Source organism: Bacillus sp. HMSC036E02, assembly GCF_001836235.1.
Lineage (GTDB): Bacteria > Bacillota > Bacilli > Bacillales > Bacillaceae_G > Bacillus_A > Bacillus_A cereus.
Genome location: NZ_KV827816.1, coordinates 57,672 through 106,141 on the forward strand (window position 1 = coordinate 57,672; position 48,470 = coordinate 106,141).

Genomic DNA, 48,470 nt, shown 5'->3' on the forward strand with positions numbered 1-48,470 from the left:
ACTCTATTCGAATTAACTCATTCACAGCAAGCTCTACTGCACTATCAAAATCTTGCTGTTCCTCATAAAAGGAACGGGCAATTTTTGTGACATTCGGATAATCAGGATTTAAAGAAACTGCTTCTTTAATAACACCGAAAGCTGAGTCAAAATTATTTTGCTCAATGTAAAGAGAAAGTAATTGTAGTCTAATTTCGGTCATCAATATTTTATTATCAGTAGTAATGGAAGTATAAATATTTTCAGCATATGGTAATTGATTAAGTTCGAAATAAGCATCCGCAATATTTTTTTGTGCCCATGGTGCTAATTCATTACTAACCTTCTCCCATTTAAAAATAGCTGCTTCAAAATCTTGATGACGATAATAAAATTCACCTTGTGCAAAACGAATATAAGACCCATCAGAAATCTCATTTTTTTCTTCGTTTACATAAGCTTGTCCAAGTACGTCAAGAGTTGGTTTTGTTTCATTCTCCATTAGAAATGTTTCATAATACATCTTTTTTATTAATTGTTTTTCTAATCTCATCTTTTCCCCCACTATATCTTGAAAATAAATTTTTAAGATATGTCAATGCTTTTTGTATGTATGCTTTTTATCTTAACAAAGAATATCTTTTGGAAAATTTCATTTTCCTTTCATTTTTCAAGTTAGATTGAATTTTTATGAGAAAAGTTTCAGTTTTTTTTCAATTCCCTTTCAGTTATGAAACAGCATTAAATGTTCCTAATAACCTAATAACACTATAATATTCCACATTATATTATCAGGAAAACCCCATATAAACCATATTATAAAAACAATCTATAATGAATTTATATGCACAATTCACTGTGCTGTTAAACAAAAAAATAACAATAGGAGCCAACATCTATTCATACCATTTCTTTCTCAAATTGTTTTCCTTTAAAATGTTTCATTAGTTATGTAATTAAATTCCATTAACCTATATAAATAACTAGTCCAAAAAATATCTATATGCATATCATGTTATAGTAAAGAATTTAGGAGATCCTAAAAGGAGGCATTTTCATGTTTGAAGATAAATCTAAAATAAATTACCCATATGAATTTACTGAAACTACAACAGTTCCTCTAAAGAACCCCATTGACAAAAAATTCAAAAACGGCACAGGTACACATAACTTCCCAATTAAGAAGCACTATAAAGAGCAAGTTCTATACACTGAAAAAATTAATAATAATAAAAATAAGTAATTGTATAGATCCTTATGACAATTAGCTAAATAAGAAGCAACATTTGGCCATGCATAGTTATTTAGTTAGTAATGATACAATTCATGCACCTTTTAAAAAGTGCTGTATACAGCGCTTTTTTATACATAGATAAATTTAAGTTAACGCAACCAAGAAATACAATACAAAATTACTCCACCATATTCTCGTTTAACAATTAAATCTACATATTAAAAGGGAGCAACAGTAAATGTTACTCCCTTTTGAAATGTAATCTATTCACTCTACATAACCCTCTTAAACATCTTCTCCAACTCATAAGTAGAATGATGCACAAGAATTGGTCTTCCGTGCGGGCATGTGTACGGGTTTGTTGTTGTACGTAGTTCTTCCAGTAAAGCAAATATTTGATCGTTCGTTAAGTATTGATTCGCTTTAATGGATGCTTTACAGCTCATCATGATGGCTGCTTCTTCACGTAACTTTTTAATATCGACTTTTTTTAGTTTAACAACTTGCTCCATCATTTCATCGATGATTTCTGTTTCTTGTCCTTTCGGGAACCATGTTGGATGCGAGCGGACGATAAAGGATTGATGGCCGAATTGTTCTAAAAATAGCCCAACTTTTTTTAGTTCTTCTAACTGTTCTTCGACACGTAAAAATTCAGTAAGAGATAGATCAATACGGTACGGTACAAGTAACTCTTGTACTTCTTGCGCTACCCTTCCTACTTTATCACGGAAGTATTCATAATTAATACGTTCCTGCGCGGCATGCTGGTCAATCATATATAAGCCTTTATCATTTTGAGCGAAAATATATGTTCCATGCATTTGTCCAATTGGATAAAGCGGTGGTAAGTCATTCCCGTTCATTTCAATCTCTTTTATTTCCCGAACTTCTTCTTCTAATTCCTCTAGTTCAAAATCCTCTTCATTACTGTCCCACGATTTCTCTTCTTGAATTGGTTCTTCGATTATCGGTTTAGTGGATGGTTGCCAACTTTGTTCTTCTCTTATGAGCGACTGTGGTGGTTGCCATTCTTGTTTCGGCGGTTGCCACAGTTGTGGTGGTTGTTTCACAGCCTGCGGTTCTTCTTGTTTTGCATCCATGCCAGTTGGTAAAACAATGTCTGGCATAGATGGTTCTTTCGGCTTCGCATGCTCAAACTGGAACTGTTCTTGCACACTTTCGTCTTTTTCTTTTTTCTTCGTTGTTACACCTGCATCTGGAATAAGCTGTATTTTTTTAAATGCAGCTTGCAATGTTTCTTCGATCAGCTTTAGCAATTCTTGTTCTTTACTAAAACGAACTTCTAACTTCGCTGGATGTACGTTAACGTCAACTAGCATTGGATCCATTTCAATCGATAAGAAACCAATTGGATACCGGCCAACTGGCAGTAATGTATGGTATCCTTGCTGAATTGCTTTCATTAATACAAAGTTTCGAACGTAACGACCATTTACAATCGTTGACATATAATTACGAGATGCTCTCGTTACTTCTGGTAATGTTACATAGCCTTTAATTGTAAAGTCTAAAGATTCGGCTTCAATTGGAACAAGCTTCTTCGCAACTTGAATACTGTAAATCGATGCAAGTACTTGTCTTACATCACCGTTACCTGACGTATGAAGCAATTTCTTTTCATTATGAAATAGTTTTAACGATACTTCTGGATGTGACATTGCAATACGATACACGATATCTGTAATATTTCCGAGCTCTGTATGAATGGTTTTCATATATTTAAGACGTGCTGGTGTATTAAAGAATAAGTTTTGTACTGTAATATCTGTTCCTTTTCGGCTCGCAGTCTTCTCTTGCTTTATAATGTCTCCACCTTTAATAATAAGGTGTGTACCAGGCGCATCACCTGTGCTAGTAATTAATTCTAATTCACTAACTGAGGCAATACTTGGCAATGCCTCACCGCGGAAACCGAGTGTTCTTATGCGGAACAGATCGTTTTCATCTTTAATTTTACTCGTTGCATGGCGTTCAAAAGCGACGATACAGTCTTCTTCTGCAATACCATCACCATTATCAATGATACGAATTTTCGATAACCCAGCTTCTTCTAAGTGGATTTCAATAGATGTACTATTCGCATCGATAGAATTTTCCACAAGTTCTTTTACGACTGAAGCAGGGCGCTCTACTACTTCCCCTGCCGCAATTAAGTTAGAGAGTTGGTCATCGAGTTTGCGAATTTTCCCCATCTACTTACTCATCCTTTCTTTAACTTTTTCTGTAAGCGATACAATTCGTTCATCGCTTCTAAAGGTGTCATATCAAGTAAATCGATTTTTTTAATTTGCGCCAGTACTGCTGTTTCTTTTTGATCTAGCAGAGGCTTTTCTTGTTTCTTCGAAGACTGTTCTCCTCCAAAGAAAGATAGTTGCGATTCTTCTTCAGTCTCTACTTTCGTTTCCTGTATTTCTGCTATTTCCTCTTTTACAACTACAGGTTCTGGAGTAGCTTCTTGTACTTTCACTTCTACTCGCTTTGGAATAATAATTTCTTCCTGTCCTTCTAGCTGTGCTAACACTTCTTTCGCACGAGCGATTAGGCTATCTGGAAGCTCCGCAAGTTGCGCAACGTGAATTCCGTAACTTTTATCAGCTGCTCCATCTTGAATTTTATGAAGGAATACTACTTTTCCATTCTCTTCAATTGCTGAAACGTGTACATTTTTCAGTTGATTTAAACTCTCTTCTAACACCGTCAATTCGTGATAATGCGTAGAGAATAACGTTTTTGCACCAATTTGGTCATGAATATGTTCAATAATCGCTTGTGCAAGTGCCATACCATCATACGTAGATGTACCGCGTCCAATTTCATCGAATAAAATTAAACTTCTTTCTGATGCGTTTGCAATTGCATTTTTCGCTTCTAACATTTCGACCATAAATGTACTTTGACCTGAAATTAAATCATCCGCTGCACCAATTCTCGTAAAGATTTGGTCAAATACAGGTAATACTGCTTCTGTTGCTGGTACGAAACAACCGATTTGCGACATAACCGTTACAAGTGCTAATTGTCTCATATACGTACTTTTACCAGACATGTTCGGCCCTGTAATTAAAAAGACATCCATATTCTCTGGCATAATACAATCATTCGGTACATACAATTTCCCGTTCAATACTTTTTCAACAACAGGATGACGACCATCTTTAATAAAGATTTCGCGCTTCGTTGTCAGTACAGGTTTTACAAACTGTTCTTCTTCACTAACTGTTGCAAAACTTTGCAGTACGTCTAATTCACTAATTACTTTCGCTAAATGTTGTAATTTCGGAATAAATACTTTTACTTCTTCACGAAGTGCTGTAAATAAATCGTATTCTAGCTGTACAATTTTTTCTTCAGCTTCTAAGATTAACGTTTCTTTTTCTTTCAGTTCATCTGTAATGAAACGTTCAGCATTAGCAAGCGTCTGTTTACGCTCATAGCGACCTTCTGGAAGTGCTGCAAGATTCGCTTTCGTTACTTCAATGTAGTAACCGAAAATACGGTTGTATCCGATTTTTAATGATTTAATTCCGGTAATATCACGTTCTCTTTTTTCAAGCTCAGCAATCCACGTTTTCCCGTTTTTACTAACGTAACGATATTGATCAAGCTTGTCATTATAACCATCTTTAATAATATCTCCATCTTTAATCGAAAGCGGTGGGTTTTCTTGAATACTTCTTCCTAGTAATTCTGTTAAGCTTTCACATGGATCTGCACCTTGAATTAATCTCGATGCATAAGCGTTATCTAACAAACTAATTGCTTCTAAAATAGCTGGTACTTGAAGCAATGAACGTCTTAATTGTAATAAGTCTCTTGCATTTACGTTACCAAATGCAACTTTTCCTGCTAAGCGTTCTAAATCATATACTTCTTTTAACTTTTCTTTTAAATCTTCACGTAAGAAGTAATCATTTACAAACGTTTCAACCATTTCTAAACGCTCTTCAATTCTTTCTTTCTGTATAAGTGGACGTTCCATCCACTGTTTTAACATACGACCACCCATAGCTGTTTTCGTCTTGTCCAATAACCATAATAGTGATCCTGTTTTTTCTTTCGTTCGAAGTGTTTCTGTCAGTTCTAAATTTCGCTTTGAATGTACATCAATTTTCATAAATTGATTCGTATAATAAATTTCTACTGGTTGCAAATGATCTAAAGAACGTTTTTGCGTTCTTATTACATAGTTAAATAAACGTCCAACTGCTTTAATTAATTTTGCTTGTGAAACATTTTTCACAAGATGTTCTAATCCTTCCGGAATTGCCGTTGCATCTTCATACGAAATCGTCATTTTCAATGTTTCAGTTAACTTGTTTAGTTCATCTTTAGAAAATGAAGAATCAACAACAATTTCTTTCGAACCAGTTGCATACACTTCTAATAAAATATCTTCTACTGAACCAGTCAATAACGTTACTGTATTTTGTCCAGTCGTTAAGTCGTTACAAGCTAAAGCATATGATCCATCTTCAAAATGTGTTAATGCGGCTAAGAAGTTATTTTCTTTCTCATCAATTGTACGCCCTTCCATCATCGTTCCTGGCGTAATTAATTGTACTACTTCACGACGTACTACACCTTTAGCTGTTTTCGGATCTTCTACTTGCTCACAAACAGCTACTTTATATCCTTTTTCAACAAGTTGTTCAATATAGTTTTTAGCCGCATGATACGGTACACCGCACATTGGTATACGTTCACTACTACCGCCATCTCGGCTCGTTAATGTAATTTCAAGTTCATGAGCTGCTTTTACAGCATCCTCAAAGAACATTTCATAAAAATCGCCTAAGCGAAAAAATAAAAAGGCATCTTGATAATCTGCCTTAACCTTTAAATATTGCTGTATCATAGGCGTATATTGAGTCATACTTTTCCTCCATAATTCTTACATGATAATCTATTTTCATATATGTCGCATTTCACGGACACTCTTATCTCCTATTTCAGGAGTCTTTCTTCATTATAACATATTTCATAAAGAATCATGTTCATTCAGCCCCACTTATGTAAAGTAAAAAGCTAGGAAGAACTTCTCCCTAGCTTTCTATTACTCTTCTTCTGCATCAACTATAAAGTTCGGATCTAATTCTTCAAATTCATCATCAGCAATTTGGAAATCATCATCTGATTCTACGCAGCCTTCAGGATTTACACTTACACAAATTTTCGTTTCTCCAACTACTTCTGTTACAAATTCACGTTCTACAGTTACAACAATTTTATTACCATTTGGTGATACAAGTGCTTCTAAACAATTTGGCGGCTGAATAACACGAGCAATAATTTCTAAATCGTCACCAGAAAAGTTTTTATCACGATAACCAATACTTACTTCGTCCGTGTAGTTCACACGTTCTGTTACAACTTCAGTCTTTGTATTTCCATCAAATGAATACCAAGTGTTCACATCATAGAAACCTTCAATTTCCACATGTTTTCCATTCTTTCTTGCTTCGTACGAGTGGTTAATTACCCAGCACCCTAAAATACTTGTTGGCTCATTATTCGATTCACATGTATGCGTTGACTTTGTATACTTACGTCCTTTTCCAACCACTGCTTTTGTAATAATCTCTCTAAATTCGGACATTCGTAACCCTCCTCAATCACTATTCACTTAATCATATGCGTGACAATAGCGGAATGTGTCATTCTTTTTTTGAGAAGAACTTACGTTTAATCCCAAAAAAAAAGAGATGTCAATATGACATCTCTTTAACAACCACAATTTCCTTTTTTACTTTCTACCGCTGCGCCAGTTTCACCCTTTAGTACATCGCCACCAGTTGAAATTAATATTTCATCTGTTACGTTGTTAGAAATTGTACTAGCAACTAACTGTAATAAGTCATTTACGTATGTTTGTGAAGATTTAAATTGTTGTACGACTGGAATACTGTCTAACTTATCTTGCAATGCATCAATTTCAGCTTCTACCTTTTTTAAAGCTTCCCATTTCCCGTAATGTTGCAAGTTTACTGCTTGTTTTTGCAGTGCTTTAATTTCATCGATTGCGCGCTTTACATTTTCATTTTTATGAATTTGCGCCTCTGCTTTCTTAAAAAAATCAACTTCTTCTGTTTCAGAAATCATTTTTGCTAATTCTTTCGCTTGTTCAACAATGTCATCTTTCGAATATACTTTCATCTATTATTTCACCTCAATCGGCTCTTCAACTAATTCCCCGTTAAGAGACCAAGTTTTTGCTTCCGTTATTTTCACTTTCACAAGCTGACCAATTAAAGATTTTGAAGCGACGAAGTTTACAAGTTTATTCGTACGAGTATAACCTGCAAGTACTTCCGGATTATTTTTACTTTCCCCATCAACTAACACTTCTACAATTTGACCTTTGTAACGACTATTCTTTTCAATTGCCAACGTATTTACTAGTGTATTTAAACGCTGAAGACGTTCTTTCTTTACTTCCATCGGTACATTATCTTTCATTTTTGCAGCTGGTGTACCTTCGCGAGGAGAATAAATGAATGTAAAGGCAGTATCAAACCCTACTTCACGATATAACGACATCGTTTCTTCAAATTGCTCATCTGTTTCATTTGGAAAACCAACGATAATATCTGTTGTTAATACTACATCTGGAATTGCTTCTTTAATTTTTCTTACAAGTTCTAAATAATGCTCACGCGAATATTTACGTGCCATAATTTTCAGCATATCTGTACTTCCAGATTGAACTGGTAAATGGATATGTTCTACTAGGTTGCCACCTTTTCCAAGCACTTCAATTAAGTGATCATCGAAATCACGTGGATGGCTCGTTGTAAAACGAATACGGGCAATATCAACTTTACGAAGTTCGTCCATTAAATCGCCAAGACCGTATTCTATATCTTCAAAGTCTTTACCATATGCATTTACGTTTTGTCCAAGTAACGTAATTTCTTTATAACCATTTGCAGCTAAATGACGAATCTCTTGGATAATATCTTCTGGACGTCTACTTCGCTCTTTTCCGCGTGTATACGGTACAATACAATACGTACAGAATTTATCACAGCCATACATAATATTTACCCAAGCTTTAATATCACCACGACGTACTTTCGGAAGGTTTTCAATTACGTCACCTTCTTTTGACCATACTTCAACTACCGTCTCTTTCGAGAACATCGCATCTTTTAGAATGTACGGTAGTCTATGAATATTATGCGTTCCAAATACCATATCTACATGCTGATTTTTTTGCATAATTTTATTTACAACAGATTCCTCTTGAGACATACAACCACATACACCAATTAAAAGGTCTGGATTTCTTCGTTTGAGTGACTTTAAATGGCCTAGCTCACCAAACACCTTATTTTCAGCATTTTCACGAATTGCACAAGTGTTTAATAAAACTACATCTGCATCCTCAGTTGAAAAAGTTGGTTCATATCCAAGTGCTGTGAAAATACCTGCCATTACTTCCGTATCATGCTCATTCATTTGACAACCATATGTACGAATATAGAACTTTCTTCCTGTACCAAAATTGCGAAACTCTTCAGGTAAGCCAAAATCCCGTTCAATTTTAACTTCTTCTTTCCCACGCTTTTTCGCATCCTTTAAGGAAGGTGGTTGATATACACTTTCAAAGTATTTACTATAATCTTTCTCTTCTTTTTTCATAGAGGAATTTGCTTGTTGACTTGCTAATCGTTGTTGCTCGTTCATCGGTAATCTCCTTTCACCCTTAACTATACACACTCTATAGTCCATTTTAATGCGCTTAGACTCACCTCAAAAATGGTTAGATAGCTGGAGAGATAACTTGTCCTTTGAAACTTGAGTAATCAATCTAATCATTCATAAGAATGAAGTCTTCCCCACGCAAATAGACATTCCCTTTTTATCATTTCTTGTTGTCCTACCCAAAAGCATATTGCTTTATCCCTATAAACATTACCATAGTATGACGTGTTTCGCCAATCTTAACAATACAAAGGCCTTTTATTACCTTACATTTCATAAGCAATGAACTTGCCATTTTCATACAACGATTTATATATTATTTTATCATTCTGAATTTTCTAAGTAAATAAGGCTACCCTATATTTTGTACATAAAAAAAGGTTGCCAAATCGGCAACCTTTTTTTCTTACATTACATAAATTCAGCAACAAGCTCATCAAACATTTTCTGATCCATATTTAAATCAGATTTCACTAAAGGCTCTTCACTATAGCCTTTAACAAGTTCTTGATATGATGGTTGCTTAGTATTTTGATAAATTAACCCTGTTACTAAACCGTTATTTTCCATTAAAGTTTGCATAGCCATCATGCGATTAGATGGATCATATCCCTCTACTGTGCTTAGTTTCGTTAAGTTCTCTTTAAACCAATCGTAAGTATTTACTTTATTGTAAGTAACACATGGGCTAAATACGTTAATTAATGAAAATCCTTTATGGTTAATACCAGCTTCAATAATTTGTGTTAATTCTTTTAAATCACTCGAAAAGCTTTGCGCCACAAATGTCGCACCAGCTGTTAAGGCCATTTCCATTACATTTAGTGATGGTTCAATTGAACCTTGTGGTGTGCTTTTCGTTTTAAATCCAGCTTCACTACGTGGTGAAGTTTGCCCTTTTGTTAATCCATAAATTTGGTTATCCATTACGATGTACGTAATGTCGATATTACGACGAATAGAATGGATTGTATGTCCCATACCAATCGCAAATCCATCACCGTCACCACCTGAAGCGATAACTGTTAAATCACGATTTGCCATTTTCACACCTTGTGCAATCGGAAGGGCACGACCATGAATACTATGCACACCATATGAATTAATATAACCTGAAATACGGCCTGAACAGCCGATACCAGAAATAACAGCAAGTTCATCTGGATTTAGGCCAACGTTAGCTGCCGCACGTTGAATTGCAGCTTGCACTGAGAAGTCTCCGCAACCTGGGCACCAGTTTGGCTTTACACTGTTACGAAAGTCCTTAAATGTTGCCATTTAATACAACCCCTTTTTTGCATTCGTTGTAAATCTCTTTCGGCAAGAATGGGTTTCCATCATATTTTAAAAGACTAGAAATTTTCTCACCATTACCAAGATTCATTTTCATAATGTTAGCAAGCTGACCTGTTGCATTGTTTTCTACTACTACAACACGCTTCGCCTTTTTCACAAGTGGATCGATTTCAGCTGTTGGGAACGGGTGAATTAAACGCACATGAGCATGGTTTACTTTCATACCCTCTTGTTCTAAACGCGTCATTGCCTCTTCGATCGCACCACGAGTTGAGTTAAATCCAACAAGCAATACGTCTGCTTCTTCATGCTTAACATTTTTATAAACAGGGGTATTAAACTTCAAGTTCTCCATTTTACGGAAACGTTTGTCCATTTGATCTTTACGGTTTATTGCTGATTCCGACGGTTTTCCAGTTTCATCATGTTCTACACCTGTAACATGGTGAACACCATTTTTCATACCAGGTAAAACACGTGGTGAAACGCCGTCTTCTGTTACTTCATAACGCTTGAAGTATGCTTTATTTTCACGTTCTGGTAATTCTGCTTCTAAATCAAGCTTACCACGACGAATTTCCACTTTATCTAATTTAAGTGGTTCTACTGTTTGTTTTCCTAACGAAAGCTGTAAATCTGTTAAGAAAATAACAGGAACTTGATATTCTTCAGATAAGTTAAATGCTTCTACAATGTCATAGAAAGCTTCTTCAACTGTACTTGGCGCCATTACGATTTTTGGAATTTCACCATGCGTACCGTAAATCATCGCCATTAAGTCAGACTGTTCTTGTTTCGTTGGTAATCCTGTACTTGGGCCGCCACGTTGTGTATCAACAATTACTAATGGGGTTTCTGTAATACCCGCTAAACCGATTGCTTCCATCATTAATGAAAGACCAGGACCAGCAGATGCCGTTAATGTACGAACACCAGCATAGTTTGCACCGATTGCCATTGTACAAGCTGCGATTTCATCCTCAGTTTGGATTACTGTTCCGCCGACTTTCGGTAATTTTTTAATTAAGTATTCCATAATTTCTGATGCAGGTGTGATTGGGTATGCTGACATAAAACGAGCACCACCAGCTACCGCACCAAATGCGATTGCATCGTTTCCAATCATAAACATGCGTTTTTTACCATCAGCTTTTTCAAGCTGCATCATGTTTACTTTCTCACCTAGTAATTCTTTCATATATTGAGAGCCGCGTTTAATTGCGTCCATATTCTTTTGAACGACTTGCTCTCCTTTACGACCAAAGATTTCTTCAACAACATCTAAATAAGCTGTTTCATCTAATCCTAATACTGCACTTGATGCTCCAACAGCAACCATGTTTTTCATTAATGATGTGCCTAATTCTGAAGCAATATCTGTAAACGGTATCACATATAGATTTACATCTGTATTGTCAGGTATTGTTGGATTAAATTTCGCATCCGCAACTACAATTCCACCTGGACGTAGTTCGTGGAAATTAAAATCAATTGTTTCTTGGTCAAAAGCAATTAAAATATCTAAATCATCTGAGATCGCTCGTACTTCTGTTGTACTTACACGAATTTTATTATTTGTATGGCCGCCTTTTATACGTGATGAGAAGTGGCGGTAACCGTATAGGTAATATCCTAATCGGTTTAATGCAATACAGAAGATTTCTCCTGTACTTTCAATTCCTTCACCTTGTTGGCCTCCAACTTTCCATGAAAGTTGACTAATCATCTCCTACACCCCTTTTGGCTGCATTCATTGTAGTGTATTTTTTTACAGTAATAGTTTAGCATTTTTTATGCAAATAAACTACAACGGACGCAAATTATGCCTCTTCTGATTTCCCTGAATCTTTAGTATAAAGCTATTTTGTTTTTCATTCTAGTATTAGGTCTTAAAAAAAGCAATAAAATCAAATGAATTAATTTTAATTTTTCTGAATTTTAAATCGGGATTTAAAAACTCATATGTTCTACAAAATTATCATATAAAAATCGTTCTACAGTAGATGCAGCATAGTGTTTACAAAGCTCATTCATTACATTTTCATAATCTCGATACGCTGATACATTTACAACTGTTTCTAAAATCCCATCAAAATCGGAACCAAATCCTATATTGCGCTCTCCACCTAATGAACAAATATATTCGATATGTCTTACTATATCTGCTACATTCGCTTGTTTTTCATTTGTTAGAAACTGCGGTACAAAAGTGACACCAATCATGCCATTTCGCTTTATAAGAGCTTTAAGTTGTTCATCTTTTAAATTACGTGGGTGCTCGCAAAGTTTCATACAATTTGAGTGGGAAGCAATAGGATTTTTTGCAATCTCTATAACATCCCAAAAACTTCTTTCATTCAAATGAGACACATCAGTCCATACATGTAACGTATTCAGTTCTTGTACAACATGTTTACCAAAAGTCGTTAAACCCGCCCCACGTGTCTCTAGCGCACCATCAGCTAAGAGATTGGCATAATTCCATGTTAGTCCAAAAGAACGTATTCCTAGGCGATACAACAACCGTAATTTCATTGCATCTTTTCCAATTGCTTCGCATCCTTCTATTGTTAATATCGCTCCAATCTCGTCCTGTTTTAATATGTTAATATCATCTTTTGTCTGAATAAACTTCACACCTGGTAGGGATAAAATCTCATTATAAAAAATATCTACCATTTGTAATGCTACTTCAAATCGGTTTTCATATGCCACTGTTTCTGGTACATATATAGCAAAACATTGTATACTTCCTTTTCTTCTCTTTAACTGTTCAAATGTAATATGTAATTGTGAATCATCTTTAAAATCCCTTTTCCCTTGTGCACTCCATAACTGAAGAAGCACGTCACAATGAGCATCAAAAATTTTCATTTTCATTCCTCCATTATAAAAACAACCTGTTTGCATACTGCAAACAGGTTGTTTAAACTTAACGAGGTTCTACAATTAATTTTATTGCTGTACGCTCTTCGCCATCAATCATAATATCTGTAAACGCTGGGATACAAATCAGGTCCAAACCACTAGGCGCTACAAATCCTCTTGCGATTGCTACTGCCTTTACAGCTTGGTTCAATGCACCTGCACCAATAGCTTGAATTTCTGCTGTTCCGCGTTCGCGAATAACACCTGCAAGTGCACCAGCTACAGAATTAGGGACCGACGTTGCTTTAACTTTTAATATTTCCATTCCGCGTTTCCTCCTCGTTTCTTTAAAAAGTATTAGCAATTATTTCACTTTAACTTATATTCACGAGGAATGGCGCGTATTCCTGCTAAATTTTCGTAATTTTTCTAAAAAATTAAAATATAATAACTTATCTAAAATTTAACGAAAATTTACTCAAAAAATGGTTGATCATCATTAATTAAAATACGTTCAATTTTCTTTGCTTTTCCTGTATTTGGATCCACATCAATTAACACTGCACTTAATTGCGTTCTACCATTTGTTACTTCAAATCGTACTGGTAAGTTTGTTAAAAACTTCTTCAATACTGCTTCTCTGTCCATACCTAATATTCCGTCATACGGCCCTGTCATCCCAACATCTGTAATGTATGCCGTTCCGCTTGGTAAAATACGGTTATCTGCTGTAGGGACGTGCGTATGCGTACCTACTACTGCTGTAGCACGTCCATCTACATACCAACCTAGCGCTTGTTTTTCACTTGTAGTCTCCGCATGGAAATCAACAAATATAATATTCGTACGTTTTTTCGCAATATTAATTAATTCATCCACTTTACGGAATGGACAATCAATTGGAGGAAGGAAAGTACGTCCTTGTAAATTAATAACTGCAACTTCTGTTCCATTACAGTTCACAAAGATAAGTCCTTTTCCTGGAGTTCCTTCTGGGAAGTTAGCTGGTCTTGCAAGATATTTTGCATCATCGATGAATTCAAATACTTCACGATTATCCCAAGCGTGGTTTCCAAGTGTAACTGCCTGCGCCCCACACTCTAAAAAGTTTCGATATATTTTTTCTGTAATCCCACGGCCACCTGCTGCATTTTCTCCATTAATGATTGTTACTGTAGGTGTATATTTTTTCTTTAATGCCGGTACGTATTGTTGAATCATACCTCTACCAGGAGATCCTACTACATCCCCAACAAATAATATTCTCATATGTCTTACCCTTTCTATGTACTGCATTTTTTATTGCTATAGCATCAAGTAAATTCCTTATAATATCTTTATTATAAGTTTGTTTCACTTTTATGCTATATAACTAACTGTCTTTATTTTATCCAATTCCAACACAAAAAAATAAAGTGGTGTTTCACCACTTTATTTTGCGTATTCCACTGCACGTGTTTCACGAATAACAGTTACTTTAATATGTCCTGGGTAATCCAGTTCATTTTCAATACGTTTTCGGATATCACGAGCTAAACGATGAGCTTCTAAGTCATCGATTGTATCTGGTTTTACCAAAATACGAACTTCACGTCCTGCTTGAATTGCAAATGATTTTTCAACGCCTTCATAAGACTCTGAAATCTCTTCTAACTTTTCAAGACGACGAATATAGTTTTCAAGTGTTTCACTACGAGCTCCCGGTCTTGCAGCTGATAAAGCATCTGCTGCTGCAACTAAAACTGCAATGATAGAAGTTGGTTCTGTGTCACCATGGTGAGATGCGATACTGTTTATAACTACAGGATGCTCTTTATATTTCGTTGCAAGTTCAACACCAATTTCAACGTGGCTTCCTTCTACTTCATGGTCAATCGCTTTTCCGATATCATGTAATAGACCTGCACGTCTTGCTAGTTTTTCATCCTCGCCAAGCTCTGCCGCCATAAGTCCAGTTAAATATGCAACTTCCATAGAGTGTTTTAAGACGTTTTGACCATAACTTGTACGGTATTTTAAACGACCTAAAATTTTAATTAAATCTGGATGTAATCCATGAACACCCACTTCAAACGTTGTTTGCTCTCCGACTTCGCGAATATACTCGTCCACTTCACGTCTTGATTTTTCGACCATCTCTTCAATACGCGCTGGGTGAATACGTCCGTCCTGTACTAGTTTATCAAGAGCGATACGAGCTGTTTCACGACGAATTGGGTCGAATCCAGAAAGGATTACCGCCTCTGGTGTATCATCGATAATTAAGTCAATACCCGTTAACGTTTCTAACGTACGAATATTACGACCTTCACGCCCGATAATACGTCCCTTCATTTCGTCATTTGGAAGATTTACAACCGAAACGGTTGTTTCAGCAACATGATCAGCTGCACATCTTTGCATTGCAAGAGATAAAATCTCTTTTGCTTTCTTATCCGCTTCTTCTTTCGCGCGAACTTCACTTTCTTTTACCATAACAGCGATTTCATGAGAAACTTCATTTTCTACTTTACCAAGAATAATTGCTTTCGCTTGTTCGCGTGTCAGATTGGAAATGCGCTCTAATTCTGTTTGTTGCTTTTGAACTAACTCTCCCACTTTGCTTTCCAACTCTTCAATCTGTTGTTGTCTCGCTACAAGAGATTCCTCTTTCTTCTCTAACTGTTGCTCGCGTTTATCGAGCGTTTCGTCTTTACGATCAAGGTTCTCTTCTTTTTGCATTAAACGATTTTCTTGTTTTTGTAATTCGCTTCTACGGTCACGAATTTCTAATTCAGCTTCTGTACGAAGTGTATGAATTTCATCCTTTGCTTCTAAAAGCGCTTCTTTCTTAAGTGCTTCAGCCTCACGATTCGCTTCGTCTAGAATACGTTTTGCTTCATTAGCCGCACCATTAATCTTCGCTTCAGCAATAGACTTTCGAACAAAAAAGCCAACAACTGCACCGACTGTTGTTGCAAGCAAAATGGAGATGAGTATCCAAACTGTACTACTCATGATTTCACCTCCCCTTGCTATGAATGAAAAAAGACTGTCGGCATGTACATTGAATTACAACATACAGCAAAGACCGTCGTCCCGCTTTTTTAAGGGACTTTCTTCATTTCACAATTAAAATGTCATATTATTATTTCGGTAAGATTTAAACCTTACTCCGAATATTACTTCTCTTCTTGAGAAGAGTATATCGTATATAAGAAAAAATATACATTCTCATTGTATCTATCGTAATTTTCATTGTCAAGCGTTGTCTACTTTTACTTTCTTTACCTTCAGCCTTGAATGTGACCTAAATTTGAAAAGTAAGGAGCCTATTATACTGGAAAACCTTAGTAATTCCCATTTCTTTACTTAAAATATTTACATATCCTTCTTTACACAACCCATTTGAAGTCAAAAAATATTTTTATCTATAGTATTATGCTCCTTAATAGTAGATAAAAAAATAAAAGACACGAGACCGTGTCTTTTATTTTTTTAATCAAGAAGAGTTGAATCTTCTGCGCCCTCAGCACCAGAATCTTCACTAATTCCGTGATGCTCACGAATAAAGAAGGCAATTTCTTCTCTTAAATCTGTATTTTCTTTTAAGAACTGCTTCGAATTTTCACGACCTTGTCCTAGGCGTTCTTCATTATAAGAATACCAAGCACCGCTCTTTTGAACGATATCAAGCTCAGAAGCCATATCCAAGATTTCACCTTCTCTTGAAATACCTTCTCCGTACATAATATCAACTTCCGCAACACGGAATGGTGGTGCTACTTTATTTTTCACTACTTTTACTTTTGTTTTATTACCAACGATGTCGTTACCTTGCTTTAATTGCTCCGCACGACGCACTTCAAGACGGACAGTTGAATAGAATTTCAACGCACGACCACCTGGAGTTGTTTCTGGCACTATCTATAGATTTTCCATCTCTATAGTCCGGACTATCTCTTCATCTCTTTACAGAGAGCCTTGCACTTCCAGCAGTAGCCTATCATCTGCCGTACCCTACTCAGTTAACTAAAAGTCCTTTTCGGTAGTCTCTACACCTTCCCCATATCACTATGGAGCTTGGCACGGTATTACCCTAAATAATGGTGGGCTTCACCGTTAGCAACTATATGGATAGTTACACCCTTAGGCAATAAGGTTCACAAGGTTTTTAACATGCTATCACTAGCAAGGGAAACCCATGGTAAACTCCTTAATCTTTTCGATTAAGCAACTTGTAGTTGATTTCCGAACATAACCCCAACTTTTTCACGAATTTGGTTAATAAAGATTGCAATTGTTTTTGATTTGTTGATTGCTCCTGAAAGCTTACGAAGTGCTTGTGACATTAAACGTGCTTGTAAACCTACGTGCGAGTCACCCATGTCGCCTTCAATCTCTGCTTTCGGTACAAGAGCTGCTACAGAGTCAATTACGATAATGTCAACCGCACCACTTCGTACAAGTGCTTCCGCGATTTCTAATCCTTGCTCCCCTGTATCAGGCTGTGATAATAGTAATTCATCTATGTTAACGCCTAATTTTTGTGCATATACAGGATCCATTGCGTGCTCCGCATCGATGAATGCTGCTTGTCCACCTTGACGTTGTACTTCTGCAATTGCATGTAATGAAACTGTCGTTTTACCTGAACTTTCAGGTCCGTAAATTTCGATAATACGGCCACGTGGATATCCGCCTACTCCTAGTGCCACATCAAGTGCTAAAGAACCACTAGAAACCGTAGAAACTCTACGCTCTGCTTGTTCTCCTAATTTCATAATTGAACCTTTACCGAATTGCTTCTCTATTTGTTTTAACGCCATATCTAACGCCGCTTGACGATCACTCATTCAAAATTCCTCCTTAACTGAATTGCTAATCTTATTATACCTATTTTCAATTCAATTTGCCAACAAAAATCGAACATTTATTCGTTTTTTTTATTTTCTATCAAATAATATTTAAATTTAAACGTAAAAAAACTAGAAGAAACTTATATCTCTTCTAGCTTTTTATATAAATGATAAAAACCATATTTTGCTGTTCGTTCTCTAATTTGTTGACGACTTCCGCTTAAATTAAGAGGAAAGACTACAGTTGGCTCATCCTTAATCGAAAGCCCAACAAATACTGTTCCTGGTTCTTTCTGTTCTGAAGCATCTGGCCCTGCTACCCCAGTGAAACTAATTCCGATATCCGCTTTTAATACATCCTTAACATTTTCAGCAAGATAACGAGCACATTCTTTACTAACTGCACCATCAGTATGCAACACTTCTTCAGGCACACGTAAAACATGTTGCTTCACATCATTATGATAACAAATGACACCGCCTTTAAATACAGAAGAAACACCAGCGTTTTCAGTTACTTGATTTCCAAAAAGACCACCTGTTAAACTTTCTGCACACGCTAAAGTTAACCCTTTTCTCTTCAATAACTCGATTGCCTTATAATGCAAAAATTCTTGGTCATATCCGTAGAAAAATTCTCCTACTCTTTCTAAAATCAAATCTTCCACATGTTGAATTAGTTTCTCCGCTTCCCTAACATTTTGATGCTTAGCGGTTAAACGTAATGTCACTTCTCCATCATTTGCTAAAGGGGCAATTGTTGGGTTTGTTTGTCCATCAATTAAATCTTGCACTTTCACCTCTAATTGGGACTCCCCAATACCAAAGAAACGAAGCACACGAGAATAAATGTTTTCTCCTGTTGTAAAATTACGTAAAAAAGGCTCTACGTAACTTACATACATTGGTTTCATTTCTTTTGGCGGCCCTGGTAATAAAATATAAACTTTTCCGTTCTTATTTACCCCCATACCTGGCGCCATACCGTGGTCATTTGCAAATACTGTTGCTCCATTTAAAACGAGCGCTTGCTTTTTATTATTCTCCGTAAATTCACGGCCTGTACGCTTAAAGTAATTACTTATTAAGACTAATGCCTTTTCATCATACACAAGCTCTTCATCTAAACTAGCAGCTATCGTTTCTTTCGTTAAATCATCTTTTGTCGGTCCTAATCCACCTGTAAAAATAAGTATATCAGCACGTTCTTCCGCAGCTTCAATCGCCTTTTGCAGTCGCTTATTATTATCACCAACAACAGTATGATAGTACACGTTAATTCCGATTGAAGCTAACTTTTCAGATAAAAACTGGGCGTTTGTATTTGCAATTTGTCCAAGTAATAATTCAGTTCCAACCGCAATAATCTCAGCATTCATCCCAATTCCCCCATAAACTTCTATTTTGAGTTTACAAAAGCAGCTCTATTTTTCCAGAAATAATCCCATCCTGAAATAACAGTAAAGATTAATGCAATCCATATGAAGATATCTGCAACTGGAATATGGATTAAATTTAAAGGTACATCGTGTAATAAATATGCTGCAATTGCAATAATTTGTGTCCACGTCTTAATTTTTCCTAGTTGGTTTGCTGCAACTACTTCCCCTGTTCCAGCAAGTACAAGACGTAAACCTGTTACCGCAAACTCACGACTGATAATTACAATAACAATCCAAGCCGGTACATATTGCATCTCTACCAATGTAATAAGTGCTGCCGAAACAAGCAATTTATCAGCTAACGGGTCAAGAAACTTCCCTAAATTCGTTACAAGATTATATTTTCTTGCGTAATGTCCATCAATCCAATCTGTAGCTGAAGCAATGATAAAGATAAGTGCCCCCACTAAATGTTGAATTGGTAAATCAACATCACCAATTTTGTATGAACCCCAATCAAAGGGTGCTAACATAATTACCATAAAAATTGGAATTAAGAAGATTCTAGATATTGTAATTTTATTTGGTAAATTCACAGCTATTCCTCCATCATATCAAAAACATTTGTTCATCGAAAAAAAGTCATCGAAGCGATGACTGTTATTGTGCAGGTTGCTCTATCCCTTGGTTTTTTATCACCAATCTTTGGTGAAGTTCTTTTTCTGGATCCAATGGATAAGCGACCACTTGGCCATTCAGTTTAACTTCAACATTCGTTGCATTCCCAATATTAAGTCGCACTTCTTTTAATGTTGATACATCACGTTTTTCTATTTGGCCCTCTTGTACTGTAGCGTTTAGAATCACATTCCCAGCATCATCTTTAACATCTACATAACTCGCACCTTTACCCGATAATTCCAGTTCTAATGTTTTATTATTATGAATTTCCAAAGTAGATACCTTTCCAGTTGTTCCAACTACTTTCACTTCTTGCTGTCCAGTTGGTTGTGCTGGTTGCTCCTCTTTCTTTGGTTCTTCTTTCTTTGGTTCTTCTTTCTTTGGTTCCTCTTTTTTTGGCTCTTCCGCTTTCACTTCATCTTTCTTCGTATCTAACGGAGAATCTTTCGCTTTTTGAACTTCAATTTTCTCACTTTGAGCGCTCGGAACTTTTTCATCATCTTTTCCAGTTAACGCTTGAAACACAAACCAGATTACCACTCCAACTGCGATTACTAACAGCGCAACTAAGATTTTCGGCATGTGATCTGCAATTGGCCATGATGAAGATTTTTGCATTGTTTCTTGTGTTTTTTGTCCCGTTGATACTTGTGGAACTTCACGCTTTTCAGATTGTGGTATCGTACTCTGATGTTCTACAAGCAGTTCCTCTCCATTTAATCCAACCGCATCTGCGTATTGTTTAATGAATGCACGCGCATAAAAAGCTCCTGGCAATACATCATAATTGCCTTCTTCAATTGCCACTAAATGGCGTTTTTGAATTTTTGTAATCTCATGCAGCTGATCAATAGACAAGCCTTTCGCTTCTCTTGCTTCTTTCAGCTTTTGTCCCAATTCCGTCACTACTAACACCTCAATATTTCTTTAAAAGTCAAACATAGAGAAATTATTTTGCGTACCTTGCTCAATTTCATCTACTAAATTATATTGAATTTCTTCATCATAATCGTTACGCAACTCGATAATATAATCAAAATCATCCAATGTGTATTCTGACTGACTCACAAATACATCAGGATGTTCCACAACTTTCGTTGCAGGCAATCTCATAATTTCACGAACGAGCTGCCAATGTCTTTCGTTAGCACGCTTCGTTGACACAATTCCATCTAGGATGAAAATATTGTCATCGCTATACTCATCTTCAATTAATTGACTACGAACAGTTTGCTTAATAAGAGTAGATGATACAAATAACCACCTTTTATTTGCACAAACACTTGCAGCCACAATGGATTCTGTTTTTCCGACACGAGGCATTCCGCGTATCCCAATTAGTTTATGGCCTTCTTTTTTCATGATTTCTGCCATAAAGTCTACAAGTAAGCCTAATTCATCACGCACAAATCGAAATGTTTTCTTATCATCTGCATCTCGTTGTATGTACCTACCATGCCTAACTGCTAGCTTATCTCTTAGCTTGGGCGGACGATATTTCGTTACCGTTATGTTATCCATCGTATTTAAAATTGATTCAAGTCTAGAGATTTGCTCTTGATTATCACACATAAGAAGTAACCCACGTCGTGCATTATCTACACCATTAATTGTGACAATATTAATGCCGAGCATACCGATTAACGAAGAAACGTCACCAAGCAAGCCAGGTCGGTTTTTATGTATTTCATATTCAAAATACCATTCAATCATCCAAGATCACTCCCCTTGCTTACTTTACACCTACGTACTATATTATATGATTTCACCTTAATAGGGAAGCTAAATGTATAATCTATCCTGTGTAATTATTATACAAAAAAAGTAGAGAGGAGAATCTCCTCTCTACTTTTACTTATGTTGTACGAACTTAACCATTAAATTTGCAATTGTATGTTGCTCCTGTTCATCAGCAACTTTCCAAAGCTCAGCTAATAATTTCTCTTGGTCATTGCGTCCTTCTACTTCATTAGCAAGATAGTCGCCAACACGAAATGCCATATCTGATACCGCACCGCCATCTAAACCTTTGTCTTGCGCTTGCTCTAAACGTTCTCCTAAAAAGCTCTTCCACTGATCAAAATTATCTAATACTGACATAATTAAGCACCTCACTATTGAGTAATAAAATCATCCTTAATTTGTGCAACTATTCATTTTTTATGTAAGAATTTTTTAGCAGTGCCAACCGCCATTCACTCCGATAATTTGTCCAGTTATGTAAGACGCTCCTGGTGATACGAGAAATGAAACTGTTTTCGCTACTTCTTCTGGTAATCCTATTCTACCTAATGGTATATCTTCAGCAATTCCCATTTTATCTTCTTCAGAAAAAACACTTAACATTTCCGTTTCAATTGCTCCTGGTGCTACTGCATTCACACGTAATCCACTTAAAGAAACTTCTTTCGCTAAAGCTTTCACATATGAATTTTGCGCCCCTTTTACCATTGAATAAAGCACTTCACAAGAAGCCCCTATTTGTCCCCATATAGATGAAACAATTACAATATTACCACTTCTTCTCTCAATCATAGGCGGAAGTGCCATTGAAAGTAATTTATATACGTTCTTCACTTGAAGTTCTACCATATAATCTAATTCATCGTTTGTTACATCTGTTACTAATCCAAAAATACTCTTCCCCGCTGCGTATACAATAACATCAATAGGATGTTCAATTTGTCCCCACAATCGTTCTGCTCCATCACTAGAAGCTAAATTAGCTTGAACAGGGATAACTTCTCCCCATGCCTTCTGCAATTCCAATACCTTTTCTTCACTGTTATTGTAATGAACATAAACTGTATATCCATCTTGAATTAATTGTTTCGAAATAGCAGAGCCAATCCCTCCGCTCCCTCCAGTTACTAACACATACTTTTTCATAAATTCCCTCTCTTATCTCTACAACTTCAATTTTCACACAACTAAATAATACCCTCATCTTACAATTTTTCAATGATAAGATGAGGGTATCTTTAAAATTTTATTTTTTCGGTAACACCTGACAAACACTCATTTTTTCTTCTGATAACAATAATCCCGCTACTTCTTGTAAGTCTTGAACGGTTAGTCCTTCTAATACAGTCAATGCATCAAATAGGCTAGATTCATTAAACGCGTATCGTGTAAATTGATTTGCAATATATTCTGGTGAATTTAACGAGCGTAAAAAACCACCAATTTTCTTTTTCTTCACTCGTTCTAATGCCGTCGCATCTAATTGATCATAATCTGTTTTTAATAAAATATCTTTTAAACGATCTGCCAATTCATCAGGTTGTTTCGTATCACCACCAACCATTGCAAAACCGAAGTTATTTTCTTCTGTATAGTCATACGAGAATGAATCATCAATAAGTCCTTCATTATATAAAGCTTCGTAATGAACAGAACTTTTTCCAAATAAATAATCTAAAAGTAACGTAAGCGCAATTTCTTGTTTTAAAAGCGCTTGCCCCTTTTCTTTTAAATTAGTCGCTTTAATACCAACTAAACATTTCGGTGTTTGCACAGGCATTGAAATAATTTTTTTCTTTTCATTTACCTCATTTGGTTCTTCTTCAAATGAACGCACAATTTCTGGCTGGTTTTTATAATCTTTTTTCGCTTGATTTTCACGTACTAAATCCATTGTTTTCTCTGGATCAATTGCACCCACAACAAATAATAACATATTGCTCGGATGATAAAATGTTTCATAACATTCATATAATAAATCTTTCGTAATTTTACTAATAGATTCGATTGTCCCCGCAATATCAATTTTAATTGGGTGTTTTACAAATAAGCTATCAATTAACCCAAAGTACAAACGCCAATCTGGGTTATCTTGATACATTTGAATTTCTTGCCCAATAATCCCCTTCTCTTTTTCAACTGTTTTTTCAGAGAAATAGGGCTCTTGTACGAAGTTTAGCAATGTATTTAAATTTTGTTCTACGTTTGAAGTACCTGAAAAAAGGTAAGCTGTTCGTGTGAAGGATGTAAAAGCATTTGCCGATGCTCCTTGTTTACTAAACAATTGGAAAGCATCGTGATCTTCTTTTTCAAATAATTTATGCTCAAGAAAATGTGCAATCCCATCTGGCACACGAATCATTTCTTCTTTCCCTAATGGTACAAATGTATTATCTACAGAACCATATTTCGTCGTAAACGTTGCAAATGTTTTATTAAATCCTTGTTTCGGTAAAACATATACATCTAATCCATTAGGAAGTTTTTCATAATAGAGTGTTTCTTTTAATTGCTCATAAACAATTTTCTCCACTTACTCTCCCTCCGTTCCTTGTAAAAAGTAAATTGTATCTAGTTCAATACTTTTAGCAACTTTTACAATTTCTTCTTTTGTCACACTTTCTATACCTGTAAGCCATTCTTCAACTGGACGTGTACGATCTGAAATAATGCCATGATATAGCATTTCTACAAAGCCACGTGGTGTATCAATTGCCTCTAATATTTGATTTTGGATGACACTTTTTGTTTGATGTATTTCTTCTTCAGAAAACTCTCCGTTTTGCATCGCAAGCATTTGTTCTTTAATAATCTCAACTGCTTTTTCATAATTTTTCGCTTCAATTCCTGACATAACAAATAATAAACCTTTATGACTTTCAAAGCGCGATGCTGCATAGTACGCTAAACTATTTTTTTCACGCACATTTACGAATAACTTCGAATGAGAAAAGCCACCAAACAATCCATTGAACAATTGCAATGCAAAATAATCTTCATCTTTATATGTGACAAATGTACGATAACCGATGTGTAATTTACTTTGTTTTAATTCTTGTTTTTCAACAACTTCTTTTTCTTCATTATTTCGTCTATGAAGGAGTACATTTCTTTCTCTCACTGGACGAGCTGAAATAGAAAAATACTTACTTACAAGATCAACGGCGTTTTCTGAAATATCACCAATAATATATAGATCCATTTCATCTTCCGCTAACACCTTTTGATAATATTGATACAGACTTTCATTTGTAATAGACATAACACTCTCTTTTTTTCCATTTGCACTTAAACGATACGGTTCTACTTTGCACATTTCTTCAATTAAACGCTCGTTTGCATAACGCATTTTATCGTCATAAGTAGCTTCAATTCTCTGTAACAGTGCTCTTTTTTCACTTTCTACGATAGAAGATAGGAAACCGTTGCCCTCCGTTGCTGGATGTAACACAATATCTGACAACATAGAAAGCGCTTTTTCAAATAACGGTGGTGCATCATGTAAGTAAACTTCATTTGCAATGTCTACATAAATAGAGATAATATGGTCTTCCCCTTTTTTACTTACATCTACCGCTAAAGAAGATCCGTATAATTCTTCTAAATATTGACGAAGACGAATTACAGAAGGTAATTTTTCTGTCGCACTTTGCAATACGTATGGCAATAAGGCACGCTCTGTCACCGTCTCCTCATTTAAAGGCGCTTTAAAACGAAATACAAAGGTATTCGTTTTATATTTATCAGTCGGAATAATATGTACGCGCAAACCATCTAACTCATGTAGTTGTTGTTCCATTAGTTTCATTTATAGCCCTCCTTTACGTATATAGGAATATTCCTCTTCAATATACAGTTTTTAGAAATAAAAAATCAACTTTTCTCCCTTATTATGCTTACATATGATTCTTTCTAAAAACTTTAATATGTAAGGAACATAGTAAAATTCCGTATTAAATATATTCTATGTAAAAAAGCCCACACTAATGTGCGAGCTTTTTTATACTTATAAAATACTTATCGTTTTCCTTTTTCATAAGGAGTTCCTAATGCTTTCGGAGCTTCAGAACGACCTACAAAACCAACAAGCGCTAATATTGTGAATACATATGGTAATATCGTTAATAAAACACTTGGAATTTGATCTAATACAGGAATTGTTCCGCCCGTTACACTTAGAGATTGCGCAAAACCAAAGAATAGAGCTGCACCTAATGCGCCTAGTGGATTCCACTTCCCAAAAATCATAGCAGCTAAAGCTAAGAAACCTTGTCCTGTAATAGTTGCCCCTGAGAAGTTATTAGAAATTGACATTGCAAAAATCGCTCCACCGATTCCAGCAAACACTCCTGAAATACAGACTCCAATATAACGCATTTTATATACATTAATCCCCATCGTATCCGCTGCCATTGGGTGTTCACCAACAGCACGTAGACGAAGACCGAACGGTGTTTTATAAATAACATACCAAACAACGAATGCTAAAATAATGGCAATATACGACGTTATTGGTACGTTCGAGAAAAATATTTTCCCTAAAACCGGAATATCCGAAAGGCCTGGAATATCAATCTTTTCAATACGATACTGAATAAAGTCAGTCTGCCCTTTATCAAAAATCTTCTTAATTGCAAATACTGTTAAACCAAGAGATAAGAAGTTAATGGCTACACCACTTACAACTTGATCTGCTCGGAATGTAATAGAAGCTACCGCATGAAGTAATGCAAATAATCCACTACCAATTGCCGCAAATAATAATGCAATCCATGGAGTCATCGTTCCCCAAGTATCACCCATCAATAAGTTTGTAACAACTCCAATAAATGCACCAAATAGCATTAGTCCTTCTAATCCGATATTTACAACACCTGATCGTTCACTAAATACACCACCTAGTGCTGTGAAAATGATAGGTGCCGATGTATATAACGTACCCGTCACAAGAATGGCTAATATATCTAAAAAGCTCATTTATTTCCCCTCCTTGCTCATGCGTGTAAGCGCCCATCTTAACACATAACTACATGCAACAAAGAAGATGATACATGCAATAATTACATTAATAAGCTCTGACGGTACATCTGCCTCAAAGTTCATTTGAGGGGAAGCACTTTTCAAACCACCAAATAATAAAGCTGAAAGGATTATACCAAACGGATTATTCCCTCCAAGTAATGCTACGGCAATCCCATCAAATCCTACTCCTGTAAACGAAGACATCGCTGTCATACTCTGAAATGTCCCTAATCCTTCCATCGCTCCACCAATCCCCGCAAATGCACCAGCAATTGTCATAGAGAATACTACATTACGAGAAACTTTCATACCTGCATATTGAGAAGCATGCTGATTAAATCCTACAGACTTTAATTCGTAACCTAAAGTTGTTCGATCTAATAAGAACCACATTAAAATAGCGATTAAAATTGCTACAATAATTCCCCAGTGTAGACGTGAACCGTCAGTAATAGAAGCAAGCCAGTCTGAAGATAGTGACGCACTCTCTTTAATATCATACGTTTTGTCATTACCCGCATGTAAGAAACGCTTAATGATGTCATACGTTACATACAACGCAATATAGTTCATCATAATAGTTACAATAACTTCATTCACTTGAAACTTCCCTTTTAAATATCCCGGAATGAAGCCCCAAATTCCGCCCACCAATGCGGCAAATAAAATCGATAATGGAATATGAAGGAACGCTGGTAGTGAGACTGCATAACCGAACCAAACCGCTGCAAGCCAACCAACTAACAATTGACCCTCTACCCCGATATTAAATAAACCTGTACGAAATGCAAACGCCACCGATAAGCCAGCAAGAATAAGCGGTATCATTGTACGGAGCGTTTCACCAATCGCACTTGCGCTGCCGAACATTCCTGTCCAAAGTGCACTATAACCAACAATTGGATCATAGCCACTAACTAGCATTACAATCGCTCCTACAAGTAAGCCGAAAATAACGGATAGTACTGGGACTAAAATATTTATCGTTCGTTCTGTTAAAAGCTTTTTAGCCATTTGTACCCACCTGCTCCTTCTTTGTTCCTCCAGCCATTAACAATCCAAGCTGTTGTTCATTCGTTTCTTTCGCATCAACTATTGCTACAATTTCCCCTTCATAAATAACAGCAATTCGATCGCTAACATTTAAGATTTCATCTAACTCTAATGATAAAAGTAATACACCTTTTCCTTTATCCCTTTGCTCTATTAATCTCTTATGAATAAATTCAATTGCTCCTACATCTAAACCACGTGTTGGCTGTGCCGCGATTAATAAATCTGGATTTCGGTCTACTTCACGTGCAATAATTGCTTTTTGTTGATTCCCCCCAGATAGAGCGCGTGCTAACGTTTGCTCACTAGGTGTACGCACATCAAACTGTTCAATAAGAGCCTTTGCTTTTTCTGTAATTTTGCTGAAATTTAAAATCCCTTTCTTTGAAAATGGATTTTTATAGTACGTTTGCAGAACTATATTATCTCTAACAGAAAAATCAAGAACGAGTCCGTGTTTATGACGATCTTCTGGAATATGACCAATTCCTTCTTCTGTTATTCTTCTAACAGGCCAATTTGTTATTTCTTTTCCTTTAATTGCAATAGAACCTGACTCAACTTTTCGTAAACCAGTAATTGCTTCTATTAATTCACTTTGTCCGTTTCCATCAATCCCTGCAATCCCAACAATTTCCCCCGCACGAACAGTTAAGTCAAGGCCTTTTACAGCAGGTAGTTGACGTGCATCGTGAACAACAAGGTTTGCAATTGAAAGTACCTCTTCTTTTGGCTTCGCGTCTATTTTTTCTGTTTTAAAATTCACTTGACGTCCGACCATTAATTCTGCAAGTTTATTTTCATCCGTATTTGCAACGTCAACCGTTCCAATCCCTTTTCCTTTACGAATAATCGTACAACGATCGCAAACTTCCATAATTTCTTTCAACTTATGTGTAATAAGAACAATAGATTTTCCTTCTTGTACAAGCTTTTTCATAATTTGAATTAGCTCATGAATTTCTTGTGGTGTTAACACAGCTGTCGGTTCATCAAATATTAAAATTTCTGCACCGCGGTAAAGAGTTTTCAAAATCTCAACACGCTGTTGCATACCCACTGAAATATCCTGTATTTTCGCATATGGATCTACAGCCAAACCGTATTGTTCAGACAGTTTTTGAATTTCTTTAGCAGCATCCTCAACAGCAATTTTCCCTTTTTTCTTCGGTTCATTTCCGAGAATAATATTCTCTGTAACTGTAAAATTATGAACAAGCATAAAGTGTTGATGGACCATTCCAATACCAAGGTCATTTGCTATATTCGGATTTGTAATTTTTACAGGTTTACCTTTAATTTTAATTTCACCCTGCTCTGGTTGGTACAAACCAAATAGTACATTCATCAATGTGGATTTCCCTGCACCATTTTCTCCAAGTAAAGCATGTATCTCACCCTGCTTTACTTGCAGCGTAATATCATCATTCGCTACAATGCCTGGGAATACTTTCGTAATGTTATTCATCTCAATTACGTATTCCATTGTGTTCCTCCTTTTAACAGGGAACATTCCCTATTACACTATTAACTTATTAAGCAATTCGGAAGTTTTATACATACAAAGGTTAGTTCTATGAACTAACCTTTGCTATTTCTCTATTTATTTTTTTAGAGAAGCTTCGTATTCTTTATACTCTTTATCTGTAGCTGGCACTTTAATTTCACCGGCTGTAATTTTCTTTTCAAGCTCTTCTACTTTTGTTAAAATTTCAGGGTTAACTTTTTTCACGTTATCAGTTGTTTTTGAAATACCAATACCGTCATCTTTTAAGCCAAACTCTTCAATTTTCCCACCTTTTAAATTCCCATCTTTTGCTTCTTTAGCTACTTTTTCTACAGCTACATCAACACGTTTAATCATTGAAGTTAATGTTACATTTTCAGGCATACCTTCTTGATGTTGGTCACGGTCAACACCGATTACCCAAACATTTTCACCTTTTTTCTTACGGTTTTTCGCTTCTGTGAACACACCGTTACCTGTACCACCAGCAGCATGATAAATTACGTCTACGCCTTGACCATACATTGCTGAAGCAAGAACTGTACCTTTTTCAGGCTTATCGAATGCTTCTGCATATTCAGATACGATTTCAATGTTTGGATTTACTGCCTTTGCACCAGCTTTAAATCCATTTTCAAATTTACTAATTAAATCACTTTTCATTCCACCAACAAATCCTACTTTATTCGATTTTGTTGACATAGCTGCTACCGCACCTACAAGGAATGATCCTTCATGATCTTTAAACGTAATGCTCGTTACGTTCGGTGCATCTACAACAGTATCTACGATTGCAAATTGTTGTTTTGACGATTCTTTTGCTACTTCTTTAATTGCACCCTCTAATTTATAACCAATTCCGAATGTTAAATCATATTTATCTTTCGAGAATTTTTTTAAATTCGGAATATAATCAGCCTCTTTTTCAGACTGAAGGTAACGATAATTTGTCTTTTCTTTTAAACCATTATCTTTACCAAACTTTTGTAACCCTTCCCAAGAAGATTGGTTGAATGACTTATCATCAACGCCCCCAACATCCGTTACGAGACCAACCTTGAAGTCTTTATTGTCTTTCTTGTCACTGTTCGCCTTATCCGAGTTACCACATGCACCTAAAACTGTACTTGCTGCTAATGTTAATGATAATAAAAGGCCTGCTTTTTTCTTCATACTAGAAACCCCTCCAAAAATGATATATATTTATTTATTCTTACGCTGCTGTTCCTTACTTCTTGCTGTCACCTCCCTAAAAAGGAATTTACCTACATACGCTTTCTTAATACGTGGAAGCTAAATTTATCAGCTCTAAAGTAATTGATAGAATATAAGATTGGCTCATCATTTTGATCATAGTGCATTTGTTTTAATACAAGCAGTGCTGTTTCAGGCTCACATTCTAAAATCGGTGAGATTTTAGGGTGATAGCCAATTGGCTCAATGTGGGCAACCGCATATGTTATGCGCTTATGTGTGTTATTATGTATCACCGTTAATAATGATTCCTCATTGTAACCCGATAAATCTGGCAATATTTCTTTTGCAAGTTTATCGATACAATACACAACAGGCTCCCCATCTGCTGTACGTACGCGTTCAATCATCACTGCATTAAAACCATCTTCACTATTAAACTTCTCTTTTTCCTCTTCTGTTAAAGTTGTAGTAGATGATGATAAAAAGATTGTTCCTGGTGTTTTCCCCACACTAGAAATCATATCTGTAATACTAGAAAGTTGTTCTATTCCAGAAGAAAATAATGGCTTTGCATTTACAAATGTCCCTACACCATGTCTACGAATGACAACATTTTCTTCTTCTAAAATACGCAACGCTTCCCTTAAAGTCGCTCTACTTACGCCAAGTTCTTTCGCTAAATCAAACTCTGATGGTAACTTTTGTCGTTCTTTATAAGCCCCATCTTTAATTTTTTCTTTGATGTGATCAATCACCCGTAGATATAGGTGACGACTATCGGATTTTACTGACATAAGACTCCCCCGCATTTCAATTATTCGACCTCTGATGTAAGACTTCTTTTCTCTTTTTTCAACTTACAACATAGTACAAATGACTAAACACCAAAATAAGCGTAATTGTCGAATAAATAATAATAATTTTTTTTAATGAAATTTTCACTCTTTATTGCATAAAAAAAACTTTGCACCATAAACATTCCTCATTTCGAGAAAAAGTTCGGCACAAAGATCCTTTACATCCTTTGTTACACACTTTTCCCCTCATAGTCTAGCAATTCATGGTTGCCAGGTAGAAACTTATGGACCTTATCTCCAAGATTATATGAGGCAGTGATTCTTTTCGAAGTAATCTTACCACTTGCTCTCATACGTGTCAACAAAATCTAACATTTTTCTGCATTAAATATCGAACATTTACATAAAACATACTCAAAGTATTCGTATTCTAAAGAGCACTCCTGAATGTAAGCCCTTTCTTTATTACTGAGTATAGTATATAACAAAAACACTATATAAAAAAGCCTAATTGTAAAAACAATTAGGCTTTTTTTAAGAACTTTTTTCTTGTACATCATTAATGAGCACTTCTCTCGGTTTACTACCTTCATACGGACCTACTACACCATTCATTTCCATTGCATCAATTAGGCGAGCAGCTCGCGTATAACCTACTCTAAACCTACGTTGTAACATAGAAACAGATGCTGTTTGCATTTCCACTACAAGTTGAACCGCTTCATCATATAATTCATCTTCTACTTCCTGCTTCGTATCAGGAACATCTTGCGGAATCATATCTTCTTGATATTGTGCTTTTTGCTGTCCAATGACATATTCTACAACTCTCTCAACTTCATCATCTGATAAAAATGCGCCTTGTACACGTACAGGTTTCGATGCACCAATTGGTATAAACAGCATGTCTCCACGACCTAGTAGCTTCTCTGCACCACCACCGTCAAGAATTGTACGAGAATCTGTTTGAGAAGATACAGCGAATGCAATACGTGATGGAATATTTGCTTTAATAACACCCGTAATAACGTCAACTGACGGACGTTGCGTTGCAATAATTAAATGAATACCAGCAGCACGAGCCATTTGCGCTAGACGCATAATCGCATCCTCTACATCAGACGAAGCAACCATCATTAAATCTGCTAACTCGTCCACAATTACTACAATATAAGGTAATTCGGGTTGTTTCGCTTCTGATTGACTATTATGCTCTTTTATATAATCGTTGTATCCTTCAATGTTACGTGTACCACTATGAGCAAACAATTCATAACGACGTTCCATTTCACTCACAACTTTTTTCAATGCTTGCGATGCTTTTTTCGGATCAGTTACAACTGGCGTTAACAAATGAGGCACACCGTTATATACATTTAACTCTACCATTTTCGGGTCAATCATCATTAATTTTACTTCATGTGGTTTTGCACGCATTAAAATACTAACAATAATACCGTTAATACATACACTTTTCCCGCTACCTGTCGCACCAGCTACGAGTAAATGGGGCATTTTATTTAGACGGGCTAATACCGCTTCACCTGTAATATCTCGGCCAAGACCAATTAACAACTTCTCTTCCGGATGGTTATTAGCCTTAGAATCAAGCACTTCCCTCAGTGTTACCATCGAAACTTCTGAGTTCGGAACTTCGATCCCTACAGCTGATTTCCCGGGAATTGGCGCTTCAATACGAATGTCCTTTGCAGCTAAAGCAAGGGCTAAATCATCACTTAAACTGACAATTTTGCTTACCTTTACCCCCATATCAGGATACACTTCATATTTTGTAACTGCAGGACCTCTATGTACTTTTGTTACTTTCGCTTTCACTCCGAAACTTTGGAATGTACGTTCTAATTTACGAGCATTCTCATAAATTTCCGCATTTTCATTTGTAACTTGCTTATTCTTTGGAAATTTTAATATATCAAGTGAAGGAAGCTTGTAATCTTTATTTTCTACATTTGAAAATTGCATAGGAGGTGCTTGCGCTTCACTCTCTAACGATTCAACAATTTTTTCTCCACGCTTTTTCTTTGGTTCTTCAATTGGCGGAGTCTCTTCAATAAACGGTGAAGTGATCAAATCTTCTTCCTCTACTTCGATTCGTTTATCCTCTTCTTCATTTACAGGATAATTCTCAGTGAAATTCGAAATAATCGGAGGATCAATTGAAATTTCTTCCATCGGCTCAATAATTTCTTCTTGTTCTGCAGCACGTTTGCTTCTTGTGCTTCTTGTTGTTTTTTTCTTTTCTGTTTGTTCAGCCGTTCTTTTAGCTCTCCAATCTTTATAATCCCCTTGCATCACTTGAAATTGACTTCTAAGAATTCTACCAACTGGCGCTAACACTTCTCCAATATGCTTATTTGTTATACAAAGTATACCGAGAATAACTAGAATAATACCAATGATATAAGCTCCTACTTCGTCAAATAAGAAGTAACATGTTGCGAACATAAGCGCACCAAACATACCACCACCTAAATGAACGCTATCTGGCCCCTTTTTCATTTCAAGAAAGAAGTTATCTTTCGTACTCACAATAACAGAAGTATTTTGCACTGCTCCATCTTTTGTAAGAAGGTTAAATAATGTAATATGACTAAACATTAATATCGCCAATACAATTAAATAAAATCCAATTAATCGTTTATTTAAAAGGTTCGGCCATCCGCGTTTTATAACAAAGGAAACCGATAAAGCTATTACACCTAACACACCAATTATGTACCACTCACCAAAGAAGAAGCGAAAAAATAACACAAACGATTTTCCTACAACGCCTAGCTGTAAAATCGTAATGATTGAAAGTGCAAAAAGAGTTAAACCGACAATTTCATAATACAAAGTTGGCTTTATCGTACGCCTTGCCTTTGCCTTCGTCCCTCTTTGCTTTTGTTTTGCCATTTCTTCACCTCGCGTTCTACATATAAATAAAGCTCCCCTCAAAATTCTCTATTTATATGTCTGTTTTCTCTATTTTTCAGGTCTTTATATCTTCTATTTTTACACTTCTTGTAAAATGCTAAATAAACAGAAGAAAGCAGCCTACTCATGGCTGCTCAACCGTCTTGTTTTTTATATTATACCATAGCTTCTAAACAAAATCCTTCTTTTTGCTAAAAGGTTATTTTCTGACCGGGCTCAAACTCTAAATAGTGAAGTGGGTCCGTACTTAGCACACGTACAATAGAATAACATCCATGTTCCTCTTCAGAAACCATTAATTCCACACCATTTATATTTACAACTTTTTGACTTTCACATTGTGAATAATCGGCCGGATACACAAGTTGCTCTGGCATAATTGTATATAAAATCATTGTAGCATTGTCCCTTCTGTACTATCTTCCGCACGAACATCTATTAATTCGTTTAATTTTCGAATCGCATTTCCAATACCGCCGACATCATCTATAAGACCGTACTTTACTGCATCCCCACCAATTACATTCGTCCCAATATCTCGTGTTAAATTTCCTTTCGCAAACATAAGCTCTTTAAAACGATCTTCTGTTACTTTCGAGTGCTTCGTCACAAAACGAATGACTCTTTCTTGCATCTTATCCAAATACTCAAATGTTTGTGGCACACCTATGACAAGACCTGTTAAACGAATTGGATGAATTGTCATCGTCGCAGTTTCCGCAATAAACGAATAGTCAGTAGAAACAGCAATCGGTACACCGATGGAATGTCCCCCACCTAAAACTAGAGATACTGTTGGTTTTGAAAGTGAAGCTACCATTTCAGAAATTGCTAGCCCAGCTTCAACGTCACCTCCAACCGTATTTAATATTAAAAGCAAACCTTCAATTTTCGGATTTTGTTCAATCGCAACAATTTGCGGAATGATATGCTCATATTTTGTTGTTTTATTTTGCGGTGGTAATTGAACATGACCTTCCACTTGTCCGATAATCGTTAAACAATGAATACGTGATTCATTCATCTGTGGTACATTTGTCTGTCCAAGCTGTTGAATTTTTTCAACTATTGAAGCCTCTTTTCCAGCTTCTTTTGGCTCAGCTTCTTTTTCTTCATTTGTATATCGATCACGTTCTGTCATTTCGCATCCCCTTTCACTCGTATATAACTATTATTTCTTAAGTTATAAATTTCATTCGATAGGGTTAAAAAGAAAAAAGATCACCCATAAGGGTGATCTTTTTATACTTCCATAATAATCGGTAAAATCATAGGTTTTCTCTTTGTCTCTTCGTACAAGAACTGTCCTAATAATTCACGAATATTTTGTTTTAACATTGACCATTCAATTGAATATTCTTTAATTGACTGCTCAACAATCATACGTACAATCTCTGTAGATCGTTCAATTAACGCTTCTGATTCACGAACATATACGAAACCACGTGAAATGATTTCTGGACCAGAGATAATTTTCTTTTCATCTTTACCAAGCGTTACAACAACTACTAGTATTCCATCTTGAGATAACATCTTTCTATCTCGAAGAACGATATTACCAACGTCACCTACACCTAATCCATCAATTAAAACATTACCAGCTTGTACTTTACCGACTAAGTTCGCTTCATCGTCACCAAAAGCAATTACATCGCCTTTTTCTACGATAAAGATATTTTCTCTTGTAATACCTACATCTTCAGCTAAATATGCATGTGCTTTTTGCATACGGAACTCACCATGTACGGGTACAAAGTACTTTGGTTTCATTAAATTTAACATTAATTTTAATTCTTCTTGGCTACCGTGACCTGACACGTGAACTTTTCGTTCGCCGTAATAAACAACTTCAGCTCCAGCTCTAAATAACAAATCAATAATTTTTGATACAGATATTTCATTACCCGGAATTGGCGAAGCAGCAATGATAACAGTATCACCTTTACGAATTGAAATTTGTTTATGTGCTTGTTTTGCCATCCTAGATAGAGCAGCCATCGGTTCACCTTGACTACCTGTCGTTAAAATAGCTACCTTTTTCTCTGGGAAGTTGTCTACTTCTTGTAATGAAATAACCATACCTTCTGGAACATCTAAATAACCAAGACGTCTTGCAATGTCTACTACTTTCACCATACTACGTCCTACTACCGCTACTTTTCGCCCTGTTTCAGCAGCTGCATCAAATACTTGTTGAATACGATGTACATTCGATGCAAATGAAGCAACGATAATACGACCTTCTGCGCCGTAGAACACTTTAGAGATTTCTACACCAACTTCTTTTTCTGAACCTGTATAACCTGGGCGCTCTGCGTTTGTACTATCAGATAATAAGCAAAGTACGCCTTCATTTCCGATTTGCGCCATTTTCCCAAGGTCTGCTCCACTATTTCCAATTGGAGTTTGATCGAATTTAAAGTCTCCCGTATATACGACTGCACCTTTTGATGTATGGAAACAAACGCCAACAGAATCCGGAATACTATGTGTCGTTCCGAAGAATGACACCGTTGTAGTGTTAAATTCTACTGTTGAATTTGAATCGATTGTTTTTAGGTCTACACGGCCTAACATGCCCGCTTCACCAAGTTTTTCTTGTATAAGTCCTACTGTTAATTTCGTTGCATAGACTGGAATAGATAATTTACGAAGTACATACACAATTCCACCAATATGATCTTCATGACCGTGAGTAATAAATAACCCTTTTACTCGCTCTTGATTTTCCACTAAATATGTAATATCAGGAATAACGATATCAATTCCAAACATTTCATCTCCCGGGAACATTAACCCTGCATCTACGATAAAGATTTCAGAATCAATTTCAACACAGTACATGTTTTTCCCGATTTCACCTACTCCACCAAGAGCAAATACTTTAACAGACTCATTCTCTTTTCTCTTCATGTTGTTGCCTGGTTTAAAAATCTTGCAAACACTGATTTCACTAAAATTGCAGAGACACCAGGGGAAACTCTACAACCACCATATTTTCACCGTCCAAGACGAATGTCCTTACCGTTATGCGATATCATGTCCTTGTTTATTTTTTAAACCAGGTTTCACCTCTCTTTCATTATATAAATCAAATATCTTATTCGATATGATATGAAAATTTAATTAAATTATAATTTTTCCCAATTTTGCTAAGCATACCCGTACTAAGCTACTTAGCCATATTATACCTGATACAAGAAATAGAACACAAGTTAAATCGTGCGAAAGAAAAAGTAAAAGAACGGAATGACAACAAAAGTATCGAACGTATTTCCTTTATATTTACTTCGATTTTATACTCCATATTATTTTGAAGAACTAGCCATACATACGCTAAATTCATTTCATAATAGGGAGTTTCAAGATTTATTTTTTTAGAATCCAACAAAAACACTTACAAAATGGAATTTTTTTATGAATTACGTCAAATTTGAGGGGATTTCTCTAAAAACAAACACCGTAGTTTATTACGTTTATTCCATAATATCTATCATTTTTTGACTCGATTAAAGGGGTACGATTATTTTCTTATACACATAATGAAGAAGCGATTAATATTCTTATAAGAACACATATAGGTGAGAAAACGAGGAAAAGATTTTCATATAATAAAAAATGACCTAGTTCTACACTAGGTCATTTTTTATTAACGAGGGATAGATTGCATTACAGATTGTAACGTTACTCTTTCTTCTTCTGTTAATGGAAGAAGTGGTAAACGTACAGAACCTACATCTAATCCAACCATTTGTAACGCTGTTTTTACTGGAGTTGGACTTGGCGCCATAAATAATGAATCAGTTACTCTTACAAGTAATTGATGTAATTTTTGTGCCTTCTTAAATTCTCCTGCTTGAAATGCTGTAATCATTTCTTGCATTTCGTTTCCGATAACATGAGATGCTACCGAAACGATACCTTTCGCTCCAACTGCCATAGCTGGTAACGTTAAACCATCATCACCGCTGTATACCGCAAAGTCGTCCGCTGTTTTTTCAATGATTTCTGTCATTGTTAACACATCGCCGCCCGCATCTTTAATAGCAACAATGTTTTCTATTTCTGATAAACGAACAACTGTATCAACGGAGATTTGTACAATAGATCGTCCCGGAACGTTATATAGCATAACCGGAAGCGGCGTACTTTCAGCAATTGCTTTAAAATGCTGATACATTCCTTCTTGACTCGGTTTGTTATAATACGGTGCTACTAGCATTACTGCATCCACACCAACTTCTGTTGCCTTTTTAGTTAAGTCAATAGAAGCATGCGTATTATTGCTACCTGTTCCAGCGATTACGGGCACTCTTTTATCGACAACAGATACCACATGGCGATATAACGCTACTTTCTCTTCTGAAGTTAATGTAGGAGATTCTCCTGTCGTTCCTCCTACCACGATTGCTGTTGTACCGTTATCAATTAAATAATTTACCAATTTCGTTGTCTTTGCAAAATCGATATTCCCGTTTATATCAAACGGTGTTACCATCGCGGTTGCAATTGTCCCAAAATCTATCATGGTCTCACTCCTTATTGTTCCAGTTGCTTTTCTTTTGAAAGCTCAAACGCACTATGTAATGCATTTACAGCCTCCACTAAATCAGTTTCTTTTACAAGAACCCAAATTGTTGTATGACTATCTGCCGATTGCAGGATTTGAATACCTTTTTCTGCTAAAGCTGTAACGATTTTCGCAGTAACCCCTGGGTATCCTGCCATTCCAGCCCCAACGATAGATACTTTCGCACAATGTTCTGTCACAATTGGCTCATATCCAAGGTTCTGTAATAATTTAACTGCATGACTTGATACATTATCACTCACCGTATATGCTACGCCAGTAGGTGAAATATTAATTAAATCAACACTTATTCCTTCGTTCGCCATCTCTTTAAACACATGTTGTTGCAAATCATATGCCGTTTCTTTTGCAAGCACTTTAATTTGCGTTACGTTTGATACGTGAGCAATGCCCGTAACAGGACGTTCTTCTACATCACGCCCTCTTGTAGCACCGTCATATGCTGAAATAAGCGTACCTTCACTATCAGAATACGTAGAACGTACACGAAGTGGCACTTTTGCATGCATCGCAATTTCAACTGCACGTGGATGAACGACTTTCGCACCTTGATAAGCCATGTTACAAATTTCGTTATACGTTACAGTTTGAAGATGACGTGCATCTTTTACAATACGAGGATCTGCAGTCATAACACCTTCTACATCAGTGAATATATCGATATATTCAGCATGAAGTGCAACACCTAATGCTGAAGCTGAAGTATCACTGCCTCCGCGTCCAAGTGTTGTCGTATCACCTTTTTTCGTTTGCCCTTGAAATCCTGTAACGACGATTACATCTACATTTTCTAACTCTTCATGTATACGATCGCAATTCATTTCAATAATCTTTGCATTCGTAAAGTCATCATTCGTTACAAAACCAGCTTGTGCACCATTTAATGCTGCTGCTTTTATACCGTTCTCATTCAACATATTAGAGAAAACAATTGCAGAGATTAACTCTCCGCATGATAATAATAAATCTTGCTCACGTTTAGAAATAGTAGATTCCTCTTGATTTACAAGACTTAATAACGTATCCGTTGCATATGGTTCACCTTTACGGCCCATAGCAGATACGACAGTAACTACTTTATAACCAGCAGCTAATGATTTTTTTATATGATGAAGCGCATGCTTACGTCCATTATCATCACGTACTGATGTGCCACCAAATTTTTGAACAATTATTTTCATATTTTGCACCTTCTCTTAGCCGTTTACACTAATTGTAATTTTACTAAGCGCTCTGCAATTTGAACAGAATTCCATGCAGCGCCTTTTAATAAGTTATCAGATACGACCCAAAGATGGAATCCTTTATCGTTATTTAAATCTTTACGGATTCTTCCAACGAATACTTCGTTTTTACCTACTGCAGTAGCTGGCATTGGATATAACTGCTCTTCTGGATTATCTTGCAGAACAATACCTTCCGCATTTGCAAGTAAGCTCTTTAATTCTGCTACTGTTACGCCTTCTTTTTCTACTTCGATGTAAACAGACTCAGAGTGTCCTGATACAACTGGTAAACGTACACATGTTGCCGCTACTTCTAATTCAGGCATATGCATAATTTTTTTCGTTTCGTTAATCATTTTCATTTCTTCAAACGTAAATCCATTATCTTGGAATTTATCAATCTGTGGAATCGCATTAAAAGCAATTGGGAAATGCTTCTTATCACCTGATACAGGAAGAACATTTGCCTTAACTTCTTCGCCATTTAAGATTGCTTGTGATTGTTCATGCAGTTCTTCAATAGCTGCCGCACCAGCACCTGATACAGCTTGATATGTGGAAACGATTACTCGTTTTAAACCATATTGCTGACGAACTGGCTCAAGAGCTACTACCATTTGAATTGTAGAACAGTTTGGATTTGCAATAATACCATTATGTTCTTTTAAGTCGTTTTCATTTACTTCAGGTACAACAAGTGGCACGTTTTCTGTCATACGGAATGCACTTGTATTATCAACAACAATCGCACCGCGTTTTGCTGCTTCTGGCGCTAATTGTTTCGATACAGATCCACCAGCACTAAATAGTGCGATATCTACTCCTTCAAAGCTTTCAGGAGTTGCCTCTTGAACTGTAAATTCTTCGCCTTTAAATACAAGTTTCTTACCTGCAGATCGTTTAGATGAAAGTAACGTTAATTTCCCGATTGGAAATTCTCGTTTCTCTAAAGTATTTAACATTTGTTCACCAACTGCGCCGGTTGCTCCAACTACAGCGACATGAAAAGTTTTTTGCTTTTCCATCACTATGCCCCTTTCTAGATACCAATCCTTCTATAACTTAGAATCAGAAGGAGTATACAATACCCCTTCTGATCTTAATAACGTTAATTTTATCATATTCTACAGTAAGAATGATGGTTTCATCAAAAATTGTCCGTTTTTTTTCGTTTTTTAATTCATATATCTGAATTTTTCTACGACCACCGGTTGCAATTGCTTTCCTTGCAGCGCTTCTAATACTGTATCTTCCAGTAACTCCATACGAGCTACCATTGAGTTCGGTTTTTTCTCTGGCGCATCTTGACCGAATGGGACGAAGTAGATGTTTTTTGTTGCCATTAGGCGCATGAGATTTACCCCATTTAACCCTAAAGCATCATTCGTCGAAACAGCCAATACGACAGGCTTGCCATTTCTTAACGTCGCTTTCGCTGCCATTAATACTGGAGAGTCTGTCATTGCATTTGCAAATTTACTCATAGAATTCCCTGTTAGTGGTGCAATTACCATACAATCTAGTGGAATTTTAGGTCCTAGTGGTTCTGCACCAACGATTGAATTAATTGCTTTAAAACCTGTTATTTCTTCAATCTTCTTAATCCACTCTGCTCCTTCTCCAAATCTAGTATTTGTTGATTGAACAGTGTAAGAAACAACAGGACGTACTTCTGCTCCCTCAGCAATTAATTTTTCTAAATGAGGCATTACTTCTTCGTACGTACAATGTGAACCTGTAAATCCGAAACCAATTCGTTTCCCCTTCAAACTCATTTCTTTTCCTCCTCCTTTGCAATTGCATCTGCTGCTAATAACTGAGAAAGAACATTTGCTAAAATTTGCCCAGCCGTTTTTGGGGCAACAATACCTGGTAATCCAGGTGCTAGCAATGCTTTGACTCCTCTTTTTTCCGCATATCTAAAGTCAGTACCGCCTGGTTTAGAAGCTAAATCAATCACTAACGTATGAGCTGGCATTTTTGCAATAACATTCGCTGTTACAACGAGATGCGGAATCGTATTAATTACAATATCGATATTTCCTACTTCTTTCTCTATGTCTTGCATATGAAAAGGAGAAAACATCATTTCTGTAATACGTGCAATATGTTCAGATCGTCTTGCTCCAACTTTGACATGGGCTCCTAATGATTGAAATGCTCTCGCAACACTCATTCCTGTTCTCCCAAATCCTAGAACCATTACATTGGACCCATGAATTGTATAGTCGGTATGTTGAATTACCATCATTAATGTACCTTCTACCGTTGGAATAGAATTGTATATTGCTACATCATCACGATCAAATAATTTAACAAGTTTTCGATTCGTAGTAGATACGAGATTTTCCAAGTAAGGTGTACCAATACCTGAATATATAGTAAAGTGTTCTGGTGTATTTTCAATTTGTTCTTTCGTTATTGAAACTTTTTCATTTGAAAAAATAGTATCTACTTCTCCTTTGGCATTTGTACCGGCAACCGGCAAAATAATTGCGTCTACAGAAGTGAAATCTAAATTTTGTATACTTTCTTTTGCTGCCCCTGTGAAACCATGATCTAACTGATCAAAACCTATCAAAGAAAGTTTCGCATCCAATTCAACTAGCTTACGAATTACTTCTAGCTGCCTTGCATCTCCTCCTATGACAGCAATATGCATCTCAGTCAACATTCCCTAATTCACCTTCTTTTTCTGTCATTTATAAGAAAAGTGCCTACTTTTTCTTTTTCCTCCACATCATATGTAATGTACGAGTTTATGGTGATTGAAAATCCAAATGCACATATGATTTATCAGGTTTCTATGTAGATACAAAAAAAGATGACCAAAATGGCCATCCTTCACTCCGAATTTGAACGATCTATACTATCACAAAGAAGCATATCGTGTCCGACTTTCTTTATTTGACTCCATGCCACTCTTACTTCTTGTGGTTCCTTTTTAAAACCTCCCCACTTCCCTACAGGTATTATAAGTGTTTGTATTTGTCCGTCTTTCTCATTAATCTCTAAATCCATATAACCTAAGGCTCCCATTTTTTCCGCTTTTTCTATATCTACAACCTCTTTACCGCTTAATTCACTTAATCGCATACTCACTCCACTCCCCTACTAAATTTTTCATTTGCATTGTCTATAATTAGTACCTATTCTATATGTATAAAAAAAATAACCTTCTCTCATTTAAAAAGAGAGAAGGTTATTTTCAGATACATCGTAAAAGTTGATTATAGTTTTATTCCTTTTGGAAGTTTTCCATCTGGACTAATCAATGCTGCAGAGAATTCATCTGTAAACATGTTACGAATTAACCCATCTACATTTTCTTTTGTTACAGTGTTTACACTTTCGATAATCTCATCAAGTGAACGATGCTTACGAAGTAGCAATTCATTTTTACCATTACGGCTCATACGACTATTCGTACTTTCTAAACTTAACATTAAGTTTCCTTTTAATTGCTCTTTACTATTAATAAGCTCTTTTTCTGTAATACCTGTATTTTTCAATGTTTCTAATGTTTCTTGCATTGTTTCATACAGTGTATCTAATTGTTGACTACCTGTTCCACCATACAGTGTTAACATACCTGTATCTTCATAAGAAGAATGGTAAGAAAATACTGAGTAAGCTAACCCACGTTGCTCACGTACTTCTTGGAATAAACGGCTACTCATACTACCGCCTAAAACGTTATTTAATACAATTAAGTTATAAATGTCTTCGTGTCCCATTTGTAAGCCTTTATATCCTAAACATAAATGAGCTTGTTCTGTTTCCTTTTTACGTGCTACTTTGTTAAAATGGAATATTGGACTATGTACTTGTTCACGGTTTGTTGTTCCTTCATAACTACCGAAATATTGCTCTACCGTTTGTAAGAAGGCTTCATCAATATTTCCTGCAACTGAAACAACTACATTTTCAGGTGTATAATGATCCTTAATATATTGGCGTAGCGTATCACCTGTAAACGTATCAAGTGTTTCTTCTGTTCCTAAAATAGGATATCCAAGCGGATGCGTTTCATATGTTGCTTTCGTTAACATATCATGCACAATATCGTCTGGAGCATCTTCGTACATTTTAATTTCTTCACATACGACATTCTTCTCTTTTTTCAATTCTTCTTCATCAAATGTTGAATTAAAGAACATGTCAGCTAATACATCTAAAGCATATTTAGCATGTTCATCTAGCACTTTTGCATAGTAACAAGTGTACTCTTTTGAAGTAAAAGCATTCACTTGCCCACCAATACTATCAAATGATTCTGCAATTTCGCGTGCACTACGTGTTTCTGTCCCTTTAAAGAACATATGCTCTAAAAAGTGAGAAATCCCGTTATTTTTTTCATTTTCATTTCTTGATCCCGCATGGATCCAAATACCAATCGCAACCGATCTTACGGTTGGTATATTCTCCATAACTATTCTTACACCATTTTTACAAGTATATTTTTTAATCAAAAACTTTCCTCCTACTGCCAGTTTCTCTAAATAAGTGCTATTATTTAATGATAACAAGTTTAAGGATGAATGTCATGCAAATGTATTTAATCCACACGTTTTTCATCCAGTAATTCTGTTATATTCCCTACTTTATATCCTTGTTCCTTCAATTTTTTAATCATTGTATCTAATGCTTCTGCCGTTGACGAAGTAGGATGCATTAATACGATAGCACCTGGGTGTATTTTTCTCATTACTCTCTGCAATAGTACATCTGGCTCAGGTCGCTTCCAATCGATTGTATCGACAGTCCACATAATCGTTCCCATTTGGAAATCATCAGCGATTTTCACGACTTCATCCCGAAAACTTCCACTCGGCGGGGCAAACCATCTCACCTTTTGATTCGTAGCAGCTTCAATCATTCGATTTGTTTTTTGTAACTGCTCTCGTATTTCATCAGACGATAGCGTTTTCATATTAGGGTGCGTATAAGAATGATTTCCGACTTCTTGATTTGCATCGACAATCATTTTTGCAAATCGTAAATTTTCTTTCACCCAACGTCCTTCTAAAAAGAAAGTCGCCTTCACATCATGCTTTTTCAATATTTCTAATATACGAGGCAAATACTCGTTTCCCCATGCCACATTTATTGTTAATCCCACCATCTTTTTATTCGGATGCCCCCTATAAATTGGAGCAGGTGATAAATCTTCTAAGTGGACACTCGGTGATACTTCCTTAAATTCAAGGTGTTTTTGATCAAATTCCTTTAGCTTCTTCATATTGTTATAGGATGCTTCCATATCAACTTGTCTTCCATTATATCCTGGTGTTGCTTTCCATATCTTATCAATCATCGCATTTTGAGGTGCAATCTCATATTGTTTTGCATGCTTTTGAATTTCTTCATATAAGTTATCCTGTGCAAAAACAGAATAAGAGCCTAAACTGACATATAAAGAAAATATACATATGTATGCCAATATACGAACTTTCATATAAACCCTCCCAAATTAACTATATAAAAAAACATTTTTCTTCTTATCTTTGTTAATTTGAGCGTTATAATGAAAACTATACCTATACTGACATAAAAATATATATAAATCATATTTTTACATAACAAAAAAAGCCAGTTAAACTGGCTTTCGCTTATTGCTGCTCTTGTTTGTTTTCTTCTTTAGCAGCTTCTTTTTCTTGCTCTTCTTTTAGCAATACTTTTCTAGATAGATTAACACGACCTTGCTTGTCAATCTCGATAACTTTAACCGTAATTACGTCACCGATTTTTACAACGTCTTCTACTTTACCTACACGCTCAAGTGCAAGTTCAGAAATGTGAACTAATCCATCTTTACCGCTGAATAATTCAACGAAAGCACCGAATTTCTCAACACGTTTCACTTTTCCTTCGTAGATTTCACCTACTTGTACTTCGCGAACGATATCTTCGATAATTTTCTTAGCTTTGTCGTTCATTTCTTGGTTTATTGAAGAAATGAATACTGTGCCATCTTGCTCGATGTCAATTTTAACGCCAGTTTCTTCAATAATTTTATTGATTTGTTTACCGCTCGGTCCGATAACGTCACGGATTTTATCTGGATTAATTGTCATTGTAATAATCTTTGGAGCGTACGCTGATAATTCAGTGCGTGGCTCTGGAATAACAGATAACATATGATTTAGAATGTGCACACGACCAACTTTCGCTTGTTGTAATGCCTCTTCTAAAATCTCACGAGATAGACCATCGATTTTAATGTCCATTTGTAGTGCAGTTACACCTTGTGCTGTACCTGCTACTTTAAAGTCCATATCACCTAAATGATCTTCCATACCTTGAATATCAGATAAAATTGTGTAATGCTCACCAGTTTTAACTAGACCCATTGCAATACCTGCAACTGGAGCTTTAAGTGGAACACCAGCATCCATCATTGCTAAAGTACTACCACAAATACTTGCTTGTGAAGTAGAACCATTTGATTCTAAAACTTCAGATACAAGACGTACTGTGTATGGGAAATCTTTTTCAGATGGAATTACAGGCTCAAGTGCGCGTTCTCCTAGTGCACCGTGACCGATTTCACGACGACCTGGTCCACGCATTGGTCTAGTTTCACCAACACTAAATGATGGGAAATTGTAATGGTGCATAAAGCGTTTTGATTCTTCTACACCAAGACCATCTAAAATTTGCACATCGCCTAATGCACCTAATGTACAAATACTTAATGCTTGTGTTTGTCCACGAGTGAACAAACCAGAACCGTGTGTACGAGATAAAATGCCAACCTCTGATGCTAATGGACGGATTTCGTCACCTTTACGGCCATCTGGGCGGATTTTTTCAACTGTAATAAGACGACGTACTTCTTCTTTTACAATTTTATATAAAATCTCATTTACTTGTCCTAATGTATCAGCGTCAGCTTCCTGCGCTTCGTAATGCTCAATAACACGCTTTTTCACTTCGTTAATTGCATCTTCACGTGCATGCTTCTCATGTACTTGAATTGCTGAATGCATATCTTCTTCAGCCATTTCACGTACAGCTTGGTTAAGATCAGCGTCAACTTCATAAAGTTTCACTTCTGTTTTCTCTTTACCTACAGCTTGTACAATCTCTTCTTGGAATGCAATTAGACGTTTAATTTCGTCATGACCAAACATAATTGCTTCTAACATTGTTTCCTCAGGCACTTGATCTGCTCCTGCTTCAACCATGTTAATTGCATCTTTCGTACCAGCTACAACAAGGTGAATATCACTTTGTTCTTGCTGTTCTACTGTTGGGTTGATAACGAATTCGCCGTTAATACGACCAACTGTTGCACCCGCGATTGGACCTTCAAATGGAATATCTGAAATCGATAACGCTAATGAAGAACCAAGCATAGCTGCCATTTCAGAAGAACAATCTTGATCAACACTCATTACGATGCTGACAACTTGTACTTCGTTACGGAAACCATCTGCGAAAAGTGGACGGATTGGACGATCGATTAAACGACTTGCCAAAATTGCTTTTTCACTTGGACGACCTTCACGTTTAATGAAACCGCCAGGAATTTTTCCGACTGCATATAAACGCTCTTCATAGTTTACTGTAAGTGGGAAGAAATCTACATTTTTTGCTTCTTTTGATGCAGTTGCTGTAGATAGAACCGCTGTATCGCCATATCTTACTAATACTGCTCCGTTCGCTTGTTTTGCAAGCTGACCAGTTTCAACTGTTAGCTGGCGACCAGCTAAATCTATCGAGAAGACTTGCTTTTCTTGACTCATTTAAGTACCCCTCTCAATTTAAAGTATTCAATTCTTCTATGTAAATGGATAGTATATCACAATATTCTACCTCTAGTATTGCCTAAAATTAAGTAAGCTATAAAGCGTAGAAGATATATTTTTACCTAACAAAAAAGCGGGAATATTCCCGCTTCTTTGACTATCGACGTAAGCCAAGCTTTGTGATTAATTCACGGTAACGTGTGATATCGCTATTACGAAGGTAAGTTAGTAAGTTACGACGTTTACCAACCATCTTTAATAGACCACGACGTGAATGATGATCTTTCTTGTGAGTACGTAAGTGCTCGTTTAGAGTGTTAATTTGCTCCGTTAGGACAGCAATTTGAACCTCTGGAGAACCAGTATCAGTCTCATGAGTTCTAAATTGTGCAATGATTTCATTTTTACGCTCTTGTGTTAAAGCCATCCTATTTCACCTCCTATTAATTAAACCCCCAATTACCTAGCAAGCGTCGGTGAGTCGCAATGCCAAGCAATGGTTGTCATAAAGTACATAACATAGAATACTACTTTTCATTTGAAAAAGCAAGTATATTCTTTTCGCTCACAAAATATTCTTGGGCTGTTTTCTTATCTTTTGCGATTTGTTCAACTAACTCATCAATACCGTTGAATT

Annotated in this window: 40 protein-coding genes, 2 pseudogenes and 1 riboswitch (1 of these 43 only partly in view); of the genes and pseudogenes, 1 reads left to right on the forward strand and 41 read right to left on the reverse strand. The window is 36.1% G+C overall.

Features of this window, described 5'->3' with window-relative positions; translation table 11 throughout:
• Positions 1-532, reverse strand: partial view of a dynamin family protein gene (locus HMPREF2590_RS04675; protein ID WP_001235304.1) — the 5' end (the start) only. 2,252 nt of this gene lie to the left of the window's left edge; 532 of the gene's 2,784 nt are visible here — the first part of the coding sequence; the start codon lies at positions 530-532; its stop codon lies beyond the left edge, outside the window.
• A 504-nt stretch (positions 533-1,036) separates the two neighbouring features.
• On the opposite strand from HMPREF2590_RS04675, the gene HMPREF2590_RS04680 reads away from it, so the two are divergent.
• Positions 1,037-1,222, forward strand: coding sequence for a hypothetical protein (locus tag HMPREF2590_RS04680; protein ID WP_000461138.1), 186 nt, complete (start codon positions 1,037-1,039; stop codon positions 1,220-1,222).
• A 263-nt stretch (positions 1,223-1,485) separates the two neighbouring features.
• Here HMPREF2590_RS04680 and mutL read toward each other — a convergent pair whose 3' ends face one another.
• From mutL to rpsO, 40 genes and pseudogenes are all read right to left on the reverse strand, one after another.
• Positions 1,486-3,429, reverse strand: a complete 1,944-nt coding sequence (gene mutL, locus HMPREF2590_RS04685) for a DNA mismatch repair endonuclease MutL (RefSeq protein ID WP_000516465.1) — start codon at positions 3,427-3,429, stop codon at positions 1,486-1,488.
• A gap of 8 nt (positions 3,430-3,437) precedes the next feature.
• Positions 3,438-6,110 (reverse strand): DNA mismatch repair protein MutS, encoded by a 2,673-nt coding sequence (mutS, locus tag HMPREF2590_RS04690; RefSeq protein ID WP_000196029.1) that lies wholly within the window; start codon positions 6,108-6,110, stop codon positions 3,438-3,440.
• A 180-nt stretch (positions 6,111-6,290) separates the two neighbouring features.
• Positions 6,291-6,833 (reverse strand): outer spore coat protein CotE, encoded by a 543-nt coding sequence (gene cotE / locus HMPREF2590_RS04695; RefSeq protein ID WP_001288799.1) that lies wholly within the window; start codon positions 6,831-6,833, stop codon positions 6,291-6,293.
• 125 nt (positions 6,834-6,958) lie between these two features.
• Positions 6,959-7,390: a YlbF/YmcA family competence regulator gene (locus tag HMPREF2590_RS04700; protein ID WP_000870461.1), complete on the reverse strand. Its 432-nt coding sequence runs from the start codon at positions 7,388-7,390 to the stop codon at positions 6,959-6,961.
• 3 nt (positions 7,391-7,393) lie between these two features.
• Positions 7,394-8,923: a tRNA (N6-isopentenyl adenosine(37)-C2)-methylthiotransferase MiaB gene (gene miaB / locus HMPREF2590_RS04705; RefSeq protein WP_001005375.1), complete on the reverse strand. Its 1,530-nt coding sequence runs from the start codon at positions 8,921-8,923 to the stop codon at positions 7,394-7,396.
• A gap of 429 nt (positions 8,924-9,352) precedes the next feature.
• A complete protein-coding gene (locus HMPREF2590_RS04710) occupies positions 9,353-10,219 on the reverse strand; it encodes a 2-oxoacid:ferredoxin oxidoreductase subunit beta (RefSeq protein WP_000190155.1) in 867 nt (288 codons plus the stop codon).
• Positions 10,206-11,963: a 2-oxoacid:acceptor oxidoreductase subunit alpha gene (locus HMPREF2590_RS04715; RefSeq protein ID WP_000625417.1), complete on the reverse strand. Its 1,758-nt coding sequence runs from the start codon at positions 11,961-11,963 to the stop codon at positions 10,206-10,208. The genes HMPREF2590_RS04710 and HMPREF2590_RS04715 overlap by 14 nt, the downstream gene beginning before the upstream one ends.
• Before the next feature lie 224 nt (positions 11,964-12,187).
• Positions 12,188-13,111: a dipeptidase gene (locus HMPREF2590_RS04720; protein ID WP_000688036.1), complete on the reverse strand. Its 924-nt coding sequence runs from the start codon at positions 13,109-13,111 to the stop codon at positions 12,188-12,190.
• Between the two features lie 58 nt (positions 13,112-13,169).
• Positions 13,170-13,430, reverse strand: coding sequence for a stage V sporulation protein SpoVS (gene spoVS / locus HMPREF2590_RS04725; protein ID WP_000404341.1), 261 nt, complete (start codon positions 13,428-13,430; stop codon positions 13,170-13,172).
• A 149-nt stretch (positions 13,431-13,579) separates the two neighbouring features.
• Positions 13,580-14,374, reverse strand: coding sequence for a TIGR00282 family metallophosphoesterase (locus HMPREF2590_RS04730; RefSeq protein WP_001221095.1), 795 nt, complete (start codon positions 14,372-14,374; stop codon positions 13,580-13,582).
• A 162-nt stretch (positions 14,375-14,536) separates the two neighbouring features.
• The gene (gene rny, locus HMPREF2590_RS04735; protein WP_000099770.1) at positions 14,537-16,102 is read right to left on the reverse strand and encodes a ribonuclease Y; all 1,566 of its coding nucleotides are present in this window, start codon (positions 16,100-16,102) and stop codon (positions 14,537-14,539) included.
• A gap of 480 nt (positions 16,103-16,582) precedes the next feature.
• Positions 16,583-17,005 (reverse strand): annotated as a pseudogene (locus HMPREF2590_RS04740) (recombinase RecA family protein); the annotation flags it as partial.
• Positions 17,006-17,331: 326 nt separating this feature from the next.
• Positions 17,332-17,940 (reverse strand): annotated as a pseudogene (recA, locus tag HMPREF2590_RS04745) (recombinase RecA); the annotation flags it as partial.
• A gap of 143 nt (positions 17,941-18,083) precedes the next feature.
• Positions 18,084-19,322, reverse strand: a complete 1,239-nt coding sequence (gene cinA / locus HMPREF2590_RS04750; protein WP_000990696.1) for a competence/damage-inducible protein CinA — start codon at positions 19,320-19,322, stop codon at positions 18,084-18,086.
• A 20-nt stretch (positions 19,323-19,342) separates the two neighbouring features.
• On the reverse strand, positions 19,343-19,921 hold the full coding sequence (gene pgsA / locus HMPREF2590_RS04755) for a CDP-diacylglycerol--glycerol-3-phosphate 3-phosphatidyltransferase (protein ID WP_001052967.1): 579 nt from the start codon (positions 19,919-19,921) through the stop codon (positions 19,343-19,345).
• 64 nt (positions 19,922-19,985) lie between these two features.
• On the reverse strand, positions 19,986-20,912 hold the full coding sequence (locus HMPREF2590_RS04760; protein ID WP_000137459.1) for a helix-turn-helix domain-containing protein: 927 nt from the start codon (positions 20,910-20,912) through the stop codon (positions 19,986-19,988).
• Between the two features lie 21 nt (positions 20,913-20,933).
• Positions 20,934-21,719, reverse strand: coding sequence for a DUF3388 domain-containing protein (locus tag HMPREF2590_RS04765; protein ID WP_000574107.1), 786 nt, complete (start codon positions 21,717-21,719; stop codon positions 20,934-20,936).
• A gap of 138 nt (positions 21,720-21,857) precedes the next feature.
• Positions 21,858-22,106 (reverse strand): DUF3243 domain-containing protein, encoded by a 249-nt coding sequence (locus HMPREF2590_RS04770; RefSeq protein WP_000114450.1) that lies wholly within the window; start codon positions 22,104-22,106, stop codon positions 21,858-21,860.
• A gap of 75 nt (positions 22,107-22,181) precedes the next feature.
• Positions 22,182-22,895: an elongation factor P 5-aminopentanone reductase gene (ymfI, locus tag HMPREF2590_RS04775; RefSeq protein WP_000761056.1), complete on the reverse strand. Its 714-nt coding sequence runs from the start codon at positions 22,893-22,895 to the stop codon at positions 22,182-22,184.
• Between the two features lie 100 nt (positions 22,896-22,995).
• Positions 22,996-24,282, reverse strand: coding sequence for an EF-P 5-aminopentanol modification-associated protein YfmH (yfmH, locus tag HMPREF2590_RS04780; RefSeq protein ID WP_000411984.1), 1,287 nt, complete (start codon positions 24,280-24,282; stop codon positions 22,996-22,998).
• On the reverse strand, positions 24,283-25,557 hold the full coding sequence (yfmF, locus tag HMPREF2590_RS04785; protein ID WP_000772406.1) for an EF-P 5-aminopentanol modification-associated protein YfmF: 1,275 nt from the start codon (positions 25,555-25,557) through the stop codon (positions 24,283-24,285).
• Between the two features lie 209 nt (positions 25,558-25,766).
• Positions 25,767-26,726: an ABC transporter permease gene (locus HMPREF2590_RS04790; protein WP_000008857.1), complete on the reverse strand. Its 960-nt coding sequence runs from the start codon at positions 26,724-26,726 to the stop codon at positions 25,767-25,769.
• The gene (locus HMPREF2590_RS04795; protein WP_001085254.1) at positions 26,727-27,785 is read right to left on the reverse strand and encodes an ABC transporter permease; all 1,059 of its coding nucleotides are present in this window, start codon (positions 27,783-27,785) and stop codon (positions 26,727-26,729) included.
• Positions 27,778-29,310, reverse strand: a complete 1,533-nt coding sequence (locus tag HMPREF2590_RS04800) for an ABC transporter ATP-binding protein (protein ID WP_000456907.1) — start codon at positions 29,308-29,310, stop codon at positions 27,778-27,780. The genes HMPREF2590_RS04795 and HMPREF2590_RS04800 overlap by 8 nt, the downstream gene beginning before the upstream one ends.
• Before the next feature lie 117 nt (positions 29,311-29,427).
• Entirely contained in the window at positions 29,428-30,504 is a 1,077-nt protein-coding gene (locus tag HMPREF2590_RS04805; RefSeq protein ID WP_000725762.1) for a BMP family lipoprotein, read from the reverse strand.
• A 92-nt stretch (positions 30,505-30,596) separates the two neighbouring features.
• Positions 30,597-31,322 carry a GntR family transcriptional regulator gene (locus tag HMPREF2590_RS04810; RefSeq protein ID WP_000114182.1) on the reverse strand — a complete coding sequence of 242 codons (726 nt, stop codon included), beginning with the start codon at positions 31,320-31,322 and terminating at the stop codon, positions 30,597-30,599.
• A gap of 232 nt (positions 31,323-31,554) precedes the next feature.
• Positions 31,555-31,656: riboswitch (purine riboswitch) on the reverse strand.
• Between the two features lie 203 nt (positions 31,657-31,859).
• Positions 31,860-34,241 (reverse strand): DNA translocase FtsK, encoded by a 2,382-nt coding sequence (locus HMPREF2590_RS04815; protein WP_001118776.1) that lies wholly within the window; start codon positions 34,239-34,241, stop codon positions 31,860-31,862.
• A 212-nt stretch (positions 34,242-34,453) separates the two neighbouring features.
• On the reverse strand, positions 34,454-34,657 hold the full coding sequence (locus tag HMPREF2590_RS04820; protein ID WP_000605020.1) for a YlzJ-like family protein: 204 nt from the start codon (positions 34,655-34,657) through the stop codon (positions 34,454-34,456).
• Positions 34,654-35,403: a translocation-enhancing protein TepA gene (gene tepA / locus HMPREF2590_RS04825; protein WP_000139806.1), complete on the reverse strand. Its 750-nt coding sequence runs from the start codon at positions 35,401-35,403 to the stop codon at positions 34,654-34,656. The genes HMPREF2590_RS04820 and tepA overlap by 4 nt, the downstream gene beginning before the upstream one ends.
• Before the next feature lie 101 nt (positions 35,404-35,504).
• The gene (locus tag HMPREF2590_RS04830) at positions 35,505-37,175 is read right to left on the reverse strand and encodes a ribonuclease J (protein WP_000823096.1); all 1,671 of its coding nucleotides are present in this window, start codon (positions 37,173-37,175) and stop codon (positions 35,505-35,507) included.
• 736 nt (positions 37,176-37,911) lie between these two features.
• The gene (gene dapA, locus HMPREF2590_RS04840; RefSeq protein WP_000564763.1) at positions 37,912-38,790 is read right to left on the reverse strand and encodes a 4-hydroxy-tetrahydrodipicolinate synthase; all 879 of its coding nucleotides are present in this window, start codon (positions 38,788-38,790) and stop codon (positions 37,912-37,914) included.
• Between the two features lie 11 nt (positions 38,791-38,801).
• The gene (gene dapG, locus HMPREF2590_RS04845) at positions 38,802-40,034 is read right to left on the reverse strand and encodes an aspartate kinase (RefSeq protein ID WP_000692451.1); all 1,233 of its coding nucleotides are present in this window, start codon (positions 40,032-40,034) and stop codon (positions 38,802-38,804) included.
• A 23-nt stretch (positions 40,035-40,057) separates the two neighbouring features.
• A complete protein-coding gene (gene asd, locus HMPREF2590_RS04850) occupies positions 40,058-41,104 on the reverse strand; it encodes an aspartate-semialdehyde dehydrogenase (protein WP_000414846.1) in 1,047 nt (348 codons plus the stop codon).
• A 150-nt stretch (positions 41,105-41,254) separates the two neighbouring features.
• A complete protein-coding gene (gene dpaB, locus HMPREF2590_RS04855) occupies positions 41,255-41,854 on the reverse strand; it encodes a dipicolinate synthase subunit B (RefSeq protein ID WP_000053596.1) in 600 nt (199 codons plus the stop codon).
• On the reverse strand, positions 41,851-42,753 hold the full coding sequence (gene dpaA / locus HMPREF2590_RS04860; protein ID WP_000954735.1) for a dipicolinic acid synthetase subunit A: 903 nt from the start codon (positions 42,751-42,753) through the stop codon (positions 41,851-41,853). The genes dpaB and dpaA overlap by 4 nt, the downstream gene beginning before the upstream one ends.
• A 170-nt stretch (positions 42,754-42,923) precedes the next feature.
• A complete protein-coding gene (locus HMPREF2590_RS04865; RefSeq protein WP_001239756.1) occupies positions 42,924-43,175 on the reverse strand; it encodes a YlmC/YmxH family sporulation protein in 252 nt (83 codons plus the stop codon).
• A 134-nt stretch (positions 43,176-43,309) separates the two neighbouring features.
• Complete coding sequence (locus HMPREF2590_RS04870; protein ID WP_000592989.1) at positions 43,310-44,551, reverse strand: M16 family metallopeptidase; 1,242 nt, start codon at positions 44,549-44,551, stop codon at positions 43,310-43,312.
• Between the two features lie 86 nt (positions 44,552-44,637).
• Positions 44,638-45,537 carry a polysaccharide deacetylase family protein gene (locus tag HMPREF2590_RS04875; protein WP_000868232.1) on the reverse strand — a complete coding sequence of 300 codons (900 nt, stop codon included), beginning with the start codon at positions 45,535-45,537 and terminating at the stop codon, positions 44,638-44,640.
• Between the two features lie 154 nt (positions 45,538-45,691).
• Positions 45,692-47,830 carry a polyribonucleotide nucleotidyltransferase gene (gene pnp / locus HMPREF2590_RS04880; RefSeq protein ID WP_000076754.1) on the reverse strand — a complete coding sequence of 713 codons (2,139 nt, stop codon included), beginning with the start codon at positions 47,828-47,830 and terminating at the stop codon, positions 45,692-45,694.
• Between the two features lie 160 nt (positions 47,831-47,990).
• A complete protein-coding gene (gene rpsO, locus HMPREF2590_RS04885; RefSeq protein ID WP_001229392.1) occupies positions 47,991-48,260 on the reverse strand; it encodes a 30S ribosomal protein S15 in 270 nt (89 codons plus the stop codon).
• Between the last annotated feature and the right edge of the window lie 210 nt (positions 48,261-48,470).

Coding starts and splice junctions, on each gene's coding strand:
- HMPREF2590_RS04770 (WP_000114450.1), bottom strand. CDS start 22,106: ATGTCAGTATTAGATAATTTTGATCAGTGGAAGAGCTTTTTAGGAGAA.
- HMPREF2590_RS04805 (WP_000725762.1), bottom strand. CDS start 30,504: ATGAAGAAAAAAGCAGGCCTTTTATTATCATTAACATTAGCAGCAAGT.
- HMPREF2590_RS04820 (WP_000605020.1), bottom strand. CDS start 34,657: ATGATTTTATATACAATTATGCCAGAGCAACTTGTGTATCCGGCCGAT.
- HMPREF2590_RS04875 (WP_000868232.1), bottom strand. CDS start 45,537: ATGAAAGTTCGTATATTGGCATACATATGTATATTTTCTTTATATGTC.
- HMPREF2590_RS04800 (WP_000456907.1), bottom strand. CDS start 29,310: ATGGAATACGTAATTGAGATGAATAACATTACGAAAGTATTCCCAGGC.
- HMPREF2590_RS04795 (WP_001085254.1), bottom strand. CDS start 27,785: ATGGCTAAAAAGCTTTTAACAGAACGAACGATAAATATTTTAGTCCCA.
- HMPREF2590_RS04700 (WP_000870461.1), bottom strand. CDS start 7,390: ATGAAAGTATATTCGAAAGATGACATTGTTGAACAAGCGAAAGAATTA.
- yfmF (WP_000772406.1), bottom strand. CDS start 25,557: ATGAAACTAATGGAACAACAACTACATGAGTTAGATGGTTTGCGCGTA.
- tepA (WP_000139806.1), bottom strand. CDS start 35,403: ATGACAGAACGTGATCGATATACAAATGAAGAAAAAGAAGCTGAGCCA.
- HMPREF2590_RS04815 (WP_001118776.1), bottom strand. CDS start 34,241: ATGGCAAAACAAAAGCAAAGAGGGACGAAGGCAAAGGCAAGGCGTACG.
- miaB (WP_001005375.1), bottom strand. CDS start 8,923: ATGAACGAGCAACAACGATTAGCAAGTCAACAAGCAAATTCCTCTATG.
- rpsO (WP_001229392.1), bottom strand. CDS start 48,260: ATGGCTTTAACACAAGAGCGTAAAAATGAAATCATTGCACAATTTAGA.
- asd (WP_000414846.1), bottom strand. CDS start 41,104: ATGGAAAAGCAAAAAACTTTTCATGTCGCTGTAGTTGGAGCAACCGGC.
- cotE (WP_001288799.1), bottom strand. CDS start 6,833: ATGTCCGAATTTAGAGAGATTATTACAAAAGCAGTGGTTGGAAAAGGA.
- HMPREF2590_RS04830 (WP_000823096.1), bottom strand. CDS start 37,175: ATGAAGAGAAAAGAGAATGAGTCTGTTAAAGTATTTGCTCTTGGTGGA.
- HMPREF2590_RS04810 (WP_000114182.1), bottom strand. CDS start 31,322: ATGTCAGTAAAATCCGATAGTCGTCACCTATATCTACGGGTGATTGAT.
- dapA (WP_000564763.1), bottom strand. CDS start 38,790: ATGATAGATTTTGGGACAATTGCAACCGCGATGGTAACACCGTTTGAT.
- HMPREF2590_RS04715 (WP_000625417.1), bottom strand. CDS start 11,963: ATGATTAGTCAACTTTCATGGAAAGTTGGAGGCCAACAAGGTGAAGGA.
- mutL (WP_000516465.1), bottom strand. CDS start 3,429: ATGGGGAAAATTCGCAAACTCGATGACCAACTCTCTAACTTAATTGCG.
- HMPREF2590_RS04680 (WP_000461138.1), top strand. CDS start 1,037: ATGTTTGAAGATAAATCTAAAATAAATTACCCATATGAATTTACTGAA.
- mutS (WP_000196029.1), bottom strand. CDS start 6,110: ATGACTCAATATACGCCTATGATACAGCAATATTTAAAGGTTAAGGCA.
- HMPREF2590_RS04730 (WP_001221095.1), bottom strand. CDS start 14,374: ATGAGAATATTATTTGTTGGGGATGTAGTAGGATCTCCTGGTAGAGGT.
- cinA (WP_000990696.1), bottom strand. CDS start 19,322: ATGAATGCTGAGATTATTGCGGTTGGAACTGAATTATTACTTGGACAA.
- dpaB (WP_000053596.1), bottom strand. CDS start 41,854: ATGAGTTTGAAGGGGAAACGAATTGGTTTCGGATTTACAGGTTCACAT.
- HMPREF2590_RS04710 (WP_000190155.1), bottom strand. CDS start 10,219: ATGGCAACATTTAAGGACTTTCGTAACAGTGTAAAGCCAAACTGGTGC.
- rny (WP_000099770.1), bottom strand. CDS start 16,102: ATGAGTAGTACAGTTTGGATACTCATCTCCATTTTGCTTGCAACAACA.
- dpaA (WP_000954735.1), bottom strand. CDS start 42,753: ATGTTGACTGAGATGCATATTGCTGTCATAGGAGGAGATGCAAGGCAG.
- HMPREF2590_RS04720 (WP_000688036.1), bottom strand. CDS start 13,111: ATGAAAATTTTTGATGCTCATTGTGACGTGCTTCTTCAGTTATGGAGT.
- spoVS (WP_000404341.1), bottom strand. CDS start 13,430: ATGGAAATATTAAAAGTTAAAGCAACGTCGGTCCCTAATTCTGTAGCT.
- HMPREF2590_RS04790 (WP_000008857.1), bottom strand. CDS start 26,726: ATGAGCTTTTTAGATATATTAGCCATTCTTGTGACGGGTACGTTATAT.
- ymfI (WP_000761056.1), bottom strand. CDS start 22,895: ATGAAAAAGTATGTGTTAGTAACTGGAGGGAGCGGAGGGATTGGCTCT.
- pnp (WP_000076754.1), bottom strand. CDS start 47,830: ATGAGTCAAGAAAAGCAAGTCTTCTCGATAGATTTAGCTGGTCGCCAG.
- HMPREF2590_RS04865 (WP_001239756.1), bottom strand. CDS start 43,175: ATGCGATTAAGTGAATTAAGCGGTAAAGAGGTTGTAGATATAGAAAAA.
- dapG (WP_000692451.1), bottom strand. CDS start 40,034: ATGAAAATAATTGTTCAAAAATTTGGTGGCACATCAGTACGTGATGAT.
- HMPREF2590_RS04765 (WP_000574107.1), bottom strand. CDS start 21,719: ATGATTGAATGGTATTTTGAATATGAAATACATAAAAACCGACCTGGC.